The organism is [Clostridium] symbiosum (assembly GCA_036419695.1).
Taxonomy (GTDB): Bacteria; Bacillota; Clostridia; order Lachnospirales; family Lachnospiraceae; genus Otoolea; species Otoolea symbiosa_A.
The window spans coordinates 813,871-871,541 of the sequence record CP143946.1 but is presented as its reverse complement, the minus strand read 5'-3'; the positions used below and the strand labels follow the sequence as shown (position 1 = coordinate 871,541).

At 48.4% G+C, this 57,671-nt stretch carries 42 protein-coding genes and 2 riboswitches (2 of these 44 only partly in view); of the genes, 4 read left to right on the top strand and 38 right to left on the bottom strand.

The genetic code is table 11. The features are described 5' to 3' along the window. On the bottom strand, window positions 1-216 hold the beginning of the coding sequence (locus tag V3C10_03960) for an AbgT family transporter (GenBank protein WVP62994.1). 1,320 nt of this gene lie to the left of the window's left edge; 216 of the gene's 1,536 nt are visible here — the first part of the coding sequence; its start codon is at window positions 214-216; the stop codon falls past the left edge of the window. A gap of 445 nt (window positions 217-661) precedes the next feature. After that, window positions 662-2,806, bottom strand: a complete 2,145-nt coding sequence (locus V3C10_03955; GenBank protein WVP62993.1) for a Tex family protein — start codon at window positions 2,804-2,806, stop codon at window positions 662-664. Between the two features lie 218 nt (window positions 2,807-3,024). Beyond that, a riboswitch (ZMP/ZTP riboswitch) is annotated at window positions 3,025-3,105 on the top strand. A 53-nt stretch (window positions 3,106-3,158) separates the two neighbouring features. Between V3C10_03955 and pflA the strand changes: the two genes are divergently transcribed. The 3 genes from pflA (at window position 3,159) to V3C10_03940 (ending at window position 6,895) form a co-directional block, all read left to right on the top strand. Next, window positions 3,159-3,932 (top strand): pyruvate formate-lyase-activating protein, encoded by a 774-nt coding sequence (gene pflA / locus V3C10_03950; protein WVP62992.1) that lies wholly within the window; start codon window positions 3,159-3,161, stop codon window positions 3,930-3,932. Continuing rightward, the gene (gene pflB / locus V3C10_03945; GenBank protein WVP62991.1) at window positions 3,917-6,160 is read left to right on the top strand and encodes a formate C-acetyltransferase; all 2,244 of its coding nucleotides are present in this window, start codon (window positions 3,917-3,919) and stop codon (window positions 6,158-6,160) included. Before pflA ends, pflB begins: the two co-directional genes overlap by 16 nt. A 336-nt stretch (window positions 6,161-6,496) precedes the next feature. Further along, the gene (locus V3C10_03940; protein ID WVP62990.1) at window positions 6,497-6,895 is read left to right on the top strand and encodes a DUF4190 domain-containing protein; all 399 of its coding nucleotides are present in this window, start codon (window positions 6,497-6,499) and stop codon (window positions 6,893-6,895) included. Between the two features lie 142 nt (window positions 6,896-7,037). Here the strand turns inward: V3C10_03940 and V3C10_03935 are convergent, their stop codons facing one another. The 8 genes from V3C10_03935 to secA form a co-directional block, all read right to left on the bottom strand. Beyond that, window positions 7,038-7,394, bottom strand: a complete 357-nt coding sequence (locus V3C10_03935) for a DUF2752 domain-containing protein (GenBank protein WVP62989.1) — start codon at window positions 7,392-7,394, stop codon at window positions 7,038-7,040. 64 nt (window positions 7,395-7,458) lie between these two features. After that, the gene (locus V3C10_03930; protein ID WVP62988.1) at window positions 7,459-8,667 is read right to left on the bottom strand and encodes an aspartate kinase; all 1,209 of its coding nucleotides are present in this window, start codon (window positions 8,665-8,667) and stop codon (window positions 7,459-7,461) included. 186 nt (window positions 8,668-8,853) lie between these two features. Further along, complete coding sequence (locus tag V3C10_03925) at window positions 8,854-9,813, bottom strand: LysR family transcriptional regulator (protein WVP62987.1); 960 nt, start codon at window positions 9,811-9,813, stop codon at window positions 8,854-8,856. 428 nt (window positions 9,814-10,241) lie between these two features. Further along, window positions 10,242-11,450, bottom strand: a complete 1,209-nt coding sequence (locus V3C10_03920) for a homoserine dehydrogenase (GenBank protein ID WVP62986.1) — start codon at window positions 11,448-11,450, stop codon at window positions 10,242-10,244. A 5-nt stretch (window positions 11,451-11,455) separates the two neighbouring features. Further along, a complete protein-coding gene (locus V3C10_03915; GenBank protein WVP62985.1) occupies window positions 11,456-11,899 on the bottom strand; it encodes an ACT domain-containing protein in 444 nt (147 codons plus the stop codon). 232 nt (window positions 11,900-12,131) lie between these two features. After that, window positions 12,132-13,688 (bottom strand): Na+/H+ antiporter NhaC, encoded by a 1,557-nt coding sequence (gene nhaC, locus V3C10_03910; protein ID WVP62984.1) that lies wholly within the window; start codon window positions 13,686-13,688, stop codon window positions 12,132-12,134. A gap of 188 nt (window positions 13,689-13,876) precedes the next feature. Beyond that, window positions 13,877-14,024: riboswitch (cyclic di-AMP (ydaO/yuaA leader) on the bottom strand. 276 nt (window positions 14,025-14,300) lie between these two features. Next, window positions 14,301-15,429 (bottom strand): peptide chain release factor 2 gene (gene prfB / locus V3C10_03905; protein WVP62983.1). Its coding sequence is split into 2 segments (ribosomal slippage): window positions 14,301-15,353 and window positions 15,355-15,429, totalling 1,128 coding nucleotides; the frame shifts between segments, so codons are not numbered across the junction. 81 nt (window positions 15,430-15,510) lie between these two features. After that, window positions 15,511-18,168, bottom strand: coding sequence for a preprotein translocase subunit SecA (gene secA / locus V3C10_03900; protein ID WVP62982.1), 2,658 nt, complete (start codon window positions 18,166-18,168; stop codon window positions 15,511-15,513). A 645-nt stretch (window positions 18,169-18,813) separates the two neighbouring features. Between secA and raiA the strand changes: the two genes are divergently transcribed. Beyond that, window positions 18,814-19,341, top strand: coding sequence for a ribosome-associated translation inhibitor RaiA (raiA, locus tag V3C10_03895; GenBank protein ID WVP62981.1), 528 nt, complete (start codon window positions 18,814-18,816; stop codon window positions 19,339-19,341). Window positions 19,342-19,464: 123 nt separating this feature from the next. On the opposite strand, the gene V3C10_03890 is transcribed toward raiA, so the two are convergent. From V3C10_03890 to ftcD, 28 genes are all read right to left on the bottom strand, one after another. Beyond that, complete coding sequence (locus V3C10_03890) at window positions 19,465-24,417, bottom strand: DUF5057 domain-containing protein (protein WVP62980.1); 4,953 nt, start codon at window positions 24,415-24,417, stop codon at window positions 19,465-19,467. Further along, window positions 24,417-25,211, bottom strand: a complete 795-nt coding sequence (locus V3C10_03885; GenBank protein WVP62979.1) for a prepilin-type N-terminal cleavage/methylation domain-containing protein — start codon at window positions 25,209-25,211, stop codon at window positions 24,417-24,419. Before V3C10_03885 ends, V3C10_03890 begins: the two co-directional genes overlap by 1 nt. A 134-nt stretch (window positions 25,212-25,345) precedes the next feature. Next, window positions 25,346-25,909, bottom strand: coding sequence for a prepilin-type N-terminal cleavage/methylation domain-containing protein (locus V3C10_03880; protein WVP62978.1), 564 nt, complete (start codon window positions 25,907-25,909; stop codon window positions 25,346-25,348). Then, window positions 25,906-28,338 (bottom strand): hypothetical protein, encoded by a 2,433-nt coding sequence (locus tag V3C10_03875; protein ID WVP62977.1) that lies wholly within the window; start codon window positions 28,336-28,338, stop codon window positions 25,906-25,908. The genes V3C10_03880 and V3C10_03875 overlap by 4 nt, the downstream gene beginning before the upstream one ends. Before the next feature lie 86 nt (window positions 28,339-28,424). Then, a complete protein-coding gene (locus V3C10_03870) occupies window positions 28,425-29,801 on the bottom strand; it encodes a type II secretion system protein (GenBank protein ID WVP62976.1) in 1,377 nt (458 codons plus the stop codon). A 49-nt stretch (window positions 29,802-29,850) separates the two neighbouring features. Then, entirely contained in the window at window positions 29,851-30,933 is a 1,083-nt protein-coding gene (locus V3C10_03865; GenBank protein ID WVP62975.1) for a hypothetical protein, read from the bottom strand. Then, entirely contained in the window at window positions 30,930-33,230 is a 2,301-nt protein-coding gene (gene pilM / locus V3C10_03860; GenBank protein WVP62974.1) for a pilus assembly protein PilM, read from the bottom strand. The genes V3C10_03865 and pilM overlap by 4 nt, the downstream gene beginning before the upstream one ends. A 102-nt stretch (window positions 33,231-33,332) precedes the next feature. Continuing rightward, a complete protein-coding gene (locus tag V3C10_03855) occupies window positions 33,333-34,109 on the bottom strand; it encodes a prepilin peptidase (GenBank protein WVP62973.1) in 777 nt (258 codons plus the stop codon). A gap of 561 nt (window positions 34,110-34,670) precedes the next feature. Then, entirely contained in the window at window positions 34,671-35,204 is a 534-nt protein-coding gene (locus V3C10_03850; protein WVP62972.1) for a prepilin-type N-terminal cleavage/methylation domain-containing protein, read from the bottom strand. A 265-nt stretch (window positions 35,205-35,469) separates the two neighbouring features. Next, complete coding sequence (locus tag V3C10_03845) at window positions 35,470-36,687, bottom strand: type II secretion system F family protein (GenBank protein ID WVP62971.1); 1,218 nt, start codon at window positions 36,685-36,687, stop codon at window positions 35,470-35,472. An 11-nt stretch (window positions 36,688-36,698) separates the two neighbouring features. Beyond that, a complete protein-coding gene (locus V3C10_03840; GenBank protein WVP62970.1) occupies window positions 36,699-37,757 on the bottom strand; it encodes a type IV pilus twitching motility protein PilT in 1,059 nt (352 codons plus the stop codon). Window positions 37,758-37,760: 3 nt separating this feature from the next. Beyond that, the gene (locus V3C10_03835; protein WVP62969.1) at window positions 37,761-39,464 is read right to left on the bottom strand and encodes an ATPase, T2SS/T4P/T4SS family; all 1,704 of its coding nucleotides are present in this window, start codon (window positions 39,462-39,464) and stop codon (window positions 37,761-37,763) included. A 410-nt stretch (window positions 39,465-39,874) separates the two neighbouring features. Continuing rightward, window positions 39,875-41,371 carry a glycerol kinase GlpK gene (gene glpK, locus V3C10_03830; GenBank protein WVP62968.1) on the bottom strand — a complete coding sequence of 499 codons (1,497 nt, stop codon included), beginning with the start codon at window positions 41,369-41,371 and terminating at the stop codon, window positions 39,875-39,877. 45 nt (window positions 41,372-41,416) lie between these two features. Then, window positions 41,417-41,983 carry a glycerol-3-phosphate responsive antiterminator gene (locus tag V3C10_03825; GenBank protein ID WVP62967.1) on the bottom strand — a complete coding sequence of 189 codons (567 nt, stop codon included), beginning with the start codon at window positions 41,981-41,983 and terminating at the stop codon, window positions 41,417-41,419. Between the two features lie 743 nt (window positions 41,984-42,726). Beyond that, window positions 42,727-42,852, bottom strand: a complete 126-nt coding sequence (locus V3C10_03820) for a hypothetical protein (protein WVP62966.1) — start codon at window positions 42,850-42,852, stop codon at window positions 42,727-42,729. Window positions 42,853-42,919: 67 nt separating this feature from the next. Continuing rightward, complete coding sequence (locus V3C10_03815; GenBank protein WVP62965.1) at window positions 42,920-44,203, bottom strand: TRAP transporter large permease; 1,284 nt, start codon at window positions 44,201-44,203, stop codon at window positions 42,920-42,922. Next, entirely contained in the window at window positions 44,204-44,704 is a 501-nt protein-coding gene (locus V3C10_03810; GenBank protein WVP62964.1) for a TRAP transporter small permease, read from the bottom strand. It abuts the gene before it with no gap. Between the two features lie 159 nt (window positions 44,705-44,863). Further along, window positions 44,864-45,928 carry a C4-dicarboxylate TRAP transporter substrate-binding protein gene (locus tag V3C10_03805; protein WVP62963.1) on the bottom strand — a complete coding sequence of 355 codons (1,065 nt, stop codon included), beginning with the start codon at window positions 45,926-45,928 and terminating at the stop codon, window positions 44,864-44,866. A gap of 45 nt (window positions 45,929-45,973) precedes the next feature. Then, complete coding sequence (locus V3C10_03800; GenBank protein WVP62962.1) at window positions 45,974-46,711, bottom strand: glycerophosphodiester phosphodiesterase; 738 nt, start codon at window positions 46,709-46,711, stop codon at window positions 45,974-45,976. Window positions 46,712-47,027: 316 nt separating this feature from the next. After that, window positions 47,028-48,719 carry a cation:proton antiporter gene (locus V3C10_03795; protein WVP62961.1) on the bottom strand — a complete coding sequence of 564 codons (1,692 nt, stop codon included), beginning with the start codon at window positions 48,717-48,719 and terminating at the stop codon, window positions 47,028-47,030. A gap of 92 nt (window positions 48,720-48,811) precedes the next feature. Further along, window positions 48,812-49,627, bottom strand: a complete 816-nt coding sequence (locus tag V3C10_03790; GenBank protein WVP62960.1) for an HAD-IIA family hydrolase — start codon at window positions 49,625-49,627, stop codon at window positions 48,812-48,814. A gap of 49 nt (window positions 49,628-49,676) precedes the next feature. After that, window positions 49,677-50,039: a DUF1667 domain-containing protein gene (locus V3C10_03785; protein WVP62959.1), complete on the bottom strand. Its 363-nt coding sequence runs from the start codon at window positions 50,037-50,039 to the stop codon at window positions 49,677-49,679. Then, a complete protein-coding gene (locus V3C10_03780) occupies window positions 50,039-51,304 on the bottom strand; it encodes an FAD-dependent oxidoreductase (GenBank protein ID WVP62958.1) in 1,266 nt (421 codons plus the stop codon). The genes V3C10_03785 and V3C10_03780 overlap by 1 nt, the downstream gene beginning before the upstream one ends. 12 nt (window positions 51,305-51,316) lie before the next feature. After that, on the bottom strand, window positions 51,317-52,753 hold the full coding sequence (locus V3C10_03775; GenBank protein ID WVP62957.1) for an NAD(P)/FAD-dependent oxidoreductase: 1,437 nt from the start codon (window positions 52,751-52,753) through the stop codon (window positions 51,317-51,319). 797 nt (window positions 52,754-53,550) lie between these two features. After that, the gene (locus tag V3C10_03770) at window positions 53,551-54,372 is read right to left on the bottom strand and encodes a formate/nitrite transporter family protein (GenBank protein ID WVP62956.1); all 822 of its coding nucleotides are present in this window, start codon (window positions 54,370-54,372) and stop codon (window positions 53,551-53,553) included. Between the two features lie 183 nt (window positions 54,373-54,555). Beyond that, complete coding sequence (locus tag V3C10_03765) at window positions 54,556-56,223, bottom strand: formate--tetrahydrofolate ligase (GenBank protein ID WVP62955.1); 1,668 nt, start codon at window positions 56,221-56,223, stop codon at window positions 54,556-54,558. Window positions 56,224-56,285: 62 nt separating this feature from the next. Next, window positions 56,286-56,924: a cyclodeaminase/cyclohydrolase family protein gene (locus V3C10_03760; protein ID WVP62954.1), complete on the bottom strand. Its 639-nt coding sequence runs from the start codon at window positions 56,922-56,924 to the stop codon at window positions 56,286-56,288. Window positions 56,925-57,034: 110 nt separating this feature from the next. Continuing rightward, a protein-coding gene (ftcD, locus tag V3C10_03755) for a glutamate formimidoyltransferase (protein WVP62953.1) crosses the window boundary here: on the bottom strand, window positions 57,035-57,671 show its 3' portion. It continues 290 nt past the right edge of the window; only the last 637 of its 927 coding nucleotides appear in the window; its start codon lies beyond the right edge, outside the window — the gene reads right to left on this strand; it ends in the stop codon at window positions 57,035-57,037.

The window sequence follows — 57,671 nt, the reverse complement described above, 5'->3', positions numbered from 1 at the left end:
GCCTGCTTTGGAAAACAGATTGACAACCGATAAGGTCTCTCCTGTTCCCGGATGGACTGCGGTGACCCCCATGGCGCTGAAAATACCGGATAACACTACGATGAGTGTCGCCAGAAGAACGAACAGCGTCGCCGGGTCGGGAAGCTTGTTGCCCGCTACTTCAATCCCGTTCAGGATCCGGTCAAGCAGCTTCTTTTTACCTTTTTCTTTACTCATATACTTACCCTCCTGTCTGATATAATATTATTTGATAATTCGCATAATAATACATCATTTTGTGATATTGTATCAAAAATTTCAGAACATGACAAGTTTTTTATGAGACGTTACGAAACAATGTTACGAAACAATTGTCAGCTTTACAAAGACAATTCAGCTCCCCTTTACCGGCAGAAAATTCAAGTTCTCCAATCCTGTTTTGGTAAAGCGGGTGAACAATCATCCGCCGTTGCAATTGCAGGCTGCCGTTATCAATTTAAAAGCGGTCCGGACCAATGCAGGGTCCGAACCGCTGAAATCATATTTTTCGTAACGATTCCGTTAATTTATGGTTACCGCTTCACGATGCGCAGAAATACCGGAAAACGCTGTTTCGTACCTGCCAACCCCGGGATTTTCATGCATAAATACTCCTCGCAGAATACTACCTTTTGAACCGTTACTATTTTATTTTCATTGTCAGGGAAATCCTCTTTTTACCCAGATCCACACTCAGCACTTTGACTTCCACGATATCGCCGACACTGACCGCCTCCAGCGGATGTTTAATATACCGGTCCGTCATCTGGGAGATATGTACCAGTCCGTCCTGATGCACGCCAATATCCACAAAGGCGCCGAAATCGATGACATTTCTGACCGTCCCCTTGAGCACCATGCCGGGTGTCAAATCCTTCATATCCATAACGTCCGTCCTGAGGATCGGCTTCGGCATCTCATCACGCGGATCCCTGGCCGGTTTCTCCAGCTCGCTTACAATGTCTCTCAGCGTAATCTCGCCTATTTCCAGTTCCTGGGACAGCTTTTTATAGTCCGTCACCTTTCTGCTGATTCCTTTAATTCCTCCTGATGAAAGTTCATTGATATCATATCCGAGACGTTTCAGGAGCGCCTCGGCCGCCTTGTAGCTCTCGGGATGCACGCTGGTCGTGTCCAGAGGATTCTTTCCCCCCTGGATCCTCATGAATCCGGCACACTGTTCATATGCCTTCGGTCCCAGTTTGGCCACCTTGAGAAGGCCTTTCCGGCTTTCAAACACACCGTTTTCCTCACGGTAGGCAACGATATTTTTCGCAATTGTCTTATTGATTCCGGAAATGTACTCCAAAAGGGAGGCCGACGCGGTGTTTAAATCAACGCCCACCCTATTTACACAATCTTCCACTACGCCCTGAAGGGCCTCGCTCAGGTTTTTCTGGTTCATGTCGTGCTGGTACTGCCCCACACCGATGGATTTCGGATCGATCTTGACCAGCTCGGCCAGAGGATCCTGGAGTCTTCTGGCGATCGAAACCGCGCTTCTCTGTCCCACGTCAAACTGCGGGAATTCTTCCGTGGCCAGCTTGCTGGCGGAGTAAACGGAGGCGCCTGCCTCGTTGACGATAATATACTGCACCTGCTCCGGAATCTCCTTTAAGAGTTCCACAATAATCTGCTCCGACTCTCTGGACGCGGTGCCGTTTCCTACGGAAATCAGGGAGACACCGTACTTCTTAATCAGGTTTTTCAGGATTTTCTTGGACTCCTCCACTTTATTCTGTGGTGCTGTCGGATAAATCACCACCGTATCAAGTACTTTTCCGGTGGCATCCACCACCGCCAGTTTACAGCCCGTCCTGAATGCGGGATCCCATCCGAGGACAACACGGCCCATGATTGGAGGCTGCATCAGAAGCTGCTCCAGGTTCTTTCCAAACACCTTGATCGCTCCCGCCTCGGCGTTTTCAGTGAGTTCACTGCGGATTTCCCGCTCAATGGCAGGAGAAATCAGACGCTTATAGCTGTCCTCCGCCACTTCCTTCAAAATGTCCGATGTCTCGGGATTGTCCCTGGTAATCACTTTCTTTTCCAGAAAACGGAGTATCTTTTCCTCCGGTGCAGTAATCTTTACCGTCAGAATTTTCTCCTTTTCTCCCCTGTTGAGGGCAAGAATCCGGTGGCCGGCCGTCTTTTTCAGCGGCTCAGTAAAGTTATAATACATCTCATAGACGGATTCCGTCTTCTCATCCCGGGCCGAAGAGTCGAGGGAGCCCTCCTGAAACGTGGTCTTCCTGATATAGGTTCTGTATTCCGCCGTCTCCGCAATCCGCTCCGCCAGAATATCCTTTGCCCCGTTAAGCGCATCCGCTGCGGTCGGGACGCCTTTTTCCTCCGAAATATATTTCTCGGCCTCTTTAAGGATCGGTGTCTTCGCCATCTGCAGGCTGATCAGGTTGGCAAGAGGCTCCAGCCCCTTTTCCTTCGCAATGCTGGCTCTTGTCTTCCTCTTCGGCCTGTACGGAAGATAGAGATCCTCCACAGCCACCAGCGTTGCCGCCGCCAGAATCTTCTTCTCCAGCTCCGGAGTCAGTTTTTCCTGTTCACGTATGGAATTAATAACCTGGGCTTTGCGCTCCTCCAGGTTCCTTAAATATTTTAACCTCTCGTCCAGATTTCGCAGCACCTCATCATTCAGGGAGCCGGTGGCCTCCTTGCGGTAACGTGCTATAAAAGGGATGGTATTGCCTTCATCGATCAGTTTGACTGCGGCCTCTACCTGGCTGCGGTTAATCTGAAGCTCGTCCTTTAAAATTTGTATAATGTCCATTCTGTTTCCTCACTTTATGTCGTAGCACCAACAGTTCCACTATTTTCCTGTGCGAGATTATTATACAGGATTCTTTATCAGGGTGCAAGATGAGAATAAGGGGGGATTACAGCGGCGGATTGGGCTGTGGCGGAAATCCCCTTTGCTCGAGTCTTTGCTCGAGTCTTCGATTAATTTTTCTTGACAAATTCCTTTTAACTGGCTATATTAAAAAAATATGGTGATCATATGACTGACGGAACAAGTGGAAGACCACGTGGAGTATGATCGAAAACCGGCCGACCGTCTGGGCAGAAAAGCCTGGACAGCCGGCTTTTTTTGATCTTTTTTCTGAGAAAAGGAGGTTTTTCACATGACACCCGGTTATATTCATTCGATTGAATCTATGGGGCTGGTTGACGGACCCGGTATCAGGACGGTGCTCTTTTTACAGGGCTGCCGGCTGCGGTGCCGGTACTGCCATAACCCCGACACCTGGAACGTAGAGGGAGGGACGCCGTTTACACCGGAGCAGGTTATACGGAGGCTTAAGCGCTTTAAGCCTTATTACGGTCCCCGGGGAGGCGTAACTTTTTCAGGCGGGGAGCCTCTGCTCCAACCTGATTTTCTTCTGGAAACGTTGTCTTTATGCAGGGAGGAGGGGATTTCCACCTGTCTCGACACCGCAGGATGCGGCATCGGCAGATACCGTGAAATTCTTGGTAACACGGATCTTGTTATTTTTGATGTGAAACACTATACGGACAAAGGTTACCGGGAGGTTACGGGGAAGTCGCCGGATGAGGCGCTGCGCTTTCTGGATGCCGTCATGAGCAGCGGGGTTCCTTTGTGGATACGCCATGTGGCGGTTCCCGGGCTAACGGACGGAGAAAAACATTTTACAGGACTCTGGAACTTTATCCGGACGCTGCACGGCGTAGAGAAAGTGGAACTGCTGCCCTACCATGTACTGGGAGTGTCCAAATATCATACGCTTGGCATTCCCTGTCCGCTGGAACATGTGCCGCCGATGGAGCCCGGAGCCCTGGTCCGTTGGCAGCAGGTTATGAATAACGGCCTTACAATTAACGCACCGCATACCACAGTCATTAAGAAAACGGAGGAGCAATTATGCCTGTCAATGTAAATAGTAAAGCCTGGGAAGGATTTCGCACCGGAGAATGGCGCCATCTTGTAAATGTCCGCAATTTTATCCAGAAAAACTACACGCCCTACACCGGAGACGCCGCGTTTCTGGCGCCTCCGACCGGCCGTACGCTGAAAGTCTGGGAAAAGGCGCATGCCCTGATTGTGGAGGAAGTGAAAAAGGGCATTATCGATGTGGAAACAAATGTTGTTTCCGGCATCAACCATTTTGCTCCCGGTTATATTGACAGGGAAAATGAAGTGATTGTAGGTTTGCAGACCGACGCTCCTTTAAAGCGGATTGTCAATCCGTTCGGCGGTATCCGCACCGCCAACCAGGCCCTTGAACAGTATGGATACCAGTTGAACCCGGAGATCCAAAAACATTTCCGGCTGTACCGGAAAACCCACAATGACGGTGTGTTTGACGCCTATCCCGAACGCACCCGGCTGGCCCGTTCGGCCGGACTGCTCACCGGTCTGCCGGATGCCTACGGGCGCGGCCGTATTGTGGGTGACTACCGCCGCATTCCCCTTTATGGCACCGATTTTCTGATTGAGGAGAAAGAAAAAGATCTGGATATGCTGGACGGAGCCATGACGGATGAAAGAATCCGTCTCAGGGAGGAGGTCCGTATGCAGATCCGGGCACTGGACGAGATGGCGGAAATGGCGGAAACATATGGCTGTGACATCCGTCGCCCCGCCGGCAGTGCCAGGGAGGCCGTGCAGAACCTGTACCTGGCCTATCTGGCCGGAATCAAGGAAAATAACGGCGCAGCCACCAGTCTGGGCAGAACCGCGACCTTCCTGGACATCTATATTAAACGGGACCTCGATTTGGGAATACTGGATGAAGCAGGCGCCCAGGAGCTGATTGACCAGTTCATTATCAAGCTGCGCCTTGTGCGCCATCTGCGCACACCGGAATATAATGAACTCTTCGGCGGCGATCCCACCTGGGTTACGGAGGCCCTCGGCGGAATGGGGGTAGACGGCCGCACGCTGGTCACCCGTACCACGTTCCGTTATCTCCATACGCTGACGAACCTGGGAACTGCCCCGGAACCCAACCTGACCGTGCTGTGGAGCGGCAGCCTGCCCGGTCCGTTTAAAGAATACTGCTCGCGGTTGAGCATTTCCACCGACTCCCTACAATACGAAAATGATGAGCTGATGCGCCCCCTGTACGGCGACGATTACTGTATCGCCTGCTGTGTTTCGGCAATGGCAGTTGGAAAACAGATGCAGTTTTTCGGAGCCAGGGCCAATCTTGCCAAAAGTCTGCTGTATGCAATTAACGGGGGAATCGATGAGAATAAGGGCCTTCGTGTCATTCCCGAAATCCCCCTGGATACCGATGAGATTCTCGATTATCCGAAAGTGCTTGGAAACTATAAGAAAGTACTCTCCTATGTTGCCGGTCTGTACGTGGATACAATCAATATCATCCACTATATGCATGACAAATATGCCTACGAAGCCAGCCAAATGGCCCTACACGACACCCTGGTGGAACGGCTGGCCGCTTTTGGGGTCGCAGGACTCTCCATCGCCGCAGACTCCCTCTCCGCCATCAAATTTGCCATTGTTAAGCCAATCCGGAATGAAAACGGAATTGCCGTAGACTTTGAGGTGGAAGGAAGTTATCCAAAGTACGGCAATGACGACGACAGGGTGGACGATATTGCGGTAGAGCTTATGGCCTTTTTCTCCGGGGAACTGAAGAAACACGCCCTGTACCGGAATGCCGTCCACACGCTTTCCGCCCTCACCATTACCAGCAATGTCATGTATGGAAAGAAAACGGGAGCCACTCCGGACGGCCGCAAAGCAGGTGAACCATTTGCCCCCGGTGCGAATCCCATGCACGGCCGTGACGAGAACGGCGCCCTGGCCTCCCTGAATTCCGTGGCAAAGCTCCCCTACAGAGCCGTCTGCCAGGACGGCGTCTCCAACACATTTTCCATTATACCCGATGCACTGGGGAAGTCACCGGACGAGCGGACTAAAAACCTTGTTTCCATCCTGGACGGATATTTTATTCAGGGTGCCCACCACCTTAACGTCAATGTAATGAACCGCCGGGTTCTCATGGATGCCATGGAACACCCGGAGGAATACCCGACCTTAACGATCCGCGTTTCCGGCTATGCAGTCAACTTTAACCGTCTCACCCGGGAGCAGCAGCTGGAGGTAATCAAACGCACCTTCCATGAACAGATGTAACTGTCTTTCAGGCGCGAAATGTACGCGGGATATATCACCCCAAACCAGTTACTGTTCACTCCGTGCCCAGCAACACGCTTCGCGATGCACAGAAACGGCAAAAAGCACCGTTGATTGTAATGAAAAGTCCGCATCGCGCACTTTTCGTTGCGTCGCGCCGTAACCCTCGGGTTTTCTGTGACTTTCGCTTTGCTCCACTCACAAAAAACACCTCGCGGAATACTGCCCGTGAACAGTAACCCAAACCACAATATTTCCCTTTTTCCACCCCACCGTTCTCTGGACAACCAAATAAAACCATGTTACAATCATTAGGATACAAAGGAGGTTTTAATCATGGATTATTATGACAGCAATGATAACCAATATAATAACGGACCCGGGAACGGCCGGAATCAGGGAGGCAATCCCGCAGGCGGACCGCCGAAGCAGCCCAACGGCATGGCCACGGTTTCCCTGATCTGCGGTATTATCGGTGTTCTTTCTCTCTGCGCCTGTATTGCATTTCCCTTATCAATTATCCTGGGCGTAGCTGCTATTGTCCTTTCCTTTCTTTCGAGAAAAGGAGAACCGTTTACCGGCATGGCCATTGCAGGACTTGTATTAGGCATTCTTGCACTGGTGCTTGGCGTAGCCGAAGGCCTGTATATGATTGCAGTTAATTTCATGCTCCGCGATCCGCAGATGTCTTCCATGTTCGACCAGATACTGGAGCAGTACCAGAATGCGCAGTAACACTGCCGCATAATAAAATCCGACGACAGGCTCAGTAAACAACGAAAAGCACGCTTCGCGAACTTTTCATTGCCGCTCAACAACAATATATGCAAAAAAAAGGCACACACCGCGGTTTAACCGTAATGTGTGCCTTTTTACATCAGTATATCCCGGCCAGTAAATCCACATGTCTCACCAGCAGGTAATAATTTTTTACAACAAAATTGACAACCAGAATCGCAATTCCGATGAACAGCACCGTCATCCAAACCGCAGGGCGCAGCGCCTTCTTTTTCCGCATGCAGTAAAAACGGTACAGTAAAAAAGAGGGAATGGACACCGCCATATACAGTACAAGCGGGTTAAGCCAGATACTGTCCGCCACCCGCCCGTGAAGCAGCGCCAAAAACGCCCTGGTTCCTCCGCAACCGGGACAGTACGCTCCCGTCACCACATGGAACAGGCAGGGATAGATGCCCTGGCTGACGCTTTCAATAAGCTCTGCTAAAATTCTCATTCTTTCGTCTCCTCACCGGAACGCGCCAGACAATGAACAGGGCCGGACCGGCCGGTCTTCTTCCTTAATCAGCGAGCGCAAATGCGTCATGTACCACGCGCATCGCCCGGTTTGTATCCACCTCGTCAATCAGAACCGTGATACGGATCTCGGAGGTGGCAATCATCTTGATATTGATATTCGCACTGGACATCGCTTCGAACATCTTCGCCGCAACACCGGGGTTACTTGTCATTCCGGCTCCGATAATTGAAATCTTTGCCACCGTGTCGTCGGAGCTGACCGACTGGGCCGTCAGCATCTCGAGGTGAACATTAATAAGTTCCAGCGTCTCCTGTAAATCCGTGCGGGCCACCGTGAAGGAGATATCCTTCTTATTGTCACGCCCCACAGACTGAATAATAATATCTACGTTAATCTGATGTCTGGCCAGAAGATTGAACAGCCGGAAAGCGATTCCCGGTTCATCACTCACACCAAGCACAGAAACTCTGGCTGTATTTTTATCTGCGGCCACACCGCTTACCAACATCTTCTCCATAGTGGTTTTCTCCTTAATGATCGTACCTTCCGCTCTGGTCATACTGGAAAGGACCATCAGTTTTACTCCGTACCGTTTGGCCATCTCCACCGAACGGTTGTGCAGAACCTTCGCGCCCAGGGATGCAAATTCCAGCATCTCGTCGTATGAAACCTCCGAGAGCTTCCTCGCATTTGGAACAATCCTCGGATCCGCCGTATAAACGCCGTCCACGTCTGTATAAATCTCGCAGAGGTCGGCGTGAAGGGCAACCGCCAGCGCAACCGCCGTCGTGTCCGAACCGCCCCTTCCCAGAGTCGTCATATCATCGTATTTATTAATTCCCTGGAAACCTGTGATTACAACAATCTTCCTGGCATCCAGTTCATTCCGGATTCTCTCCGTCTCGATTCTCTTGAGCTTTGCCTGTCCATAAGCGGATGTGGTCCTCATCGCCACCTGGGACGCATTGAGGGAAACCGCCTGAACCCCCAGCGACTGAAACGCCATCGCCATAAGCGCTACAGAAATCTGCTCTCCTGTCACCAGAAGCATGTCCATCTCACGTTTCGACGGGGTTTCCGTAATCTCATGTGCCTTTTCAAGCAGGCCATCCGTCGTCTTTCCCATGGCGGAAAGTACCACCACCACGTCATAACCTTTCTCATAATCCTCAATGCAGCGCCTCGCCACATTGAAAATCTTCTCTTTATCGGCTACAGAACTGCCTCCGAATTTTTTCACGACCAGCATAAATTGCCCGTCCTCCTGTGTAGTTTAGAAATTATTATCCACATCGCAGCCAGAGAGCAGCTTCGCCGCAAACAGTGACATAGTACTTAAAAATCCGTCCGGTGTGAACAGTAATGTTTTGAATTTTTATTTTATAACAAAAATATCACGGTGTCAAATATTCTCTCATTGCGGAGAGGACAGAACTTACCCCGGCATCGGACTGTTCTTCAGATATTCGACAAATATTTTCTGCAGCTCGGTACACTCATCGCTGTTATAATAGGCTCTCAGTTCACGGCTCGTATCCGGATGGGCAATCTTATAGAAGGTCAGCTCTTCCGACGGTCCCACATAATAGGGGATGCTGGCCCTGATAAACGTGATTCCCGAACCTGTTCCGGCAAGATAGTATGCACTGATAAGCTGATCCATCTCCATCACGATGGTCGGTTCGAATCCGGCGTCACGACAGATCTTTAGACCACGCCGATGCATATCATTTCCTCTCTTTAGGAACAGGAAATTCTCTTTTGCAAATACTTCCATCGGTACGCTCGGTAAATCAGGGGCCAGAAAACGGCCGTTGCAGATATCCCCATAGCAGACGGCCTGCCGCCGGAGTTTTTCATTAATCTCCAATGCGCTGGGGACCGCCAGTATAATATTTTCTTTTTTCAGAACGATGGAATTAAATTTAGACGGCATATTGGGCTCTACCGAGATACCCAAATCCACGATTCCGGCCTGAAGGAATTTTCTCAAATCACTGTCGTTTGTCTCGATCAGTTTGATGTTGATACCAGGATTTTCCAGCCTGAATGCCGCGACCAGCGGCGGAAGAACGTAGGTACAGAAAAAAGACGGGGCGCCGATATTTAAATCGGATTTCCGATGGCGGCGCATTTCATTGCAGTACGATTCTATTTCTTCCTGAATCTCCTGCATCTTTCGGAAATATTCCACAAAGACTTCACCTTCCGGCGTCACTTTAAGCGGTACGGAGCCACGGTCAAATATCTGTGTTCCCAGATTCCCCTCCACCCGTTTCACAATCTTACTGAGCGCCGGCTGCGTGATATAATACTTTTCCGCCGCCCGCGAAAAGCTCCGCTCTTCACAGACCGCCAGAATATACAGCATATCCCTTACTTCAACTGGTTCCATTCTGCTCACCACTCCTTTATATTTTGTATAAGATGATATATCACCCCATTATGTTAATATTATATCAGATTAAAGATCATTGATCCAATCGAAAGTTCTTCTAAAGCATCTCCCTGCCATTTTTTAAAATTCCCACACCCTCCGCTCTGGTAAAATGCTCCGCGTAACAACGAAAAGCACGCTTCGCGAACTTTTCATTGCCACTCACCAACAAAAAGCCCATATCTACCGCAAAGGTAAATATGAGCTTTCTCTGTCCTATTTTTAAATCTCATTCCTATATTAAATCTTTTTCTTATATCTCAATCTTCTGACTCATTCTTATATATCAGTCTTTTATATCATTCTAATACTGATTCTTATATCTTTTATTCATCAGGTATTTTCGTATCATCTTTCATCATAACTGCCTCCGCACCGGCAGTTCCCTAAGCGCGGATCATCTGGCGGATATCCCCAAAAGCGGCAGCCACCTTCCGATACCTGGATTCGGTCATCTCACCGGTCAGAACGGCGAATTCATCCATATCCGGCAGCTCGATCACCTCCGATTTGCCAAAAGAGGCCTCCACATCGGCCAGTTTTTCCTCCACAGTTCCTGCAAAACGGATAAAATACCTGAATTTCATTTCCTTCACTTCAGACAGTTCCTGTTTTTCACCGGTCCAGCCGAGAGGCACATTGTCGGCCATATGGCAGGACGCCTCCATGATATCGGCAACCACTGCGCTGGCGGTCGGCAGTTTTCCTGCTCCGCTTCCATAGAACATCAGCGTTCCAACCATGTTACCGCGGACCATCACCGCGTTAAATACATCGCTCACTCCATAGAGAGGGTGATCCCTGCCGATCATCATCGGGCAGACAAATACGCTGGTTTTACCGTCGACCATACGGCTGCTTCCGAACAGCTTGACGGAGGTTCCCATCTTTGCCGCGTACTTAAAGTCTGTATCGGTAATCTTCGTAATTCCTTCCGTATACACCTCTTCGTAATTGACTTCCTTCTGGAGAGCCAGAGACGTGAGAATCGTTATTTTCCGGCAGGTGTCGTATCCTTCCACATCGGCCTCGGGATTCCGCTCGGCATATCCCAGTTCCTGGGCTTTCTTAAGCGCCTCCTCAAATGTCTGGCCCTCTCTGTCCATCTTGCTGAGGATAAAGTTGGTCGTCCCGTTCAGGATGCCGCTGATTTCCAGAATCTGCTCTCCCGCCAGGCACTGGACCATGGGGCGGATAATCGGAATTCCGCCGCCGACACTGGCCTCGAACAGAAAATTAATATTTTTGTCCCTGGCAATCTGAAGAAGCTCCGTCCCGTGCGCCGCTACCAGCGCCTTGTTGGACGTAACCACCTGTTTTCCGGCAAGCAGGCAGGCTTTTGCAAATGCATAGGCAGGGTTCACACCGCCCATGGCTTCCACGACAATTCCCACTTCCTCGTCTTTTTCTATAATGGAAAAATCATGCACAATCAGGCCTTCATGAGGATCACCCGCGAATTCACGCAGATCCAGTATGTATTTTACGACAATGTCCTGGCCTGTCTTCTTTTTGATTATCTCTCTGTTTGTCTCTAATACTTCCACGACACCGGAACCAATCGTTCCATATCCCATTACCGCTACCTGAATCATAATCTCTACTCCCTGGCTATTATTTTGACGTAATGAACGCCATTTTTCTCTTCCATTTCCTCAACCATCCTGGAAATATTGCCGGTATCCGGCCTGACTTCCACGCTCAGAGTAAGCGAAGCCACATTATTGACCGGAATACTCTGATGAATGGTCAGGATATTCGCCTTATAAACCGCCACCGTGTGGAGAAGATCCGACAACAGCCCCTGTTCATCGTCCATCTGCAGCACCAGCGTAATTGTTTTTCCCTTTGCATTGTCGTAAAATGGGAAAATATCATCTTTGTACTTGTAGAAAGAACTTCTGCTGATTCCCACTTTCTCAGTGGCTTCCTGTATCGTGATGGCCCGCTCCGATTCAATCAGCTTTTTTGCTTCGACCACCTTCAGCAGAACTTCAGGTACTGCTTTTTGTTTTAACACAAAATATTTTGTCTGCTCTTCCATATTCACTCCCCTGCGCTGTATCCCATTGTGTATGCTTGTGAAATACATTTGTATTCATAGCAAAGATATTAACACATTTAAAATGCAGGTGCAATATCTTTTTTCAGGATTTTGTGGTTTTTATCCATGATTATTGTTTTTTATGCAATACAAAAGAGAGAAAACAACCATAAAAAGCCGTTTTCTCTCTTAAAATCGAGGAAATCATTCATAATAATAAACCGCCCTTGTTCTATTCAAGAACAGTGTCTCCTGTCTGTGAGCCCAGGGATACCAGTGCAGCAGCCGATTCCTCCATCAGAACAGCCGCTTCGGCGCAGAGTGACGGCTCCGGTTCCAGCGTCGGGGAACTTCCCTTACTACTGCCCCTGATTTTCCAGACAGCCTCCGCATCATTGCCGGGAACCGCCTTAAAGATAAAGATGCCGGCAACCGCGCAGATAATGCTGACGGCGATATTCACATAGGCAAACACAACATACGGTGCAAAGCTCAGAGTCGTAAACCCAAACAGCCCCATGTAATAGATGCAGCTCGTATTCCAGGGCACGAGAGGCAGGATAATGGTGTTGGCCTCCTCAATAGTTCTGGAGAGAACGCTTCTGTGAATCTGCCTCTCATCGTAAATCTCTTTAAACATTGTCCCCATCAGAACTGCGGAGACATAAAAATTTGTAACTACCATGACCGTGAAAATTCCGCATACCAGAGTAACCAGGATGGTGGCCGTATCCGATTTGACCGTCTTTGTAATCCTCGCTACGATTACGTGCAGGAATCCCGCTTCACTCAGTATCCCGCCCAGTCCCAGGGCGAGCACCGCGGTACAGATGGTCGACATCATGGAGGATATTCCTCCCTTACTCAGCATTGTGTCCACAATCTCCATCCCTGTGTCCACCTTAACGCCGTTAAAAATAACAGACAGCACTTCCGCCACTCCCGCATGCTGAACCACCATGGCAAGTACAAGTCCCGTAAAGCCCGAAATCAGGATGGCCAGGATGGCGGAAACCTTCTTAAGGCTGAGCACGACAATAAGGATAATGGGAATCAAAAGCAGAATGTTGAAATTGTAAAGTCCTGCCAGCCCGCTTCTCACCGAATCGAGAACGGTCTGATCCAAAGCAACCTGTGCGTATTTACTTCCGAGAAAATAGAAAATCACAAGGCTGATGAGAAAAGACGGCCCCGTTGTATACAGCATAGAGCGCACGTGGTAATAAATATTGATATCGCTGGCGCTGGAGGCCAGGATGGTTGAATCGGACAGCGGAGAAAGCTTATCTCCGAGAATTGAGCCGGATATGACTGCGCCGGCAACCAGAGCCACCGGAATTCCCATGCTGGCTCCGATGCTGACACAGGCCACACCAACGGTTCCCGCCGTCCCCCAGGAGGAGCCGATACAGATTGACAAAAGGGAACACATGATAAAGGTCAGCGGAAGCAGCATCCCTGGTGTAATAATCCCCAGGCCGTAGTAGATCAGCATGGGAACCGTGCCGCATTTAATCCACGCGCCGATCAGGAGTCCTACGAACAGGAGAATCATGACACAATCCATGGCCCGTTTCACGCCGCCCATCATCCCCTGCTCCAAATCCGCATAGCGGTATCCGGCCAGCATGGAGATCATAAGGACGAGGAAAATATTGACTACCAGAAGCGGGATTGTGGCAACTCCCAAGGTGATTCCCACCGTAAGGACCACGGCTATCACGGCAAGAACAGAGGCGGATAATAACAGACCGGGGGTTCCCGGCTCTCTTTTTGTTTTCATCTTCATATTCAATCTCTCCTTCACTGAAAACTCACAGAAAACAAAAAAGCACCCGGATATACCGAGTGGCGAAGGTTACTGCAGGTTGAATACTCTGTCTGATTTTCCAGTCCATGAAACGTAAGGATGACTTTAAAAAACGAAAGGCGCGCCTATGGGCCTCTCACCGACATCAGACAAGGGCGCATAAATGCGCTTACCCCTTCCTTCGCCTACGAGATTAGCTGACGGGTTCGGGGAAGAAGGTCCCCTATCGCCATAAAGGCGAATACACCCCAAAAATTGGTTCTCCCGCTGCCGCCGCCCGGTTTGCAGGCTGCTGGCATTCGGCGTTATATGTTTTCTGCTGTATATTCTGTTGTTAGTTAATTTTAACAAAACCACAATCCACATTCAAGTATTTTTGTTGAAAGTTAATATAATCTTAAATAAATAGGTTACTATTCACTCCGCGCCCGGTAACACGCTGAGCGATGCACAGAGGCGGCAAAAACATCGCTTCGCGAAATATATCTGAGTATCATTAACAATTACTACGCAAAAACGGAAGGAACGGCACATGGCCCATTTCCTCCCGTTTATCAAACTATTATTATATTGTACCTTGAACCCCGCGGTTTACTGCTCCGGAGTTTCCTGGTTCTTCAGGCTGATCCATTTCAGGTATGCGCTGATAAACAGATCGATGTCCCCGTCCATTACGGCATTGACGTTGCCGTTCTCGGCATTGGTCCGGTGATCCTTAACCAGTGTGTACGGCTGCATCACATAGGAACGGATCTGGTTTCCAAAGTTGATATCCTTAACGTCACCGCGGATGTCGGAAAGTTTATCCGCATTCTCCTGCTGCTTGAGCAGATAGAGCTTTGCCTTCAGCATCTGCATCGCCTTGTCCTTATTCTGGAACTGGGAACGCTCATTCTGGCACTGTACCACGATTCCTGTTGGAAGGTGGGTAATACGAATAGCAGATGACGTCTTATTAATATGCTGCCCGCCGGCGCCGCTGGACCGGTACGTGTCAATCCGCAGATCATCCTGGTTAATCTCAATATCCAGATCTTCCTCGATATCAGGCATGACGTCGCAGGACACGAACGAAGTCTGTCTCTTGCCTGCCGCATTGAAGGGTGAAATACGTACAAGACGGTGCACGCCCTTCTCCGATTTCAGATAACCGAAGGCATTCTCCCCGTTAATCTGAACCGTAATGGACTTAATTCCGGCTTCATCTCCGTCCAGGAAGTCCAGGACCTCGGTCGTATAACCTTTCTTGTCGGCCCACCTCTGGTACATGCGGTACAGCATACTGCACCAGTCCATGGCCTCGGTTCCTCCGGCTCCCGCATTCAGCTTCAATATGGCATTACAGTTATCATATTCCCCTGAAAGCAGAGTTCTCGTCCTGATGTCCTCCAGGCTGCCGGTAAATTCATCCAGCATCTCCTGAATTTCCGGGATCATCGCAGGATCGTTCTCCTCGTATCCCATCTCTATCATTACCTGGATATCTTCGTACTGCTGTTCCAGATGGCGGTAAGTTTCTACCGTATCTTTTAAATTCTTTGCTTCTTTTACTGTTTTTGTGGACCTGTCCGGATCGTCCCAGAATCCCGGTTCCTCCATGGATTTGTCCAGCTCATCGATTCGCTTTACCTTGTTATCCAGGTCAAAGTGAATCCCTCACTTCCACTAAAGTTTTATCATACGTCGATAACGTATATTTGAATTGATCTAATTCAACCATAGCTTCACCCACTTTCAATTTTATATTTTTACATATTTAACATAAATTAACATGATAAACTTACTAAATATCAGGACTTAATTATTTTTCCTCTTTCTTCTGTCCCTGAGGAAGGATCTGCATCTGAACCGTCTTATTCTTAAGCTCCGGATTGGAACTCATCTCCTGCAGGATCTTACGGCCGCAGCACTGCTTGAATTTCTTGCCGGAACCGCATGGGCACGGATCGTTTGGATAAATCTTCTTTGCCTCGCGCTTTTTCGGAGCCTGAACGCTGCTGTCGTCTTTATTCGTTCCCGTAACCTTGGCAGCCGGTTCACGCTCTACCTTCTGCTCCACGCGGATGTGGAAAAGGATACGGACTGTGTCTTCGCGGATTGCGGCAGTCATGCTGTCGAACATCTCATAGCCGCTCATCTTGTACTCAACAAGAGGATCTCTCTGGCCGTATGCCTGGAGGCCGATGCCCTCGCGAAGCTGATCCATATCGTCAATATGGGCCATCCACTTGGCGTCGATTACCTTCAGGAGAATCACGCGCTCGATCTCACGGATCTGCTCTGCCTCCGGGAATTCCGCTTCCTTCTCTTCATAGAGTTTTGTGGCGGCTTCCTTCAGCATATGCTTTAACTCGTTCTTCTTCATATCCTTCTGGTCATCGTTTAATGCGATGGTTGGAAGAGGAATAATCGGAAGCAGCAGTGAGTTCAGTTCCGTCAGATCCCAGTCTTCCGTCCCCTGGTCATCAGAAATGGACAGGTCTACTGCATTTTCTACAATATCCGTAATCATCTTCATAATTACGGTTCTCATGCTCTCACCGTTCAATACGCGGCGGCGCTCGTCGTAGATAACCTCACGCTGCTCGTTCATAACTTCGTCGTATTTAAGCAGATTTTCACGAATACCGTAGTTATTGGTCTCGATCTTCATCTGGGCTTTCTCAATGGCATTCGACAGCATTTTGTGCTCGATCTGCTCGTTCTCCGGCACGCCTAATGCATTGAACATACTCATCAGCTTCTCGGAACCGAAGAGCCGCATCAGATCATCTTCCAGAGAAATATAGAAACGTGATTCACCCGGGTCTCCCTGACGTCCTGAACGTCCGCGCAGCTGGTTGTCAATACGCCTGGATTCATGACGTTCCGTACCGATAATCTTAAGTCCGCCGATGGCTTTCGCCTCGTCATCCAGCTTGATATCCGTACCACGGCCGGCCATGTTGGTGGCAATGGTAACGGCGCCGTGAACACCGGCATCCGCCACGATCTCAGCCTCCAGTTCATGGAACTTGGCATTCAGTACTTTATGCTTGATTCCGCGCCTTGTCAGCATCTTGCTTAAAAGTTCGGAGGTCTCAATGGTAATCGTGCCGACCAGGACAGGCTGTCCCTTCTCGTGGGCTGCCACCACCTCGTCCACTACTGCGTGGAATTTCTCCTTCTTCGTCTTATAAACGGCATCGTCTTTATCAATACGGATTACCGGCCGGTTGGTCGGAATCACGATAACGTCCATCTGATAGATGTTACGGAACTCCTTCTCCTCAGTCTGGGCCGTACCGGTCATACCCGATTTCTTTTTAAATTTATTAAAGAAGTTCTGGAATGTAATCGTAGCCAGTGTTCTGCTCTCCCGGCGTACATTGACATGCTCTTTTGCTTCGATTGCCTGATGGAGTCCGTCGGAATAGCGGCGTCCCGGCATGATACGTCCTGTAAATTCATCTACAATCAGGACCTCATCATCTTTTACAACGTAGTCCTTATCGCGGAACATCAGGTTGTTGGCACGCAGCGCCAGGATGATGTTATGCTGAATCTCCAGGTTCTGAGGATCGGCAAGGTTTTCAATATGAAAGAATTCCTCTACCTTTTTAACACCCTGCTCGGTCAGGTTGACTACTTTATCCTTCTCGTTGACAATAAAATCACCCGTCTCCTCGATCTCCTCACCCATAATAGCAGATATCTTCGTAAACTCCGCAGATTCTTCTCCGCGTTCCAGCTGGCGTGCCAGGATGTCACAGACTTCATATAATTTTGTAGATTTTCCGCTCTGTCCGGAAATGATAAGCGGTGTTCTTGCCTCATCTATCAATACGGAGTCAACCTCATCGATGATGGCATAGTCCAGATTTCTTAAAACCATCTGTTCCTTATATATAGCCATGTTGTCACGAAGGTAGTCGAAACCGAGTTCATTGTTCGTAACATAGGTAATATCGCAGTTGTATGCCGCACGGCGCTCATCGGGCGTCATGGAATTCAGAACCACGCCGACGGAGAGTCCCAGGAATCTGTGGACCTCACCCATCCACTCAGCATCTCGTTTTGCCAGGTAGTCATTGACCGTTACGATAAATACACCTTTTCCGGCCAGCGCATTCAGGTATGCCGGAGCCGTGGATACAAGCGTTTTACCTTCACCGGTCTTCATCTCGGCAATACGTCCCTGATGTAAAACAATACCACCAATCAGCTGGACCGGGTAATGTTCCATGTTGAGGACACGCCTTGCTGCCTCTCTGATGGTGGCAAATGCCTCCGGCAGGATGTCGTCCAATGTTTCACCCTTCTCCAGACGCTCTCTGAACTTTCTGGTGTTGTCCTTCAGTTCTTCATCCGTCAGCTTTTCCATCTCAGGTTTTAAAGCAACGATTTTATCCACAATGGGGTAAATCATCTTTAATTCACGCTCGCTGTGAGTTCCAAACATTTTCTCTATCAGATTCATGCTTTACTCTCCTATTTCTATCATTATTTCTATTATCATCATTGCAAGCTCTTCTATTCATGCCAAAACTGCATAGTTATAGTTATACAATCTTACTTATTCTAACACTAACAGGCGTTTTATTCAACGACTTCATAAATTTTTTACATTTTGTCCACATCCAATTAACGGGATCCATTTTTTTACAGTGACATAATTCGTCACATTATGGTAAACTTAGCAAATTGCACAAAAAACTTGTTCTATTCCCCAGTTGTCCACATTATCCACACCGATTTCGTCGAAAATGTTGAAAAGTTATGCACACCGTACCTTGTCCATTTTAGGGGAAAAAGTAGTTATACACCGACTTATCCACATTATCCACATCTTTTTTATGTTTATCACCATCTTTCCCCATCCAAAGTTCCCTATCCCTTTTTTTGTGTATATCTCATAAACTTGCATATTTCGACAAAAAATACAAAGATTAGCCTTGACAGAATTTCTTTGTTTTAAGCCGTTTTGCAATGGTTTCTTCTATAAATAATTTAAACTTTTTAGAAAAAATTAACAATAATTGTCTCGACAATTTTACTTTCATCATTGAATTTATCGAATAAAAGTGGTATACTATAAACATCCCAAGAAAAAGGAGCGATGTGTATGCGTTATAAGATTACTGGAAGAAATATTAATGTTACCCCGGGGTTAAAGGCAGCAGTTGAGGAGAAAATCGGCAAATTAGAAAGATACTTCAATCAGGACACAGAAGCGATTGTCACATTAAGCGTTGAAAAAGAACGTCAGAAAATTGAAGTTACCATCCCTGTAAAAGGCACTATTATCCGTGCAGAGCAGGAAAGTAACGATATGTACGTATCCATTGATTTGGTAGAAGAAATTATCGAGCGCCAGCTCAAAAAATATAAGAACAAGATTGTCGACAAAAAACAGGCCGCCATCGCTTTCTCCGATTATTTTATGAACGAAGAGTACGAATCCGATGATGAAGTAAAGATTGTCAAAGTGAAACGATTTGCCATGAAACCGATGGACCCCGAAGAGGCATGTGTTCAGATGGAACTTCTCGGACATGCATTCTACGTATTCTTAAACTCCGAGACCGAGCAGGTCAATGTAGTTTACAAGAGAAAAGGCAACACCTACGGACTGATCGAGCCGGAGTTCTAACATCCGCTCTGAAACTTTGAAAACAGAAGAGGTACAAGCCTGCCCCATACGTGAAATGGGACAGACAGCAAAAGAGGAGAGAACCATGAATGTGGCTCTCTCCTCTTTTGCTGCGGCTGAAAACTAATCCAGCTCGAATAAATTCCGTTTTACAAAACGTATTTCAGCATAAATGCTGTCCGGCCTGAGCGTTCCCGTCTCCGCCGCCTTTGGACCGATTATCATCGTCATCCCGTCCATGTCGTCCGGGATTATTCCGTCTCCTTTATCCCCTGTAAAATGAAGCGTATACCAGATATCGCTTGCACTGCTTCCCATGCTGCCCTTTGTTCCCTGCTCCCCCGTAATCTTGACAACGGGGAAGTTGGAAACGCCGTTTTCCTCCGGGAGGCCTGTCAATGTGTATACTGTCTCATCGAACTCATTGACCGCCGGCAGGCCGTTTTCCCCCTTTTCGCCCTTTTTACCGACTGTCAGCGGTGTTGTCTCACCGTCGGACGCGTTGATTTTCTGGACGCGGAAGGAAAGCTCCAGCGTCTCGTCGTACTCATCGTAATAACAGGTATAACGGTTCGGCGCCCCGGCATCCTGGGCCAGCTCAATGCCGGAAATGTTTCCGCCCTCCCGGACTACGGTGTCGTAGTAGGTGGTTTCTTCTGTTTCGCTGTTGAGGGCGGCGTAGATGGTGTTGATGAAGAGTTTCATTTCCATGTCGGGAACGAGCTGCGCATCATCGGAATCTGTGCCCTCTGTCACATCGTAGAGAGAAAAACCGGTGTAATAAATTTTGCCTTTGGAGTAGAGGTAGTAGTTATTTCTTGCATCCCTGACGGTTGTGTCAAAGTATTTCGACTCGTCATCTTTACCCGAACCTGCAAATGTATACCAGACGGTCACATCATCAATTTTTCCCTTTCCAAGCTCCCTTTCCAGATCAAGCTGGTAGTAGGGCGCATGATTTTTGGCAACCTTTACTTTCGCTTCGGAAACCTCGTCTGAAATCTTAAATGGATATAATCCGATTTGTCCTTCATTCAAAGGTTCAATATACTCCGTACGCGGTTTTACTCCTAATGCGAGATTCAATGAGAGCTGTGTGTTATACGGCGAGGCCGTGTTGACTAATGATGCATAACTGCTGCCCTCTTTCGGAATAAACGCATACTCTAACAGGGCTCCGTTGGTAAATCCCTGCAGTTCCTCTATCTCGGTCCAGCGTCTGCTGCTGCCTTTGTCTCTTTTGTCTTTGGGTTTTATATCTGTGGTTATGGCAAAGCGATCCATGCCCACGGTGTATCTGAGTTTTTGGGTGAATAAATAGTTCCATGCGTTTTGAGATGGATATAAGGAATCTCCTTTTCCTGCCACATTGTTCAGCACGTACTTAGTTTCAACCGGATTTGCACTGTCTCCGGCGACTTTTTTCTGCCACACATAACCATACAAGTTAGTAACGTCTTCCTCCAACCGGATCGCTAAATAGTCTTTTCCATTAGACTTAAACTTATAATATGTATCTCCTGCTATTTTAATTGGGTTCTTTTCATCTACAATATCTTTGGAGATCGCTTCGTAACTCCCCAGTGCCGAATGCAGGTCTTTTACATTAAACGAATTCCATCCGATAGTAGTCATCTGAAGATTGCCATTACTCTTTTCATACAATGCTCTTAATTCGTCTTCTGTTACATAACCAGTATGTGCGTAATAATAATAAACCCAACTCCATGTGCGGTAAATCATACTTCCAAATTTCTCATAGAAGTCATATGCCGAAACCGAAACATTCTTTTCTCCTGTCGTCTTTACGGTTCTTCCCCCACCATTTATCCAGTCCGCAGAAGATATATTCCACCCTATGTACAAATCAGAAATTTGTCTTCCGTCATCTGCGTCAATCGGCCTTATAACTGCTTTATAAGACCCTGCTTGTTCGACCACAGAATGTAATCCTTCCGGATCGAGGTAAACAGTTCCTTCTCCTATGTTATGGTTATTATCTTTCCACTCTTTTTCGTTTTTCCCTAAATAGTCGTTATATTGCTCTTCACTGATAAGCACCCTCTTATAATTCGGGTCGGATTCAGTTGGTTTTTCCTGCTGCCCTTCCTGGATTGTCATATTGCGGTAATAATAATCCACTTCTTCAGGAGCGTAATAGTTCTCTGAGTTGACATACGAAAAAGCATCCCCTGTAAAAATAATTGGTTTTTTTAATTCTTCTGAGTAACTCTTTAAAACCTTTTCAGCCTCCTTCGTATCCAGATCAATTATATCTCCCTTCAATTCAGAGGAAAAATCGGTACCGACCACAATTAAATCATAACGGGATAATGTGGTTGAATTTATTTCCCCGCCCGCGCAAGCCGCGGCAAAATCGCCCTCCGATATCGTTTCAAAATCGCCGTTTTCAAAATTGAAATGATACTCACCGCCATTTTGTTCCGCTTCTTCTATCAACCGGGTAAATTGTGGATTTTTATCCAGCGTTTTTCCTCCAATCGTATCCGAATATGGTGTAATCTGAAGTACTTTTACATCTTTCTTTTTCAAATCCGGCCGCATGTATCCGATCCACACACTATAAAGAGGATTCTTTTTATCAAGTGTGGATACTTTCACTTGAAACTGACATATTTCTTCGATTGAATCGACCGGCATCGGTGTCGTATAGCGTCCTGTGATCCTGGATCCCTCCACAATATAATCGTTTGGAGATAAATCCGCAAAACGGCAGGTAAAAACCTGATCGTTTTTAATAGATGCACTGGCATTATTATGTGCCCCCGGCTTTCCTGATGTGGATGCTCCTTCCCCTTCTTCATCAAAATAACCGTCACCATTGCGATCCACGATAATTTTCATGATAATATTTTCGGCTTTGTCCCCCAGGGGCATTTCAATTGCATAGTCAAATGTCAGCGTATTCGATTTAGCTAAAGTATTCAACTCCGGCCTTGTATCTGGATTCCAGCCCTTCTGTACAATTGTAGGTACAATCCCATCATCCTCATTTTTGATAAGCTGGGAATCCTTAATACTAATGGAACTCTTAAAATCTTTTTTTAAATCTACTGTTTTCGTAGTTGGATTTGTTATCTTCGAATCCATCAATACCAGCTTATCAAAATAAGTCTCATCCGGGCTTTTATCATAGTAATTTCTTACATCATCTATCCCATATAGTGCAAAAAGCAATCTGGAATCAATATCACATTCCTCATTATATGGATTATTGTTCATATCGATCCATTGGAATTCACTCATTTGTTTTATAGCATCGGATTTAAGCTGTTCTGTAATTATAACCGGCTGTCCTGATTTTACAAACTCTGCTAATTGTTTTTGCATAAATTGAGTCACGTCTTCGCCGCTAAATCTCGCTTTGCTTACTGCAGTGTCTGCCCCCAAAGCTTGAAGTTCTAAAGATAATTCTACATTCTTCAGAAAATACTCTCCTGGCACTTTACTCCATTTATCGCGTAATAACGGATTCCAATTCGCGCTGCCGCTGCCTGTTAGAGGATAAGAACCTGTATTTAAAGATACACCTGATGCTTTCTTATTTATATCAGTATCAAATTGTTCTTTAGTTGTATAGTCATTTGCAAGAAGACCATTGATTAAAGTCTGAGGAATAATTGTATCGTTAGGGAATCCGTTACTACGATACTTTACACTCTTTGAACCGCCAACATCAGATGTATTCAGCAGCGATGCGTCATCTCCTATAAGTATCAAATCATACTCTGCGACGAGATCTACCGCCATGCCATTCAAAGTATTCGGGGTTACGTATGTAACTGATATGTCATCCTCGTCAACTCCAATTGCCGTTGCAAGTTTTGGAAGGTTGCCCGGTACAGAAAGCCAATAGCTGTTACTCGGCTCTATCTCTAAAACTTTTACGCTTCCATCTTCAGGCTCCTCCGGTGGATTTCCCCCTCCCGACGGCTTATTATCTGTAAAATCAAGAATTTTTTCAACATTATCTCTTCCAGTAACAAAATCCAGATATCCGGTTTGATCGTCGTCTCTATAAATCAAAATATTATCCCACTTTGGGGGAATAAAGTCCTCCGAGCGCCATGCAAAGTTGCCGCCGTTTGGCCCAACATCCTTTCTTGGAAGAGTATTTAAAATATCATCCCTCCATTCATCCGTTTGTTTATTTTTGTTTTCATGAATGATCCCAGTATTTTTATCTATATAATTATTTTCATTTGTAGATGTCCCATCTTCAAACCAATTTTTAAAGTCTGCAGGGTCATCCGCATAATTCAACATCTGGTATAAGCGAAACATGTTACTGCTTGTCGGAGTTCCCTGCCTGAACGGAGCAGATGAAATAGAGACCGACATACGCACATTTTCTGATATAGCCCGGTAGTATAAATGAAGGGCTGTATCCCAGCTGATATCGTCAGTTGCCTTAAAATTGTCTGATGTTTTAGGCTTCTCCATTCCAGCTTTTCCAAACAACTGTTGGGCTCCTGTTATCTGGTTTCCTGATGCTATATGGAGATAATTGATTTTATCTTTTTCGCTTTTCGACATTGTTTCCAGACCTGAAGGAGTCACCACCTTGTAGTTTATTACAAACTCTTTGTCGAAGGTCTCCAGTGCCGCTTTATTGGCTTGGTAATTTTCCCAGATCGATTTCTGGGGATCAAATGTACCAATCCCAAGCATAAAAAGTTTAAATACTTCATTATTAACCAGCGTCTTGCTGCCATTCTCTCCCTGGACTACCGTAAAAGGTTCATTCTGTGTGCTATTGCTCTTCCCCTCCCAGTAAAAGAATTTATTGTAATCATATTCTTTATAAAACTCACTGGTCTGAAGAAGCGTTTCCAATTTCTGTTTAGAAATATTTTCTTTACCTTGTATATAGAAACCGAGGATCGCCTGGTTTGTCTCAGGAACTACTTCCACAACATTAAATATATATCTATTTTCGGAATCCTTCTCCATATTAAAAGAACCTGCCAGCGCCGGTTCCTGCCTGTTCCAAAGCGCAATCCCTCCAGCCAGCACGCAAAATTTGTTTTTCTTTTTCTGTACACGAACTTCCATTACTGCCCCCCATCCCCGCCGTCACTGCTGCCGTTCCACCACAGCACAGCCAGCCTGTTTCTTGGAGTCGCGCTGGTATTTACGGAATAGCTCTTACTGTCCAGATATTGGAATGTGATTGCAAAGTCCACAGTTACTTTTCCTTCAGTTTTATAAAAATACCCTGCGTCACCAATCCGCTCTTCCTGTGTCAGTACAGGATAAATCGTAAACTTCAGCTCCCGCACCTTATCGCTGATCAGGTATTCCCGTCCTTTGCCCGCGTTTTCTTCAAATGCTTTTCTTACCGTATCAGGCGAAAGCGCACCCAGGGACTGAAGCTGTTCTTTCTTCCCGTCTTCTTTTTCACCATCTTCTTCTCCGGTTGAATCTGGCTCTTCCAATGCACTGGAATCCTCTTCCGCAAGAAAGCCGCTGTTTTGATACAGACAGTTTGTCTCCTTATTATACCATAACATTTCACCGCTGAATTTCGCCTTCCCGGCCTCCTTTGTCACTTCACCGGTAAACAGATAGGTTCCTTTCTCCCCCTCGCTGAGGTACAATGACCTGGCTCCCATCACGGTATTGCTGATTCTCCTGCTGACGGTCTGGCTTTCTGTCTGAATATTGGAATAGGAAACCGTAGAGCGGTAAAGGCGGGTGGAACTGCCGAACAGGGACGTCATCATTAGCCCGACTATTGCCATCACTGAAATCCCTACTAAAAGCTCGATCAGCGTAAATCCTTTATTTGCATTCTTCCGGCTCTCTTTCCCGGTCATTAATGCCGCTTTTATTTCTGCTCTGTCCATGCCGTCCCTCCTTTCCCTCTCTATTTATTCCATTACTGTTCACATCGCATTGCACTGTAACAATAACGCGCCCCGAGATGTTCAGAAATGGCAAAGAACGCCATTTCACGCCAGCATCTTTTCATATACCAAAACTACTGCACCACACCTGCATCGCCGGTCTCACACCGGCCATTTTCCTGGTAAACGGTAAGGTACTGCGTTTTTCCGGCCCCGGTTACCGCCAGTGTGCCGGCTCCCTCTATGCAGGAGCCGGTATCCCGGTCAAAGCGCCAGACGTGGATCAGGGTTCCCTTGGAATCCTCTTCCACGCCGCTTCCTTCTCCGCTCCCGCCGGACAGCAGTTCGTATTTCATAACACCCGAGCGCCCCAGCATAACCTTCTCCGACTGGATCTCCCAGTAAGTGTCTTCCTCATCATCCGATTTTCGTTTTTCTATCTCATGCACGCAGTAATAGTCTTTATCTTTCAAGTAAAGGCTCAGGCGCCATTTCCCGGATTTCGACATGGCGCTTGTCTTTGAGAGATTGATCTGATTGCTGAGGGCGTTGACATACTTTTCTGTTTCCTTCCTCTTTGCCGAGTTGGTTCCCAGGAAAAGCATCCCGCTGAGTACCAGAAGAATGGTCATTGCAATGATGAGTTCTATCAGTGAAAATCCCCCGTTTGCCTTATCCTCTTTTCCTGCATTCATCATTTTCCGCCTCCCTGCTCACGCCCGGAGCGGCTCCAGTTTTCTCTGGTCACAAAATCTTCGTAGTCGTTCAGCACGGTAGACGCCACGTCACTGTAATCGTAAAAATATTCTGCTACCTCTTCTCTGTCAAGAATGGGTTCAAAGGTCTGGCCGTCAGCCGTCAGTTTGGCGCTCCCGGTGATTGATATTTTCCCCGCCGCCATCAGCAGTCCGTTATACGTTCCTTCTCCGTATACTTCTATATCTTTCGCAGAAACTACAAGGCCGCCTTTCATAGTATATGTTCTCCCCAGCGTACTGACTTTTGCCTCGCCGTCATCGTCCAGTTGAACCGTTACCGAATCACCGCTCAACAGCACATAACTGCCGCCCGATTCAGACTCGTCCTCATTGGAAAGAAATACCGGTTCTCCGTTCAGCTTTGCCACTTTATCCACTTTTACATAATTGCCAATCGGAAGGATTGCGGAAAGCCCCGTTACTGCCTCCGAAGCACGGCCGCCCACGCGATCCGTCTCCGCCAGGTTCATTTTCAGGTTGTTAAACGAAGCGTCAAGGTTTCCTATCAGGTTCGCCCATTCGATACTGCTGCTTACGCCGCTCTGCCCTTTCTCCAGGAGCTGGAATAGATGACCGTCTTCCCCTTCATCCTTTCCCGCCACCTGATACAGGGAACCGGATGTATTGATTTGAGCCGAACTGCCGCCCTCAGCTATCCATACGCCTCCATTAAATGTACTTTCCGGACTTTTGCCTCCCGTCATGCCGCTCTTTTGAAGCAGCTCGTCAAAGGAATCGGCTTCATTTTTCAGGTAATTATTGAAATATTTTCTTCTGTCATTTTCCGAGTTGAAATTGTAATAAACATAGACTTTCCCATTGAGGATTACGGGAACAGCGGGTGAATTTTCCCTGTCATACTCAGAGACTGAGATTCCTTTTCCACTGTCATCCGCCGCTTTTGGATTACCTACCTTAATCAGATAATGGGCCTCATTTCCGCCCATGTTATCGGGAAGCTTTACATGGAGTGTCAACGTATAAGCATCCTCTTCCTCCGGCAGCAGTACGGGGTTGGAGCCTGCCGCTTCTTTCTTCCCGTTCCACTCCAATGTAATGGATGACTCCGGCAACAGGTAAATGGTCTGTGTCGCTTTCACAGCCAGGGATTCTCCCATCGGATATACATCCTGGCCTGTGATTGCATCGTTGAATCTCATATAGGCGCGGCCGGCCAAAATCAGAGTATCCAGCCCGGTCATGTCGAGTTTGCTCCCTCTGTCATTGATAATAATCGCACTGCTCTTATTCGGAGTCTCTTTTGTCAGCTCCCCGTCATCCCCCTCGTTGCCATATCCGTAATAGCTGCCCTTTAAAGTCACCGTATTCCTGTCTCCTGACAGGGTCATATCATCCTTAATAAAGAAACTTGCATTTTCCGCTGTAAGTACAGAAGAAACATCCATCCGGATTCCGTCTGCCCATACCCGGCTCTGCGCGCCCGTGTTCTCATCCGGCAAAATTGTTAAATCTGCGCTCTTACTGGCCGTCAGGGTTCCCGCCGATGTAAACAGGCTGCTTGCCACCTCTGTTTTGCTGTGTTCAACCGTAAATGATTGACCGTAAATCTTCCCGGCAAAGTAATTGTCCGGGCTGCCGGTTCCGTTCACATTGACTTCGATTCCGCCGTTTGCCGCCAGAACATAATCTAACAGAGCTTCCCCTTCATTCATAAATCTCACATAGGGCGCTGTTATTTTTAAGTCCACGGTTATAGCCGATTCAATCCCTGTTTCCGGATTTGTATACATGATGCAGAAATCCTTGAACAGGATCCCGTTGTAAATCTCTTTGCCGCCGGCAGCAAACCTGCCGCCCGCCATTCCGCTTTTCAGCCCGTTTCCAGACGGTTCACTGTCCTGCCCCGTATATTTTTCCAGTACAATCGAACCAATTGACACGTCCAGCTCCTTTTCCTGTATTGTATCAGAAAAAGACGCCAGTTTTTCTGCCGCATTTTTCCTGTTATCCCCGCTGTTGTCATCCGATAAAGGCATTTCGATCCCAAAAGCCTCATCTGCCAGCAGATCGCTTACAAACCTGGTTTTCAACTGCAGATTGGCCTCGTCATTTGTCCGGTAGCCGTCCTTATAAAGCGAGCCCATGACCTCGACATAATTTTCTTTCAGGATATTGCTGGCCATCCTTCCGGTCTGCGCGTAGATTTCATCCAGCGCCGTTTCCAGATAATAAAAATTCTTGTCGGATCTCCGGTTCAGATTCCTCATTTTCACATTCAAAAGAGCCGTGCTTAGGGCCATGACTCCTAAAATGGCAATCAGGGAAACGATCGTCAGCGCCATAATCATCGCAGAACCTGTATTATTCAGTTTTCTTCTTTCCGGCAAATGTTTTAACCGCTTTCCCATTCCGGATCCTCCTGTCTTTATCTGCTCTGATTCTGACGTATCATCTACTCAGTCTGTCCGGGTTTCTTTCGTACTTTCTCCTATGTCTATTCCGATTTTGTTGAATCCAGCTTCAGCACTTCCCTGCCTCTTTCCGGATCCCCATTCTCCGCTCCGGTCCCGCTGTAATCAGCTTCATATACCGTTACCGTCAGATGATAAAGCCTGTTTTCCGCTTCCTTCCAGGATACAGGTTCTTTTCCGCCGATGTTGGAATAGATTAAAAGTTCCGTGCCTTCCGCTGATTCTATCTTTACTTTCTCGTCCTGGTTCGCCTCTTCCGCTTCATACTGATCCGGATTTGCCGCTACGATGAACAATTCCATCTCCTCTTCCAGGGAAGAACCGATATAAATCCTGTCAAACCCGGGAAATCCCGATTCTTCGGCCTCCCCGCCGTCTTTGGCTTCCTCCGATGTCCAGGTATATTTTGTCTCATTATCCGGAAGGAAGAGATAAACGCGGTTTGCCGGAAGTCCGGTTTTCTTATCTTTGACGACGTTCTTCTTTACCGATGCAAAACTGGCCCCGACGGATTCCTCTGCGCTGTAGCTATTTCCCTCCGTCTCCTTTACCGTGTACACGGCCTGGGCCTGGACCGTCAGGGTTCCGGCTTCGCCGCTGCCGCCATCCGCCGCAGCCGTTTCCTTTACAGACAGCCACAGATACCGTTTTACATCTTCCTCCGTATATACCGTCTCATCCTCCGAACCGGAACCGTCTGAATCTTCCGCCGCTCCTTCTCCGCCGTCTTCTTCGTCTTCCTCCTCATCCGGATTTACCTTTAAAAGTAGCTGGGAAGTCAGGCTTTTATCATCCTTCATCAGGGCCTGCGGTTCAATCACCACATTCTGGAAACTGCTGACATCGGCTATATTGGGCATCTGGTACCGGTTGATCGAATATGATTTCTCCTGGTCTTCGCCCTCCGTCGAATTATACTTCTCATAATCGGCTTCCGCACAGATAAGATAGGCCGCCTTTCCGGAACCGGATGCATCTCTTCCATATTCCGCAGTCAGCCTGTATCCCTGCCGTGAACCGGATGACGATGGATTCCCATCGCCGCCCTCTTCCCCGGCCGGTGTACCGTCGTCTGAGCCGGATCCGTCTTCCAGCCGTTCCACGCGGTAAATCGTATTCCCTATCACGACATTTCCGCCGGCGCTATTCCCGCTTCCGTCATCTTCTCCCGGAGTTCCACCGCCTCCGGCCAGAAATGTTTCCAGGTTTTCAAACGGATATCCCTTCAGCTCCTCCATCGTCCGCTTTGCCGCGTCCAGCACAAGCTCATCTTTCCTGGCTTTTGTATTCATCCGTCTGCTGATCACGAAAGACTGAAGAAGCACGCCTGCCATGATGGAAAGGACAGCAAGCGCGATCAACAGTTCAATCAGCGTAAATCCTCCGTTCCTTTTCTTCATGGCAGCCGTGCTCCTTTCTGTAACCAACTTGGCGTTACCGTTCACTCCATTACTTTAGAATCTCCACATCGCCGGTTTTGCTCTCAACCACAAACCTCGGCCTCAAATCATCCTCACCAGCCACGGCAATCCGCATTTTTTTATCCGTACGGTTCTCAATCTGGACTTTTACCTGGCTCAAATCGGTACCGCCCATTCTTGGGGAGCTGAGAACATAGATGTCCAGCATATCTCCCTCCGGATACAGAACATGAGGACGGCCGTTTTCTCCCAGCGTATAGGTAATGCTGTACGTTCCGCCGTTCTCCTCTGCGCGGATTACCAAAGTTTCCTCCTCGTTTTTGTCTGAAACCACCTTTTCCCTGTCATCCGGCCCGGCAATCACTTTTGCATTCATGTCGGATGCGGATGGGTAAAGCATGATATAACAGTCATAATCTTTTTTAATCGCCTCTATCTGTTCGACGGTGCCTCCGTCATAAGAAAGAGCCGTTCCGGAGCGGAAGATATTGTCCGTTCCAATGGGAACCGTAATCTTCGGCTCCTCAAACACCCTGCCTTCCCCGCGGATCGCATACTGGTACATTGTAACAGTTGCATCCACCACGTTGGCTTCGGTATTATATGACGCCGAAATATCGGAAATTGTATTCTTGTCCTGATAGGAAAATACATAGTCCAGAAATTCTTTCCACTGTTTATAATCCAGCTGGACCGGTAACTGCAGTGTGCTCACGGCCAGAGTATAGGGCGCCATATTTCCCGGGTCCGTTGACTGGAACTGATAAATGTCTGCTGGATCCGTATATGACACGGAAACCACCTGTGTGTCAAACCGCTCTTCCAGGCCGGTTACAAACATAATCTGCTGCACCTGTGAGATATCCGCCGGATATTGGGTCAGCATCAGCTGATATGCTTCATTATAATCTTTTGTATTCTGGATGTACTCATCTTTCTTTGCAAGAACTCTCATCCTCTCGTCATATTCCTGCTGAAGTTCCTCTTTTCTGGATATCACTTCGGCCGTCTTCTTCTCAAGATTCTTAGCCCCGAAAAACCAGGACGCGGCAACTATGCCAAGTGATAATGCGAGGAAAATCAGTTCTTTGTCCCGTGATGTCATTTTCATGATGCCGTCCCCCCGCTTTCATTTCCATCCGCAGCGGCTGCACCTTCCGGGACAGGTGCGGGATCTGCCGCCGGAACAGCTGCTTCCGGAGTTGTATTTAAAACCGCCCCGTCCGGGATGCTGACCTCTGCTTCGGGAGCCGGCTGTGCGGCAGCTTCCGCCGCAGGCATGATTCCTGCATTTGCCGTCATCACGGCCGTTTCCGCCTCTGCCGGAGGCATCTGAGGCTGTACCGGAGGCGTCTGCGGCTGTATCGGAGGCGTCTGCGGCTGTACCGGAGGCGTCTGCGGCTGTACCAGAGGCGTCTGCGGCTGTACCGGAGCTTCTGTCGGCGTCACGGCCTGCGCCTGCGGCTGGACTGATGCCGTATTAATCTGCTCCCCCGCAGAAGCAGCAGTATTTCCCTGTTTCAAAGCGGGCGCGGCCTCCGGTACGGCTGCTTCCCCGGCAGCGGCTCCGTCTTCACGGGCCAAACGTTCCTGCCCGTCAATTGGCGTATCGGCGCCTGAAGTGTTTTTCTCCCCCGCTCCGATGGTTTCACCGCCGTCACCTTCCGTATCTCCATTTTCCGTTTTATCTCCGTCCATGACGCCTTCGGGATCCCAGATATCGCTGTATTCCTCCGGCATCAAATTTCCCAGCGCTTCCGCCCTGGTTCCCGGATTCAGCAGGGAATCCTGGTTCACCAGAATACAAGTCAGGGAGAAGGCAACGGTCTCCTTATCTCCCTCAAATACACTGGAAAGTGCGCTGACTTTTACCTCGGATACATTGGCAATCATATTAAGCTGCTGGATCAGCCTGGCCACTGTCTTCTTTCCCTCCGCCAATGCGGAAAAGCTCACCTGTCCCTCACTGCAGCTAAAACTCTGAATGGATATATTGCTCGGCCGAAGCTGTTCAAATATGGTAATAAAATCGGAAAGGCTCTCGTTATCCGTTCTTACCATCGCCTGAATCTGTCCGACATCGCTATAGCGTGACTGCGCCTGTTTATAGTTTTCCAGGATTGGTTTTACATCCTCCACGGTCAGCAGCCGGTTCTGCAAATCGATGGTTTCCATTGCCTCACTAAAGAAATCGACAGCCGGTATTGTAATAATCACCACAGATAAAAACAGCGCCAGAAGAATCATGATGCGGTAGGCCTTTGCCTCCACCTTTCTCCTGATATCCTGTTCAAGCTGTTTGGGAATCATGCCCACCGGATCGATCACTGCACCAATGTTATCCATGTATCTCAGGACTTCTTTCATGGAAATCCCGGAACTTTCCCTCACCGTTACCTGCTTTAATGCCGTAATCATTTCCACGGGCAGATGAAGCTGGTTCTCAAAGAGGCCGTCCAGCCCTCCGATATGGGAGCCGTCGCCGATGATGTAGATAAGCTCCAGCGGCTGATCCACATTGCGCCCCGTATAGTATTCAATGACTCTCTTTATGTTGCTGACCAGATAATAAAGATTGTCGGTCAGTTCATCGCCGTCGTCAAAGTTATTATGTATAAGCTGTCTGCGTTCCAGAATCTCCTGCGCATCCTCTTCGCTGCAGTTTTTCTTTTCCATCACCGCCTGTAGAAGGGTAATACTTCCAAAATCCACATGGCGCTGAAGGACCATAACCGTATCGTTATAGATCGTAAGAACGGTGTGTTCTTCGTCAAGCTGGATGACGAGACACGGTTCATCGCCAATCTGGTTGGAGGTGAGCTGGAATACGCTGTTGCCGATATAATCAAGTGATATCAGTTTCAGATGTGCCAGTTTCGCCGCATCGTAATAAGACTGCACCATATCGTTCGGCGCGGCCACAACCATCAGGCGGAGTTTGGACTTTTTCTTTTTTCCGGTCCGCTTTTTCTTCTTTTTCGGTTTCTTTTTCTCTGGTTCTTCTCCGTCTTCCTCCTCGGATTCCGTCTCCTCTTCCACTACTCTGGAGATTGTAAAATAAGACAGGACATAATCCGTCAGTTCCACCGGGAAATACTCCGGTGCGTTGACCCTTAAGGCAGTCTTCAGTTTCTCTTCGTTCATTTCAGGCAGAACTACTTCTCTGCTCATGATACGATCAGAGGGAAGAGAGAACACCACTTTCTTTGTCTTAATATTGGCATATTTCAGCGTACTGTTCAGGTACTCTCCAAAACCCCGGACATCCACTATGATTCCACCCGACACCAGACTTTCCGGCACTTCCTTTGTCAGAAGCCTGTAAACCGTTACACCGCGCCTGCCTTCAGACAATTCCGCAATTCTTATATGGTTGTCATTCAATACAATCGATAACAGCTTACCCATAAATGATCCTTTCCATTTGTTTTGCTGTCCCTGCGCGATGATAAACAGGTCAAATGACGAAAGTGATACTGATCCGATTGATGCTTTTCCGATCTTTCACCGTCAATTTATGAACTGCCCGATATACCACTGGATCAGCTCCTGCCCCCACATCATGGAAAACCAGATTCCCATGGACAAATAGGGGCCAAATGCCAGCATGCGTTCTTTTCTCTGTATCTTCATCAAAGCCAGATGAATCACAGAACCCAGAATACAGCCGCATGCAAAAGCCAGGATGACATTCTGCCACCCCAGCAGAAGACCGGCCGCCGCCATCAGCTTCACATCACCGCCTCCCATGGCCCTGCCCCTGCTCAGGAGCAGAATCAGAAGGAGCAGTCCGCTGACGCAGACAAACCCTATCCCATATGTAAGCCAGTCCTGCCGGTTAAACCAGAGGTTCACCAGACCGGCAATTCCAATCACAATATTGCATCCCATCGGTATTTCAAAGGTACGCCAGTCTATGACGCTTAATACCAGCAGGGATGAGGCGGCAATACAGTAGCAGAGCCCCGTTACTGTAAGACCGTTTTTATAAATCAATCCTACCCATAGCAGGCCATTAGCCAGTTCTATGAGGGGATATTGAACCGATATTTTCTCTCCGCATTTCCTGCACCGTCCACGCAGGAACAGCCAGCTGAATATGGGAATTAAATCATACCATGCCAGTTTGTAGCCGCAGTTCATGCAGTGGGAATTGGTGTGGACGACGTCCTCACCTTTGGGGATGCGGTAGATGCAGACGTTGAGGAAACTGCCGATGGTGATGGCGAAGAGGAAAATAATGAAAATGTACATATCATTGTTTATAACAAGAGCATTTACTTCCATATTACAACATTTCCATTTTTATATTCTAAAAAGATTCCGAAGCTATATTTTCATACTTTGTGTTTAAAAAATAATGCCCTTTGAATTATCAGCATTTGTTGGGAAATAATGAATTAAAATATTTATGTTCATCATATCTATATAATGTCTAGTTTTATCATCATTTTACCTTGCTGGAATTTTTCGATATACGTCGTAAACTGGGAAAATATCAATATAATTAACTCAAATAGAGAAAAAATATTTTCTTTCCATTCACCACAATGGATTTCCCTTTCCTTATATTTTAACCTTTCAATGTATAAAAATAAAATAATAATGCTCTATATTATCGCATATTTGTGCATTGAAACACCGCTTCTATTATTTCTCAAGATTTGCGAACCCTCATTTTTCAATACATTTCTATTTTTATATAGTTAATCTACACTTACATAATATTTATCAATGTTGTAGGAAACAGCATGCGTCTTACCGGCGCATGCTAATTCCCCACTCCTATATCTAATTACCCGATATAAAATAAAGCAACTAAACTTTCGATTCAAATACATTTATGCGTTAAGGGGTTGTTGTATATGGTGCTCCAACAACGTCAAGCCCCTTTATCGGCTTAGCATCCTTATCTCCAGCGTAAACAGTTATTGCTAATGTATCCGCAGTAGCAAGATCAGCTGCATCTCCAGCTGGTTTATATATGACCTGCACACAAACTACTGCATTTGCCCCTGCTTTTTTAGAAGTCAGCTTCACATTAGAAGAAGTTCCTAATAAATTTTTTATTTCCTTTGTATAATCGCACGCCGATGCATCTGCTAATAACGATTCAAACTTCATTCCCTTATCGATATCCTTCAGTTTACCGCTGTCACCTGATGTCTGAGCAACAAAATCTGTATAAGCTTTTTCATCTGCCAATGCCCCCTGCATAACAGTGTAAACTGTATCCAAAGTCTGCATATCTTTCGCTTCTCTCGACTTCTCAATATACTTCATAAACTGTGGTGCCAGCAACCCTGTCAAAATGATCAGAATCGCGATCGCAATGATCAGCTCGATCAACGAGAAACCTTTGTTATTCTTTTTCTTGTTCATACCAATTTCTCCTTCTTTCTCTAAGAATTTTTCTTAAACCTTTCATTTATATGTAACTGCGTCATGTCGGGCCCACGGCGGCAGTTAGATATCGCTTACCACTTCATTATACACCTTTCGACATTATTTGCACCAACTAATTTGCGCTGTTTGTAAATAATATACGTAAGGTCGCTTTACAAAATCACTCTCTTCCAGCCTCCCAGAGCCGGATTTTTCGGGGCCATTGAAACCCAATGAAAATCCCTCTCCTGCCATCCCGGCCCTACAGATTATCCACGCTACTGTACATAGTAAGCATCGGTGTGAACACAGCTGCAATAATAGCAATTACAATAAAGGCCATAAACACGATAACAAGCGGTTCCAATGCGGCCGCGGCCTGTTCAGTTGCGGCTGTTACCTCTTCCTCATAGTACTCCGCCACCTTGTCGAGCATATTGTCAAGGCCGCCTGTTTCCTCGCCGATTCCCACCATGTGATATACCATGGAAGGAAAGACACCGCTCTCTCGCAGCGGTACGGAGAGCTGGATTCCGCGGGCCACCTGTTCTCTGGCATCGCTGACCGCCAGGCGGTATACGGTATTGTCCATTGTTTTCGCCGTGATTTCCAGGGCGTCGATGATTGGCACGCCTGCACCGAGTAAGGTGCTTAGGTTTCTGGAAAACTGGGCGCAGGCCGTCTTCTTTTTCAGTTTTCCGACCAGCGGGATTCTGAGCACCAGATTGGAGTAGACATAATCGCCGGTCTCCGTGCCTCCGTATGCCCTCAGTCCCATGACCACGGCAAAAATGCCTATTATTATAATATACCAGTAACTAGTCACAAAATCACTCATTCCCACAACTGCCCTTGTAATCGCAGGCAGCTCGGCATCCATATCCGCAAACATCGCGGAGTACATTGGAACGATATAGACTAGCATGACGATAATGACAATCAGCGCCACTACCGACAGGATAATCGGGTAAATCATTGCTTTTTTAATGATATTATTGAGTTTTGCCGTCTTCTCATAGTGGGAGGCCATCCTCTCAAAGGACAGGGACAGTTTTCCCGCTTCCTCCCCGGCCTGAACCAGGTTGACGAACATCGGAGGAAATACTTTTTCGTGATGCCGCATGCTCCCGGCCAGTGTGTCTCCCTTTTCCACGGAGGCTCTGGTCTCACGGATTGCTTCTTTGAGCAGTTTGTTGACCGTCTGCTCCTCCAGCATCTCCATCGCACGCACAATGCTGATGCCGGATTCGGTCAGTGTGACGAACTGGCGGCAGAAGATACTCATATCCCTGGGTTTCACACCCGGATTTAAAAACGGCAGTTCAAATTCTTTATCCCAGATACTGGGAGGATCGATGGAAATTACGGTGTTTCCGTCGTTCTTTAAGACCGCAATTGCGTGGGGCCTGTCGGACGCCGTGATATTTCCTCTCTTTTCCTTCCCCGCCGGGGTGATAACGTGATAACGGTAATTCGCCATTCAGCGCCTCCTTAGTATAACAGGCGTTTTTCCATTGACGCCGGATCCACCGCGTAATCGACCAGCATCTTGCGGCTGATGATACCGGCGCGGTATTTTTCCAGGAGAGCGTCGTCCATCGTGATCATGCCGGCCTTGCGGTTTGTCTGGATAATGCTTGGAATCTGATACGTCTTACCATCCCGGATCAGGCTCCTGACCGCCGTATTCACATGCATGACTTCAAATACACCGGTTCTGCCGCTTCCGTCTGCTTTAGGCAGCAGCCTCTGGGAAATAACGGCCTCCATAACCATGGAGAGCTGCACCCTGATCTGGTCCTTCTGATCGGCTGGGAACACGTCGATAATTCGGTCTATCGTCGATGCCGCGCCGATGGTATGCAGGGTGGAAAATACGAGATGGCCCGTCTCAGCGGCCGTAATAGCCGTGCTGATTGTCTCCAGATCCCTCATCTCCCCTACCAGGATTACGTCCGGATCCTCCCTGAGGGCCGCACGCAGCGCCGCCGCATAACTTCTTGTATCCAGTCCGATCTCCCTCTGGTTCACCAGTGATTTACTGTGGCGGTACAGATACTCGATCGGATCTTCCAATGTAATAATGTGGTTTCTCCTGGTCTCGTTAATCCGCTGGATAATTGAGGCCAGGGTCGTGGATTTTCCGCTTCCCGTGGGGCCTGTTACGAGAACCAGCCCGCTGTTTTTCTGGTACAGATCGATGACGGACTGCGGAAGTCCCAGTGACTCCGGGGACGGAACCTCGGTGCTCACGAGACGGAATGCGGCCGCCGTGGTGCCTCTCTGGCGGAACGCATTGACACGGAAACGTCCGAGTGCCGGGATTCCAAAGGAGAAATCCACCTCCCCCTTTTCTTCAAATATATTCTTCTGCCTCTCCCCCATGATACTCTCGACAAGGGCCTGTGTGTCGTTCCCCATCAGTCTGGGATAACCCTCCATCGCAATCAGGGCGCCGTTGACACGGACCTGGGGAGGCACTCCTACCGTTATGTGAAGGTCAGAGGCTTCCAGTTTCTTCGCCTCGCCTAAAAGTTCTGTTAAATCCATCGGTTAGTCCTCCTCGCTGGCAATCTTCTTCATCTCGTCGATCGAGGTGACGCCCTCTTTTACAAGGCGCACCGCGCTTCCTCTCAGAGTAACCATTCCTTCCTGCTGTGCAATCTCTTTTATCTTCGACGACGGCTGCATCTTGGTGATCGCCCACCTCAGTTCCGGTGTGACAGGCATCATCTCATAGACGGCGGTTCTGCCGAAATATCCGGTCTGGCTGCAAAGCTGGCATCCCACCGGATCGTAAACCGTCAGCGGTTCATCTATGTCCACTCCCAGTTTCTCCTTCTCTTCCGGAGTTGCTTCCCTGCCTCTCTTGCAACGGCAGAGTTTTCTCACAAGACGCTGTGCCACAACACCCACCAGGGCGTCCGCAATCAGGTACGGTTCAATTCCCATATTCAACAGTCTGGCGATACTGGCCGATGTACTGTTGGTATGTAAAGTACTGGCCACAAGATGGCCGGTAATGGATGCCTGCACCGCGATTTCCGCAGTCTCGGGATCTCGTATTTCTCCTATCATGATGATATCAGGATCCTGACGGAGGATGGAGCGGAGCGCCGACGCAAATGTCATATCCGCCTTCGGGTTTACCTGTATCTGGTTGACGCCGTCGATGTTGGCCTCGACCGGGTCTTCTACCGTGACAATGTTCACGGTCTCATTGTTCAGCTCGCTGAGAGCCGTATACAGGGTTGTGGATTTACCGCTTCCCGTAGGCCCTGTTACAAGGATAATCCCGTGCGGATGCGCCAGCATCTGGTCAAAACGCCTCATATCCTCGTCGTTTAAGCCAAGCTGCTTTTTATCCCTAGTCAGGTTCTCCTTGTTGGTAAGACGCATTACAATCTTCTCACCGTAAACAGTGGGGAGCGAGGACACGCGGACATCGTACTCCACGTGGTCAATCTCCAGCGTGGTTCTGCCGTCCTGTGGTTTTCTCTTCTCTGAAATATCCATGCCAGATATGATCTTGAGCCTGGCAATGATGGCCGTATAAATCGAAAGATCGTAGCTCATGGCCTCCACCAGGTTTCCGTCGATTCTGAAACGGATCCTGATTCCTTCCCTCATCGGCTCAAAGTGGATATCACTGGCTCTCTGGCGCACGGCCTGCTCAATGATGGAACGCACCATCACTACAATCGGGGATGTGTCGGTCAGGGATGCCTCTCCTTTGGCCGCATCCCGGACTGTTTCGTCCCTTCCCTGCTCCTTCTTATACTGATCCGCGACCGCGATGACGGACTGACGGCCAAAATACCGGTCAATCTGAAATGCGATCTGGCTGCTGGTACTGAGAACGGGAATCACTTTAAAGTTGGTAATAATGGCAATGTCGTCGATCGCCATAAAATCCATGGGATCCGACATGGCGACGCGAAGCATATTGGGGTTGTCTTTGTCAAAACCGATGGGTATCAGATTGTATTTCTTCGCTATCGTCTCGTTGATTGTATAGACTGCGGACTCATCCAGTTTCATGTTACGCAGCTCCACATATTCAATGTGAAGCTGATCACAGAGTATCTTTACCATGGCAAGCTCCGAGACAAATCCCATACTGATCAGCGTCTCGCCCAGTTTCGTCCCGCGAAGCCGCTGTTCCTTCAGCGCCCGCATCAGTTGATCCTCTGTAATAAGACCTTTTTGAACTAATAAATCTCCAAGGCGAATTCTTTTATTTGTAGCCACGTTCATTTCCTCCGTCCTGCAGTGATGCTGCCCTCCCATTGGAGAGTTTTTTATTCGACAGGGCAGTCCAAAAAACATTCCAATAGAATAAAAAAACTTTACTTGTTATGCAAGTAAAGTCCGGTATCACGTCAGGCGCCTATGCCAATAAGTTTTAGACCTGTATTGTTCCATTTTTCACTGCCTGATCATATTTGATCTGTTGTATATAAAATACCATATTTCAGTTAAAAAGTCCACCGTTAAGCCCGTTAAATCGTAAACAAATCGTCATAAATATTCATTTTTTTGTCAGAATTTTCCATTGTTGTGAGTTCCTTACAAAGATCGGGTTTGTCCTTCGGATACGGACAGGGCGGCCAATGGATCCGGCCGCCCTGTCTCAGTCATTTCTATATCAACTTTATTTTGGAATGTCACTCTTCCTTTGCCCAGTGATAGGCACATTTTACCGCCTTATTCCAGCCGCGGACCCTGGTTTCCCGCTCCTCTTTGCCAATTCCCGGTTCGAAAATGCAGTCGATGGCCCAGTTTCTCATGACATCTTCCGTGCTCTCCCAGTAGCCTACCGCCAGCCCCGCCAGATAGGCGGCTCCCATGGCCGTTGTCTCCACGCACCGGGGACGTCTGACCGGAGCCTGAATGATGTCGGACTGCATCTGCATCAACAGATTATTGGCGCTGGCGCCTCCGTCCACCTTAAGGGAGGACAGCTCGATACCGGAATCCGCCTTCATGGCCTGAAGGACGTCATTCGTCTGGTAAGCCAGGGATTCCAGCGTCGCCCTGATAATATGATATTTGTTGACGCCGCGCGTAATTCCTACAATCGTGCCCCGCGCATACTGATCCCAGTGAGGGGCGCCCAGACCGGTGAATGCCGGAACCACATAGCAGCCGTTGGTATCTTTCACCTTGCCGGCCATATACTCCGAGTCGGCCGAGGAATCGATGAGCCTCATCTCGTCGCGCAGCCACTGGATCGCGGCGCCCGCCACGAAAATGGAACCCTCCAGGGCGTAATTCACCTTGCCGTCAATTCCCCAGGCAATGGTCGTAACAAGCCCGTTCTTTGAATAAACCGGCTGTTCCCCGGTATTCATCAGCATAAAACAGCCCGTTCCGTATGTATTTTTAGCCTCTCCCGGTTTGAAACACGTCTGTCCGAACAGGGCAGCCTGCTGATCTCCCGCGGCTCCCCCAATCGGGATTGGACCGCCGAAGAACTGGGGATCCGCCTCCCCGTAAACGAAACTGGACGGTTTTACCTCCGGAAGCATGCACTTTGGAATATTCAGTTCTGCCAGGATCTCATCATCCCACTGAAGCGTCCTGATATTGAAAAGCATGGTTCTCGACGCATTGGAATAATCGGTCACATGGACTTTGCCGCGTGTGAGTTTCCAGATCAGCCAGGTCTCCACGGTGCCGAAGAGCAGTTCTCCGCGCTCCGCCCTCTCCCTGGTTCCCTCCACGTTGTCCAGAATCCATTTGAGCTTGGTTCCGGAAAAATAGGCGTCGATGACAAGTCCCGTCTTCTGGCGGAAACTCTCCGTCAGTCCTTTTTCCTTCAGGGAATCACAGTATTCGGAGGTCCTGCGGCACTGCCATACGATGGCGTGATATACCGGCTCTCCCGTGTTCTTATCCCAGACGATCGTCGTCTCCCTCTGGTTTGTAATTCCGATGGCTGCGATGTCAGACGCCCCGGCCCCGATTTTTGACATGGCCTCTACCGCCACGCCGAGCTGTGTAGACCAGATTTCGTTCGCATCGTGCTCTACCCAGCCCGGTTTTGGAAAATACTGCCGGAACTCTTTCTGAGCCGAGCTGCATATCTCCCCTTTTTCGTTAAAAAGAATACATCTGTTGCTGGTTGTCCCTGCATCCAGCGCCATTATATAGCCTGCCATAAAATAATCCTCCCCGTATTTTTTTCCGGAGCGGCTGGACATTGGTCAGATAAACCAGGTCTTCTGATTGGTGGAAGAGATGGCCGTGGCCCCCGCTTCGATTGCCCCGATGATATCGGCTTTGTCCGCAATCAGCCCGCCTGCAATGACGGGACATGAAACGAGTTTTGACACTTTCGTGATGATCTTCGGCATCAGCCCCGGAAGAATCTCCACCACATCAGGCTGCACGGCATGGTACTGTTTCCTGATATTGTCAAACGCCATGGAATCAATGACGAAGAAACGGAACACCGTGACCAATCCCAGCTCCTTCGCACGCTTGACAATCGCCATCTTGGTGGAAATAATTCCATCCGCCATTGTCTCCTGTTTTATAAAGTCCACCGCCACTTCTTTGCCCGAAAGGCCCGCGACCAGATCAATATGTACCATCGCCAGCTTCCCGGCATCCTTTATCATCTTCACCATCTGGGGAATCCTGATCAGATCCCCATAGAGAATAAACACTATCTGACTTTCCGATTCAAGGCACTTCTTAAGCCCCTCATCATCCTTGACCGCCGCAATTACCGGACAATCGATTAGTATATCGTTAAATGCATTCCGCATCCCGTCTCCCCCGCCTTCTTTATCTTCTGCCAGCCCTGCCTCAAAGCCCGGCCCGGAAACCCTGTGTACCGTCAACTATTTAAAGAAAAGAGCACTGTGATCGGCAGTGTTCTGCACTGTCAATAACCGGCTCCTTTCCTCTGGTAATATTCAATTTCACTCTAGCATATCGCTATGGCTTTGTCAATAAAGAGACCAGACGGGTTATTATGGGTTTGGTTGAGGAATGAGAACGCCGCCGTTAGGTCGGGGTTCGGGATGGTGAGGGGGAGGTTGTGAGTCTTCAGTCCCGGTTTTCAGGTTGTCGCGAGTGGGGAATCCGGGCAGAAAAAGTTCCTTCGGGAAACGCTCGCACTCTTCGAAGTGCATAACGGTACTAACCTCGAAAAAACCTCGGTAAGTGCCGATGAACTTCAGGTTCCCTCCGGAATCTTTTTCTCCCTTCTTCCCCACGGGAAGGTTATGGGCCGGGACTGAAGACGCGAAGGTTTTCGCCATCCCGAACTTCGGCCTGCGGCCGCTGATTTGTTCTTATTCCTTCAAAGGGGGAGAGGGTATTGTCGCTACCACAACTACATAGCGGCCGCGACAATACCTCCCTCCGCACTTGACGAAAGAGACAATCAGCCCCTGAAGCCGGCGGACGGGGCAACACCTTCCCTGAGTCTTCAGTCCCGCCGACAACCTGCCCGGGGGAAGGAAGGAGAAGAGATTCCGAAGGGGACATTGGAGCCCGCCGGTGCTTAGACGGCGTTCTTTGACGTCTTAGCATCCGCTGTGCGCTCCGTAAGCGGAAGCGAGTCCCCGTAGGAATCTTTTCTCCTGGATTCCCCCTCACCACAACCTCTAAACCGGGACTGAAGACTCATACACAACCTCCCACTCCCCCGTCCGCCGTCTTACAGCGGCGTCCTCGCATCTCAACTAATTCCCCACTTAATAGAGCAGATTCGGAATAAACATCGTCAGTATCGGAACATAGGTAACGATCAGCAGAGCCACCAAAAGGGCAATGATAAACGGAATACATTCCTTCACAAACGTCGTCAGTTCACATCCCGTAATGGAACAGCAGGTGAACATCATCGAGCCGAACGGAGGCGTCAGTCCGCCAATCATAATGTTGACGATGCAGACAAGACCGAAGTGCACCAGGTCCACGCCCAGGCCCTTTACTACGGGCACGAGCAGGGGGGCCAGGATAATCAGCGCAGCGCCTCCCTCCAGGAACATGCCGAGGAACAGCAGCAGAACGTTGATAATCATCAGCATCACATATTTATTCTGCGTAATGCCGAGCAGCAGGCCGGTCAGCATCTGCGGAATGCGCTCCCAGCTCATATAGTAGCCGAACACGTTGGCCGCAACAATGATCAGGACAACCGTGCTGGTTCCCTCGATTGTCTCTCTGAGGACAATCGGAATGTGCGCCGGACGCAGATTCTTGTAAACCAGTGTTCCGATGATAATACAGTATAAAACGGCAACGGCTCCGGCCTCGGACGGTGTGAACAGACCGATACGAAGACCCAGGATGATACCGAACGGGAACAGAAGCGCCCAGATGGAATCAATGGCCTGATGCCAGATTTCTCCGCCCGACGCCCTCTTTTCGCGGCTCGGGGCATAATGTCTTTTCTTGGAAATGATATGTACCGTAATCATCAGGCAGATTGCCATGAAGATACCCGGCATATAGCCGGCCATGAAAATCTTACCTACCGAAACGCCCGCAATCAATGCATATACAATTAGGTTGATTCCCGGCGGAATAACCGGTGTGACGGCCGAGGACGCCGCTGTGATTGCGGCCGAGAATCCCTTGCTGTAACCTCTCTTCTCCATCTCCGGAACCAGCATCTTACACTGCATGGCGGCATCGGCATTGGCGGAACCGGATACGCCGCCCATCAGCATACTGAGCAGTACGTTGACCTGGGCAAGTCCTCCCGGAAGGTGGCCTGTCAGCACATCGGCAAAGCTCATCAGCTTGGTGCTGATTCCCGCGTAGTTCATAATGGAACCCGCCATAACGAAGAATGGAATCGCAAGCAATGGGAACGACTGTGTGCTGGTGATGAATTTTTGTAAAATCAGGTCGGTCGGTGAACCGGTATTCAGCACACCGAAGTAGAAAAGTGAAGATGCAAATAATGCATATGCGATCGGAATCCCTGAGAAGTACAGGATAAATACGATAAGAACCGGTAAAAATGCCATCTACGCTTCCCCCTTTCCAAATGTGCCTGTTTTTATAATCTGCTTGATATCGTCGATTAAATGCCCCACGGAGTAAACCGATGTCAGGGCGAAACCGACAATCAGGGCCGAGCTGACCCATGCGGACGATACCCCAAGTACCGCAGTCGGTTTTATATAAGACAAGCGTACAAACACTACGCTCAGATAAAAAAGATACCCGTTGGTAAACAGCAGAACAAGATCAACTAATATCCTTACAATATTCCTCATTGTATTCGGTAACTTATTGACAAGAATGTCAACCCCAATGTGCATTCCCCTTCTGTAGCCGGCTGCCGCTCCCAGGAAAACACACCATACAAAGCAGCTTGTTGTCACCTCTTCGGTCCAGTAAAGACCGGTTTTCATAAAATAACGTAAAAATACGTTTACAAGGACGAGACTTGTTGTGATAGTAATAAAGATGGAGGCCAATATCTCTTCAAAATGTCCCAGCAGAAACTTCACTGTTTTATTCATACCATTCTTCCTCTCTTTTCAGGAACGCGCGTCACCTCCCGCGCCGAACGCGGGCTCCTGTGTGGAAATGATGACGGAGGCAAAACGCACGCTGTGCGGGCTTTTCACCTGCAATCATCAAAAAAGGAGGGGCGCCAGGCCCCTCCCTGCGCTATTCCATTATTTTGGCATATTTGCAATTGATTCTCTGAATTTTTCGTAGAGACCCGGAGTAACGTCTTTCATATTCTCATAGATAGGCGCCACCGCTTCTGCAAATGCTGCACTGTCAACTTCGTTGAAGGAAATTCCCATCTCTGTTTCCAGTTTCTGTTTTGTCGCTTCTTCGCCTTCGGAGATGTTCTTAACCATTGTCTCCGCACCCTTTGTGAACTCATCCTGGATAATGGTCTGGTATTCTGCAGGAATCTTGTTCCATACGTCTACGCTGATGTACGCGCCGCAAACGCCTAAGAGATGTTTTGTAAGAGCCATGTTCTTGGCAACTTCGGCACTGCCGTTTGTTGCGTATGCGTCAATCGTTCCTTCCAGTCCGTCCACAACGCCCTGCTGAACAGCGGAGATTGTCTCGGAGAAAGCAAGCGGTGTTGCTGTTGCGCCCATGTGGTTTAAGGTATCAACATATAACTGGCTGCCTGGTGTACGGATCTTCATGCCCTTTAAGTCTTCCGGTTTTGTGATGACTTTGTTGGTCATAAGGCTTCTGAAACCAAAGATGTAGTCAAGGGAGAGGATCTTGATTCCTTTTTCCTCTGCTCTCTTGAACATATCCTGTACTTCCGGTGTTCCGAGAAGATATTCATACTCGTCGTAGGTATTAACTAACATCGGTCCTGCCAGGATGTTGAAATCAGGCACATAGTCGCCTAAGTAGGACGGATCCTCTACGGAGATGAAATCTGCGCCGCGGACTACCTGCTCAACGCCGTCTTTGTAAGTTGCAAGCTGGCCCTGAGGATAAGTCTGGATCTCGATCGCTCCGTTTGTCTTCTCAAGAATGCTTGCTGCGATGGAATCCATCGTCTTTGTCAGCTGCTCTTCCGGTGCAAATACATGGCTCAGTTTTAATACCAGATGGTAATCGTCTGCCGGAGCTGCTGCCTCCTGGCCGCCTTCCGCCTTCGGCGCCTGTGTCTCCGCCGGTTTCTTGGAGCCGCAGCCTGCTAAGGATACACAAAGCGCTGCCGCTAATGTGAGGCTCAGTACTTTCTTCATTTTTTTCATTTTTCTTCCTCCTTATATCTTAAGGGTTTGTCCCTCAAGTCTCTCTTAGTCCTGCATCTCTTTCCTGACTCTCGTCACGCGGTCCGGATAGTTGCCGATAACGGAATCCACGCCTCTTGCGATCATGGTCCTGATATCCTCTTCCTCGTTGACCGTCCATGTGTTGATTCTGATGCCCTGGCTCTTTACTTCCGCAATGATCTCTTCCGTCATGTTGTAAAAAATCGGATGCAGGCATTCCGCTCCGGTCTCCTTCGTGTAACGGCCCGCGTCAATCAGCCACGTCTCCGTCAAAAGCCCGCATACCAGTTCCGGACAGATTTCCTTCATTCTTCTGATACTGTAATGATTGAACGATGAAATAATAATCTTCTTCTCCAGTCCGAATTCGTGAATCAGATCGTAAACCTTCTTCTCAATTCCCGGATACTCGAAAATTCCTGTCTTCAGTTCAATGTTGGTTATAATAGGCGTGTCTTTTACCAGCTCAAAATATTCCCGGAGAGTGGGAACATGCTGTGGTTCGCACTGGCCTGCAAATCTGAAAGACATATCAAATTTCTTCAGCTCTTCATATGTATAGTCTCTTACATAGCCTGTCCCGTTTACACAGGTACGATCCAGCTTTTCGTCGTGAATAATCACGACCTCGCCGTCCTTTGTCAGATGGACGTCCATCTCGATTCCGTCACAGCCCTCTGTCTGCACAGCTTTTTCAAAAGCCAGCATTGTGTTTTCCGGATAATTTCCACTGAATCCTCTGTGGGCAAAATTCTTTACCATGATACCCTCCTGCAGCTTGCGCTCCTGTTTATTTTCTCTGCTTCGACAAATGCCGCAGACCGGACGTCTTATCTTTCTCCCCGGAAAATTCAGTTTCCGGGAAAAGAAAAAAGCGGTTCGACTAAAGCAGCTCACCTAAGTGAACTGATTCTAGTTTGCGCCGCTCTCCAACTCTCTGCTTTGTATTCATTTATCGAATTTATAGTGTAATCTTAACACTATCTCAACAAATAAGCAAGCATTTTTGTAGATATCATCCAGTATTTTTTAAAATCCCTGTCAATTTATGTAAATATTGACAAATAATTAACCATATTTATTTATTCTTTTTGTTCTGCTTTTTCTTCTTTTTGCGCTTCGGCGGTTTAACCTCTTTCTCTATGTCATAGTCATCCCGTTCATCCACGCCCTTGTTATATTCCCTCAGCTCTTCCAGCATACCATCGGCCAAATCGTCGTGTTCTTCGGCATCATCGCCGTCTTCCGAGTCGTCTTCTTCCGACTGGCAGCCACCGTCTTCCTGGTCGTCATCGCAGTCTCCGTCTTCCCCGTTCTCGGAATCACAGGAATTTTCCTCTGTGTCTTCCTCATCATCCCCGGCAGATTCACAGGTCTCTTCCTGCTCTTCACACTCAGAAACAGGTGTTTTTGACAGTTTTCCGTCAATTTTTTCACACATGGTATCATGCTCCGAAGCTGCGTCCTGCTCCTCCTCAGAGTTGTCAATATCCAGCGGAAGGCCTTTCACCTTTTCCAGGATGTCGACCGAGGCGTCAAACTCCATTTTTTCTTCCTTACAGCTCTCCTCTTTCTTAAAGGCAATACTTCCCGATAAGAACAGGGACGCCTTGGCGCTGACCGGGCCAACCATCTCATAGAGTACGGAGGACGAAAGGATGATGGTCAGCATCAGGTTTCCCGTATCCGGAGGCAGAAGCCTCTGTCCGAGAAATGCCAGACCAATCGCAACGCCTGCCTGCGGAATCAGGGCAAGCCCCATGTATTTACGGATTTCCCTGCTGGTTCCCATCACCATACAGCTGAAATACGTTCCCAGGTATTTTCCTACGATACGGATGATAAAATAGGCCACACCGATGGCTCCCACCGTGGACAGGGCCGTTACGTCCAGATTCATACCGGAAACGATAAAGAAGATGGACATGACGGGAGGCGTGAAGTTATTAATCTGACGGAACAGTTTCTTGTCCCTGGTCAGATTGATGTACGCCGCGCCGAACACCATGCAGGATAACAGCGGAGAAATGTTGGCCGCAGCACAGATGCCCGAAAGTCCGAGCAGCATGGCAATAGCCAGAATCAGCCTGTTGTCTCTGCTTCTGGCTGGGATCAGCAGACGGCTTAAGAAGTAGCCACAGAAGAACCCTAGTAAAATTGCGAGCAGATTCAGCAGGATTGGGATTAAAATGTCATTGATGGATAAGGCTCCCGATGCATTTCCATTGGCAATGGCCGCCACCACACTGAATGCCAGAAGGCAGACGACGTCGTCCAGCGCCACAATCTGGAGCAGCGTATTGACAAATTCACCCTTGGCCTTATACTGGTTAATCGTCATCATCGTACTGGCCGGAGCCGTCGCCGTCGCAATCGCGCCGAGAATCAGGGCGAAATCCCAGTCCAGGCGGAAGACAAACTTTAATACCACCGTCACAAGCACGCCGGCCGTCAGGGCCTCACTGATTGTGATGACGATAATCTTTTTACCGGTCTTCATCAGCACTTCTTTTTTGAAGAATTTGCCGACTCCGAAGGCGATAAAGGCCAGGGCCAGATCGCTTACAAAACCCATGGAATCAATCATATGCTGCGGAATAAAATTCAGGCAGCAGGGGCCGATCAGTATACCCGCCAATATGTAACCGCTTACTTTGGGCAGGTTCAAGGTATTGGTCAGCCTTGTCATGATAAACCCTGCAAATAGTATAATAGAAAGTACAAGAAGCGCTTCCGTCTCCTGACTTAACTGACTTAAAAATTCCTGCATCTTAACTCCCCCTATTTATAGTCTATTGCAAAAAACCGAACTGATTCAACGCCTGCACAGTTTCTGCTCCGCGATACATTACCTGCCGAACATTACAGGAACTGTATCATTTCCCCCAGTGAATCAAAAATGGCATCCGGCATTACGGAAGATTTCTCCACATCCTCCAGCTTTGTCTCCCCGGTCAGGACCAGGAATCCCTTAGCGCCGTTGTTAACGCCGGTAGCCACATCCGTATAGATACGGTCTCCCACAAATGCCACCGCCTCTTTCTCTATTCCGGTATGGTCAAGAACCATATCCACCGTTTCTGCGAACGGTTTTCCGAGATATTTGGGCTGCACTCCCGTGGAAAGTGCAATAGCGGCGCACATGGCCCCGCAGTCCGGTATAAAACCGCCTTCCACCGGGCAGTTGATATCCAGATGGGTTGCCAGGAACACGGCCCCGTTCCTGATATAGGTGCATGCGCGTTCCAGCTTCTCATAGGTCAGCTCCGTGTCAAATCCAATCACCACCACATCGGGTGTTTTCTCTGCCCCGCTTCCCGTCCGGCCGTTCACAAGGTTGATTCCTGCCTTGGCAAAACTTTCTTCCAGCGCTTTTGTACCCATCAGATAAACGGTTTTTCCGCCATAGAATTCTTTCAGATAGCGGATTGTCACATCTCCCGATGTGACAATCTGATCTCTGGTGATATGGCAATCCATCTTCTCTAATTTATGAATATAATTCTCCGGCGACTTTGATGAGTTGTTTGTGAAAAACAGAAATTTCTTCCCTGCCGCTTCTACGGCATGTATAAACTCTAAAGCCCCGTCGAGTCTTCTGTCTCCCAGATAGAACGTGCCGTCCATATCAAGTACAAACAGCCTGATTTCCTTCAGTATGTCCCTGTTTCCGGTCATTTCCCGCTCCTCCCGTCTGTTCCTGATGATACAATATGTATGCTGCTGTTTAAACCGCCTCCACTGTCTTTGTGGCAATGACGGAAACGCCGGTTCCCGCACAGTCCTCAATGATAACGTCGCCCATATGAACCGGCGCCTTCATTCTGACCGCCCTGATTTCCTTCATGATATCGAAGATTTTCCCCTTCGGGATATCCTCTTTCGTTTTTACGGATGCTCTTGTGAGAGTTCCGCCTTCCACAACAACACTGGAAGTAACGATACGGGTCGGGTTCGTCACTTCCTTTTTGGCGTATGCCTCACCCTTTGCGCACGTATTCCCTGTTACGGTAATATTGTCTCCGTCTGTCGTAACAGTCACAGGGCAGCCCAAAGGACAGCCGATACAGATCAGATCTCTCTTTTCCATTACTCCACCTCCGTACAAATCACAATCTTCTCTAAATCAGGATAGTTTTTAAAGCTGTCTTTTTTCAGGATAACCTGCTCCATCTCTCCCGGGGCAAGGACTTTCTTCTTCCTCTTTGACACTCTCTCATCCCCGTAATATACGGATATGAAACGATCCTTGTATACGTCGGCCACGCGGAAACGCACTACCACCTGGTCATTCATATTCTGAATATCAAGCGTCTGCGGAACGGTATAGCGGACGCCGTTTACGGCTTCTAACTTTACTTCTTTTCCACGGCCCGGGGCAGTTCCGTTTTTCACATAGTCCGCAGCGTTCTTTCCCGCCAGGTTTGCTTCCTCGGAAACATAGTCCACCAGATCGTGTACGTGAAGGACATTGCCGCAGGCAAATACGCCCTCGGCCTCCGTCTGAAGGTGGTCATTGACATTCGGGCCGGAGGTAACCTGGTTCATCGAAACGCCTACGCCCTTTGTCAGCTCGTTCTCCGGAATCAGTCCTACGGAAAGGAGAAGCGTATCACAGGAATAGAATTCTTCCGTTCCCGGAACCGGCTTTCTGTTCTCGTCAACCTGGGCGATGGTAATTCCCGTCACTCTCTCTTTGCCGTGGATTTCTGTTACGGTATGGCTCAGTTTCAGCGGAATGCCGTAGTCGTCGAGACACTGTACAATATTTCTCTTAAGGCCGCCGGAGTAAGGCATCAGCTCTGCCACTACCTTTACCTTGGCGCCTTCTAACGTCATACGTCTTGCCATGATAAGTCCGATATCACCGGAACCCAGGATTACAACTTCCTTACCGACGCTGTAACCTTCGATGTTCATCAGTCTCTGTGCCGTACCTGCGGAGAAAATTCCGGCCGGGCGGTAACCCGGGATGTTGAGGGCTCCCCTCGGACGTTCGCGGCATCCCATTGCCAGGATGACGGCTCCGGCCTTGATTGTCGTAAGGCCTTCCTCTTTATTGATATAGGTCACTTCTTTTTCACTGTTGATATCGATTACCATGGTGTTCAGTCTGTAGGGAATCTTCTCTTCCATCACCATTTCAATATAACGGGCTGCATATTCAGGACCCGTCAGCTCTTCCTTGAATGTATGAAGGCCAAATCCGTTGTGGATACACTGGTTTAAAATACCGCCCAGCACATTGTCCCTCTCCAGAATCAGGATATCCGTAACGCCTGCTTTACGTGCTGAAACCGCTGCAGCGAGGCCCGCCGGACCCCCGCCTATAATTACAATATCATGATGCATCATCTTAAGCTCCTCCTATTTATCACCCTTTAACAATTCTGAACCGGCTCTGTTTTTGCAGATATCTTCCATTGATATGCCCCGTTCCTTCGCAAGGATCTCCATCGTCCTCGGTGTGCAGAATCCGGCCTGGCATCTTCCCATTCCGGCGCGCACCCTCCTCTTGATTCCGTCCAGGGATACGGCTCCGAGCGGCCTTCTGATGGCGTCGATAATCTCACCCTCACTGATATTCTCACAGCGGCAGATGATGGTACCGTATTCCGGATGCTCTTTGATAAGCTTTGCCCTCTCTTCCCGTGGAAGCTCCGCTGCCTTGATAAATCCTTTTCTCGTTGCCTTGAAATCTTCTTTTTTCTCAGCTCCAGCCGCCTCTGCAATCATTTCGGCCAGATATTTTCCAAGGGCCGGCGCACAGGAAAGTCCCGGGGACTCGATTCCCGCCGCATCGTAGAATCCCTTTGCATCCTCTGCTTCACCAATGATAAATTCATCGTTCACCTCATGGGCGCGAAGTCCAGCAAAGGAGGTGATTGTCTGTCTGAATGGAATATTTTTAACGCTTAAAACCGACTTTGAAACGGCCTCCGCCAGTCCCTCCGCCGTTGTAGCGGTAGCCTCTTTGTCATCCTGATCGATTGCCGTAGGCCCTACCAGCAGATTGCCGTGAACGGTCGGGGATACCAGGACGCCTTTTCCGTATTTGCCCGGTAGCTGGAAGATGGTATGGGACACATGATTTCCCGCCTCTTTGTCAAGCAGGCAGTAATCGCCTCTTCTGGGGATAATCTGAAGCTTCTTCTCACTTACCATGTTGTGGAATACGTCGGCGTAAACACCGGCTGCATTTACCACATATTTTGTTTCGATCTCACCGTCCGCCGTGATTATCCGGTAGCCGAAATCCGTTTTCTCAATCCGGACCACCTCGGTATTCATCCTGAATTCCACGCCGTTCTCATACGCATTCTCAGCCATCGCAATGGTCAGGCCGAAAGGACATACGATTCCGCCCGTAGGAGCATAGAGGGCGGCAACCACCGTCTCACTCACATTCGGTTCCTTAGCTCTCGCCTCGTCCCCTGTGATAATCGTAAGGTCCGGAACTCCGTTTTTCACGCCTCTCTCGTACAATGCTTCCAGGGACGGCATATCACTTTCGTCAAAGCAGAGCACCATGGAACCATTGCGTTTGAAATCGAATTGTAAATCCTTTGAAAGCTGCTCCATCATTTCATTTCCCTGCACATTCAGTTTCGCCTTCAGGGAACCGTTGGCCGCGTCATATCCCGCATGCACAATGGCGCTGTTGGCCTTGGAAGTGCCTGAACAAACGTCTTCCTCGCGTTCCAGCAGGCAGGTGTGGAGATTATACCTGGATAATTCTCTGGCAACGGAACAACCTGTCACGCCGCCACCGATTACAACTACATCATAGATACAACTGCTCATTCTTCTTCTCTCCTTTTACATTTGTTATGACGGCGCCGGGCGGATAACCCGGTTCGTCCACCGTCAACGGCAGCAAAAAGTATGTTTTACAGACTTTTTTACTGCCAATAAACAAAAAGAGTAAGGAAACAAAGCGTCCAAAGACACTTGATACCTTACTCTTATCTCTCATAGGCTTTTATTTATTTAACCTTATTTTAACCAATTTATGATTTAATGTCAATATTTATTTAGTTGGGATGTGAGGACGCAAGGACACCTCTGTAAAATGGCGGACGGGGCGGAGAGACGCATGGGTGAGCCTTCGGTCCCGGTTGAAAGGATATGGCAAGGTTGAATCCGGGAGAAAAAATCCCCGCGGGGACCCGCTCCCGCTTGTGAAATGCAAAGCGGATGCTAAATCAACCAGAACAGGCGGAATTTCTCCCGTATCCGAAGAAACGTAGTGGCCGCTCCAGTCCCCTTCCCACTTGAAGAAATAGAACAGTTCAGCCGCCGCAGGCCGGAGTTCGGGATGGCGAAAACCTACGCGTCTTCAGTCCCGGGCCATAACCTGCCTGTGGGGAATCCGGGAGAAAAAGATTCCGCAGGGAACCTGGGAGTTCATCGGCACTTACCGAGGTTTTTTCGAGGTTAGTGTCCGCTATGTACTCCAAAGAGCGCAAGCGTTTCCCGCAGGAACTTTTTCTGCCCGAATTCCCCACCCGCGACAACCTAAATCCCGGGGCTGAAGACTCATAATCCCCCTCTCACCATCCCGCCCCCCGACCGTCCCGGCGGCGTTCTCCTTCTTCAACTTATTTTTTCCCATTATAGATATGCCCAAGCCACATCGCCACGCCGACAAATACGCCGCCCAGGATATTCCCAATCGTGACCGGGATTAAATTCTTCACAATGAAATTCCCCCAGGTCAGCATGGACAGATCCAGGCCTGCTTCGGCCGCTTTTGCCGCGTAAGCCGGCACATGGGATGCGAAGATCCCGGCCGGGATATAGTACATATTGGCAACCGAGTGCTCAAATCCACAGATAACGAAGGAGGCGATTGGAAGGAAGGTTCCGAAAATTCTTCCGCATACATCCTTGGCCTGAAGGCTGCATAATACGGCAAAGCAGACAAGTACGTTGCAGAAGAAGGCTAAAACGACTGCATTGCCTGTCGGCAGTGAGGCCTTGGTGGCGGCCAGCTTCATCGTAAATACGGCGAGCCCGCCGCCGGAGTAATTCATCTGTCCGAAATATGCGCAGCCAAATGCTACGATAATGCTTCCGATGAAGTTTCCTATATAAACAAACAGCCAGTTTTTAAGCATCTTGGCCACTGTCGTTTCTTTTGCCAGGACGGAAATGCTGATCAGGCAGTTCCCGGTGAACAGCTCTCCTCCCATTAAAACAACGAGTGACAGTCCGGCCGGAAACAGAAGGCCGCAGATGATACGGGCTGTAGAAACGTCCGTAATTGTGTGGGCTGCCGTATTGGTGACGGCGGCTCCTAAAGCGATAAACATACCCGCCAGTATCCCCAATACCAGCATCCTGAAAATAGATAATTCCGATTTTTTCTTACCGGCGGCTGCAAAATTCATTACAACTTCCGGAGCAGTAAAAAGATTCATAATATTCCTCCCCTGTTCGGCAATAGAAAATCCCTGAATGGCTCTTAATATGCCTTCAATTATAAGAAATGACACCGCAGAAAAGAATTTCTGCGGCATCATTCATGTTACACTCTAATCTATACACTGCCTGTATCTGTACTTTTGAATGTACTCCCAGTCCTTAAAGAACTGATTCGGTTTTTAGAACAGACCGGAAATCTTTCCTGTCTCATCTACATCGATCTTCTCTGCAGCCGGAACTTTTGGAAGACCCGGAAGAGTCATGATGTCGCCTGTGAGGGCTACGATGAATCCGGCGCCTGCGGATACCTTCAGGTTACGTACGGTAATCTTGAATCCACGTGGTGCGCCTGTCAGTTTCTGGTCGTCGGAGAAGCTGAACTGTGTCTTAGCCATACAGATTGGCAGGTTGCCGAATCCAAGCTCGGTCAGTTTCTTTGCCTGTTTCTTTGCAGATGCAACCAGCTCTACGCCTTCGCCTCTGTAAATCTTTGTTACGATTGCATTTAATTTCTCTTCGATGGAGAGGTTCTCGTCGTAGCAGAACTCAAAGTTGTTCTCTGTCTCGCAAAGACGTACTACTTCTTTTGCCAGCTCCTCGCCGCCTTCGCCGCCCTTTGCCCATACTTCGGAAAGTGCTACGTTAACGCCCAGCTCCTTGCACTTGTCAGCGATAAGCTGTAATTCTGCCTCGGAGTCGAATGGGAAACGGTTGATAGCAACGACACAGGGAAGACCAAATACTTTTGTGATGTTCTCTACGTGCTGTAACAGGTTTGGAAGACCTTTCTCAAGTGCTTCCAGGTTCTCGTTGTTGAGCTCTGTCTTAGCAACTCCTCCGTGATGTTTCAGAGCGCGTACGGTAGCTACAACTACAACTGCGGACGGTCTGAGACCAGCCTTACGGCACTTGATATCAAGGAATTTCTCTGCACCAAGGTCAGCGCCGAAGCCTCCCTCTGTTACCGTGTAATCACCAAGCTTTAATGCCATCTTTGTAGCGATAACGGAGTTACAGCCATGAGCGATGTTAGCGAATGGTCCGCCATGGATAAAGGCAGGTGTATGCTCCAGAGTCTGAACCAGGTTTGGTTTCAGGGCATCTTTTAACAGGGCTGCTGCTGCGCCTGCTGCCTTTAAGTCGCCTGCTGTTACAGGCTCATCATCGTATGTATAGGCAATGATCATCTTTGAAAGACGCTCTTTTAAGTCTGTGATGTCGTTTGCAAGGCAGAGAACTGCCATGATCTCACTTGCAACGGTAATCTCATATCCGTCTTCACGTGTGAAGCCGTCTACTTTTCTTCCAAGTCCGTCAACGATGTTTCTTAACTGACGGTCGTTCATATCTACAACACGTTTCCATGTGATTCTCTTCGGATCAATGCGGAGTGCGTTGCCCTGGTAGATGTGGTTGTCAAGCATTGCTGCAATCAGGTTGTTTGCTGCGCCGATTGCGTGGAAATCGCCTGTGAAGTGCAGGTTGATGTCTTCCATCGGAACTACCTGAGCGTATCCGCCGCCTGCTGCTCCACCCTTAACGCCGAATACCGGTCCCAGGGACGGCTCACGAAGAGCTACGGTTACGTTCTTGCCAATTCTCTTTAAGCCGTCTGCAAGGCCTACGGTTGTCGTTGTCTTTCCTTCACCGGCTGGTGTTGGTGTGATAGCGGTAACGAGAATCAGTTTTCCGTCTTCTTTGTCTGTTTCTTTTAACAGGTTGTAGTCAACTTTTGCTTTGTAGTTTCCGTACTGCTCTAAGTATTTCTCGTCAATGCCTGCTGCTTTGGCGATCTCACGGATGTTTAACGGTGTTGACTCCTGTGCGATTTCGATATCTGTTTTCATGATATGTTCCCCTCCATCGATTTATTTTTTTATGTTTTGATTAATAAAGTTCAATAAAATTATTAATATAACTGATTGGAAAGTTCAGATGCTTTTAAAATCTTCTGCTCGTAAGCGATTGCCTGCTCTTCGAGGCTCTTTACCTTTGCAGACAGTTCAGCTACGAATGCTTCATCTTTAATGGAGCCCAGGTTAATCTTAACATTGAATAATGCTCCGATTACGGCTGTACGTGCCATCATTGCTGCTACAAGGCCGTCTGTTACTGCATTTGTATTTCCTCTGCTTACTACTGCTTCAGCGATTGGGAAAATCTTGTATGCAGTCTCTCCTACGGAAAGCGGAACCTGTGCTGCTGCTTTTAAGCCGTTCTGCATCGCTTCTCTTCTTGCTGCCTTTTCCTCGTCTGTGTCCTTAGGCATTCCGATAGCGTCCATGTAAAGGTTAAAAGATGTGCTGTCTTTCTGGATAGCTTCTACCAGCTCTTTTCTGATAGCGGCTCCGGCTGCTGCCAGTTCCTTCATCTCACCTTCTACTTCTGCATATTTTGCTTTTCCTACTGTCAGATTTGCAACCATCTCTGCAAGTGCTGCTGCAAGCGCTCCTGCAAGTGCGGATACGCTGCCGCCGCCTGGCGCCGGTGCGTCAGATGCTGTTACGTCTACAAAACCCTCAACTGTTAAATCTTTTAAATCTCCCATTGTGGTATATCTCCTCGCATTTATTCATACTTTCGTTGTACCGCCCCGGCTCAGAGCAGGGGCGGCGTCACTACAAAATCGTTCTTATCAGGCTGCGTCCCGGATTTGGATTATTCCTCTTCCAGTAAACGGTTCTCCATAACCTGTTTGTCAGCGTCGAATGTCATCGGGCCGAAGCTTGCAAGCTGTAAGTAGTACTCAGCACAGTCAATCAGAGCCTGCATTGGTACAAGACCTACTAATTCGCTCTCTAATACGGAAACGCCGTAGCGTTTTGCTTCCATCTTGATTGCTTCGAATGCACGGTAAACGGATGTCTTTGTGTAATCTGTCAGGTTCATGGAAACCTGTGCAAGGTTTCTGTCATCCAGCATGATACCGATAGCTTTTACATAACGGTAGCCGCCGCCGATGTGACGGATTCTCTTTGCGATCTGGTTTGCAATCTCAAGGTTTGGTGTGTCAAGGTTTACGTTAAATGCTACGAGCGGCATTCTTGCGCCAACTGCTGTAACACCTGCTGTAGGATGGATTGTTTCCGGTCCGAAGTCCGGTGCCCACAGTTCTTTGTCTTTCATCTTCTCAGCCATTCCCTCGAACTGTCCCTTACGAATCTTTGCAAGGTTTACTCTGTGAGGAGCTGAAGCGGAATCTTCATATAAGAAACACGGAATACCATATTTCTCAGCAACTGTCTTAGCTACTTCTTTTGCTACTGCATCTGCTTCTTCTACGGTTGTGTTACGG

Excerpts from the sequence above, each read along its gene's own strand:
- V3C10_03955 (WVP62993.1), bottom strand. The coding sequence starts at position 2,806 with ATGGACATTATACAAATTTTAAAGGACGAGCTTCAGATTAACCGCAGC.
- pflA (WVP62992.1), top strand. The coding sequence starts at position 3,159 with ATGACACCCGGTTATATTCATTCGATTGAATCTATGGGGCTGGTTGAC.
- pflB (WVP62991.1), top strand. The coding sequence starts at position 3,917 with ATGCCTGTCAATGTAAATAGTAAAGCCTGGGAAGGATTTCGCACCGGA.
- V3C10_03940 (WVP62990.1), top strand. The coding sequence starts at position 6,497 with ATGGATTATTATGACAGCAATGATAACCAATATAATAACGGACCCGGG.
- V3C10_03935 (WVP62989.1), bottom strand. The coding sequence starts at position 7,394 with ATGAGAATTTTAGCAGAGCTTATTGAAAGCGTCAGCCAGGGCATCTAT.
- V3C10_03930 (WVP62988.1), bottom strand. The coding sequence starts at position 8,667 with ATGCTGGTCGTGAAAAAATTCGGAGGCAGTTCTGTAGCCGATAAAGAG.
- V3C10_03925 (WVP62987.1), bottom strand. The coding sequence starts at position 9,813 with ATGGAACCAGTTGAAGTAAGGGATATGCTGTATATTCTGGCGGTCTGT.
- V3C10_03920 (WVP62986.1), bottom strand. The coding sequence starts at position 11,450 with ATGATTCAGGTAGCGGTAATGGGATATGGAACGATTGGTTCCGGTGTC.
- V3C10_03915 (WVP62985.1), bottom strand. The coding sequence starts at position 11,899 with ATGGAAGAGCAGACAAAATATTTTGTGTTAAAACAAAAAGCAGTACCT.
- nhaC (WVP62984.1), bottom strand. The coding sequence starts at position 13,688 with ATGAAGATGAAAACAAAAAGAGAGCCGGGAACCCCCGGTCTGTTATTA.
- secA (WVP62982.1), bottom strand. The coding sequence starts at position 18,168 with ATGAATCTGATAGAGAAAATGTTTGGAACTCACAGCGAGCGTGAATTA.
- raiA (WVP62981.1), top strand. The coding sequence starts at position 18,814 with ATGCGTTATAAGATTACTGGAAGAAATATTAATGTTACCCCGGGGTTA.
- V3C10_03890 (WVP62980.1), bottom strand. The coding sequence starts at position 24,417 with ATGGAAGTTCGTGTACAGAAAAAGAAAAACAAATTTTGCGTGCTGGCT.
- V3C10_03885 (WVP62979.1), bottom strand. The coding sequence starts at position 25,211 with ATGGACAGAGCAGAAATAAAAGCGGCATTAATGACCGGGAAAGAGAGC.
- V3C10_03880 (WVP62978.1), bottom strand. The coding sequence starts at position 25,909 with ATGATGAATGCAGGAAAAGAGGATAAGGCAAACGGGGGATTTTCACTG.
- V3C10_03875 (WVP62977.1), bottom strand. The coding sequence starts at position 28,338 with ATGGGAAAGCGGTTAAAACATTTGCCGGAAAGAAGAAAACTGAATAAT.
- V3C10_03870 (WVP62976.1), bottom strand. The coding sequence starts at position 29,801 with ATGAAGAAAAGGAACGGAGGATTTACGCTGATTGAACTGTTGATCGCG.
- V3C10_03865 (WVP62975.1), bottom strand. The coding sequence starts at position 30,933 with ATGAAAATGACATCACGGGACAAAGAACTGATTTTCCTCGCATTATCA.
- pilM (WVP62974.1), bottom strand. The coding sequence starts at position 33,230 with ATGGGTAAGCTGTTATCGATTGTATTGAATGACAACCATATAAGAATT.
- V3C10_03855 (WVP62973.1), bottom strand. The coding sequence starts at position 34,109 with ATGGAAGTAAATGCTCTTGTTATAAACAATGATATGTACATTTTCATT.
- V3C10_03850 (WVP62972.1), bottom strand. The coding sequence starts at position 35,204 with ATGAACAAGAAAAAGAATAACAAAGGTTTCTCGTTGATCGAGCTGATC.
- V3C10_03845 (WVP62971.1), bottom strand. The coding sequence starts at position 36,687 with ATGGCGAATTACCGTTATCACGTTATCACCCCGGCGGGGAAGGAAAAG.
- V3C10_03840 (WVP62970.1), bottom strand. The coding sequence starts at position 37,757 with ATGGATTTAACAGAACTTTTAGGCGAGGCGAAGAAACTGGAAGCCTCT.
- V3C10_03835 (WVP62969.1), bottom strand. The coding sequence starts at position 39,464 with ATGAACGTGGCTACAAATAAAAGAATTCGCCTTGGAGATTTATTAGTT.
- glpK (WVP62968.1), bottom strand. The coding sequence starts at position 41,371 with ATGGCAGGCTATATAATGGCGCTGGATGCAGGGACAACCAGCAACAGA.
- V3C10_03825 (WVP62967.1), bottom strand. The coding sequence starts at position 41,983 with ATGCGGAATGCATTTAACGATATACTAATCGATTGTCCGGTAATTGCG.
- V3C10_03820 (WVP62966.1), bottom strand. The coding sequence starts at position 42,852 with ATGAGTCTTCAGTCCCGGTTTAGAGGTTGTGGTGAGGGGGAATCCAGG.
- V3C10_03815 (WVP62965.1), bottom strand. The coding sequence starts at position 44,203 with ATGGCATTTTTACCGGTTCTTATCGTATTTATCCTGTACTTCTCAGGG.
- V3C10_03810 (WVP62964.1), bottom strand. The coding sequence starts at position 44,704 with ATGAATAAAACAGTGAAGTTTCTGCTGGGACATTTTGAAGAGATATTG.
- V3C10_03805 (WVP62963.1), bottom strand. The coding sequence starts at position 45,928 with ATGAAAAAAATGAAGAAAGTACTGAGCCTCACATTAGCGGCAGCGCTT.
- V3C10_03800 (WVP62962.1), bottom strand. The coding sequence starts at position 46,711 with ATGGTAAAGAATTTTGCCCACAGAGGATTCAGTGGAAATTATCCGGAA.
- V3C10_03795 (WVP62961.1), bottom strand. The coding sequence starts at position 48,719 with ATGCAGGAATTTTTAAGTCAGTTAAGTCAGGAGACGGAAGCGCTTCTT.
- V3C10_03790 (WVP62960.1), bottom strand. The coding sequence starts at position 49,627 with ATGACCGGAAACAGGGACATACTGAAGGAAATCAGGCTGTTTGTACTT.
- V3C10_03785 (WVP62959.1), bottom strand. The coding sequence starts at position 50,039 with ATGGAAAAGAGAGATCTGATCTGTATCGGCTGTCCTTTGGGCTGCCCT.
- V3C10_03780 (WVP62958.1), bottom strand. The coding sequence starts at position 51,304 with ATGATGCATCATGATATTGTAATTATAGGCGGGGGTCCGGCGGGCCTC.
- V3C10_03775 (WVP62957.1), bottom strand. The coding sequence starts at position 52,753 with ATGAGCAGTTGTATCTATGATGTAGTTGTAATCGGTGGCGGCGTGACA.
- V3C10_03770 (WVP62956.1), bottom strand. The coding sequence starts at position 54,372 with ATGAATCTTTTTACTGCTCCGGAAGTTGTAATGAATTTTGCAGCCGCC.
- V3C10_03765 (WVP62955.1), bottom strand. The coding sequence starts at position 56,223 with ATGAAAACAGATATCGAAATCGCACAGGAGTCAACACCGTTAAACATC.
- V3C10_03760 (WVP62954.1), bottom strand. The coding sequence starts at position 56,924 with ATGGGAGATTTAAAAGATTTAACAGTTGAGGGTTTTGTAGACGTAACA.